The 57671-nt window shown below is 41.3% G+C and carries 50 protein-coding genes and 1 tRNA gene (2 of these 51 only partly in view); 20 read left to right on the top strand and 31 right to left on the bottom strand.

Annotation, left to right across the window (positions count from 1 at the left end):
- From HMO_RS0101110 to HMO_RS0101095, 4 genes are all read left to right on the top strand, one after another.
- A protein-coding gene (locus HMO_RS0101110) for a translocation/assembly module TamB domain-containing protein (RefSeq protein ID WP_010297562.1) crosses the window boundary here: on the top strand, positions 1–1590 show its 3' portion. Its footprint begins 1542 nt before the window's first position; 1590 of the gene's 3132 nt are visible here — the last part of the coding sequence; the start codon falls outside the window, past its left edge; it ends in the stop codon at positions 1588–1590.
- A 110-nt stretch (positions 1591–1700) separates the two neighbouring features.
- Positions 1701–2468 carry a cytochrome c oxidase subunit II gene (gene coxB, locus HMO_RS0101105; protein ID WP_010297560.1) on the top strand — a complete coding sequence of 256 codons (768 nt, stop codon included), beginning with the start codon at positions 1701–1703 and terminating at the stop codon, positions 2466–2468.
- A gap of 22 nt (positions 2469–2490) precedes the next feature.
- On the top strand, positions 2491–4083 hold the full coding sequence (gene ctaD, locus HMO_RS0101100) for a cytochrome c oxidase subunit I (protein WP_010297558.1): 1593 nt from the start codon (positions 2491–2493) through the stop codon (positions 4081–4083).
- 202 nt (positions 4084–4285) lie between these two features.
- Positions 4286–5353, top strand: a complete 1068-nt coding sequence (locus HMO_RS0101095) for a class I SAM-dependent methyltransferase (protein ID WP_010297556.1) — start codon at positions 4286–4288, stop codon at positions 5351–5353.
- Positions 5354–5444: 91 nt separating this feature from the next.
- Here the strand turns inward: HMO_RS0101095 and HMO_RS0101090 are convergent, their stop codons facing one another.
- The 4 genes from HMO_RS0101090 to HMO_RS0101075 form a co-directional block, all read right to left on the bottom strand.
- Positions 5445–5765, bottom strand: a complete 321-nt coding sequence (locus HMO_RS0101090) for a hypothetical protein (protein ID WP_010297555.1) — start codon at positions 5763–5765, stop codon at positions 5445–5447.
- Positions 5766–5811: 46 nt separating this feature from the next.
- On the bottom strand, positions 5812–6237 hold the full coding sequence (locus HMO_RS0101085; RefSeq protein WP_010297552.1) for a hypothetical protein: 426 nt from the start codon (positions 6235–6237) through the stop codon (positions 5812–5814).
- A gap of 176 nt (positions 6238–6413) precedes the next feature.
- The gene (locus HMO_RS0101080) at positions 6414–8474 is read right to left on the bottom strand and encodes a hypothetical protein (protein ID WP_010297551.1); all 2061 of its coding nucleotides are present in this window, start codon (positions 8472–8474) and stop codon (positions 6414–6416) included.
- 384 nt (positions 8475–8858) lie between these two features.
- Entirely contained in the window at positions 8859–9527 is a 669-nt protein-coding gene (locus HMO_RS0101075; protein ID WP_010297550.1) for a BON domain-containing protein, read from the bottom strand.
- A 178-nt stretch (positions 9528–9705) separates the two neighbouring features.
- On the opposite strand from HMO_RS0101075, the gene HMO_RS0101070 reads away from it, so the two are divergent.
- The 4 genes from HMO_RS0101070 to HMO_RS17480 all read left to right on the top strand — a co-directional run bounded on the left by HMO_RS0101070 (position 9706) and on the right by HMO_RS17480 (position 11768).
- Positions 9706–10359 (top strand): protein-L-isoaspartate(D-aspartate) O-methyltransferase, encoded by a 654-nt coding sequence (locus tag HMO_RS0101070; RefSeq protein ID WP_010297549.1) that lies wholly within the window; start codon positions 9706–9708, stop codon positions 10357–10359.
- Between the two features lie 9 nt (positions 10360–10368).
- Complete coding sequence (locus HMO_RS0101065; protein WP_010297546.1) at positions 10369–11133, top strand: hypothetical protein; 765 nt, start codon at positions 10369–10371, stop codon at positions 11131–11133.
- 238 nt (positions 11134–11371) lie between these two features.
- The gene (locus HMO_RS16940) at positions 11372–11521 is read left to right on the top strand and encodes a hypothetical protein (protein ID WP_010297543.1); all 150 of its coding nucleotides are present in this window, start codon (positions 11372–11374) and stop codon (positions 11519–11521) included.
- 115 nt (positions 11522–11636) lie between these two features.
- Entirely contained in the window at positions 11637–11768 is a 132-nt protein-coding gene (locus tag HMO_RS17480) for a hypothetical protein (RefSeq protein ID WP_280956237.1), read from the top strand.
- A gap of 48 nt (positions 11769–11816) precedes the next feature.
- Here HMO_RS17480 and HMO_RS0101050 read toward each other — a convergent pair whose 3' ends face one another.
- The 17 genes from HMO_RS0101050 to HMO_RS0100960 all read right to left on the bottom strand — a co-directional run bounded on the left by HMO_RS0101050 (position 11817) and on the right by HMO_RS0100960 (position 34938).
- On the bottom strand, positions 11817–13724 hold the full coding sequence (locus HMO_RS0101050) for a hypothetical protein (RefSeq protein WP_139016793.1): 1908 nt from the start codon (positions 13722–13724) through the stop codon (positions 11817–11819).
- A 728-nt stretch (positions 13725–14452) separates the two neighbouring features.
- Entirely contained in the window at positions 14453–14623 is a 171-nt protein-coding gene (locus tag HMO_RS16350; RefSeq protein ID WP_010297532.1) for a KGG domain-containing protein, read from the bottom strand.
- Positions 14624–15057: 434 nt separating this feature from the next.
- Complete coding sequence (locus HMO_RS0101040) at positions 15058–17013, bottom strand: hypothetical protein (RefSeq protein ID WP_010297528.1); 1956 nt, start codon at positions 17011–17013, stop codon at positions 15058–15060.
- A 74-nt stretch (positions 17014–17087) separates the two neighbouring features.
- Positions 17088–20000 (bottom strand): hypothetical protein, encoded by a 2913-nt coding sequence (locus tag HMO_RS0101035; protein ID WP_010297525.1) that lies wholly within the window; start codon positions 19998–20000, stop codon positions 17088–17090.
- A gap of 263 nt (positions 20001–20263) precedes the next feature.
- Positions 20264–20719 carry a PA2169 family four-helix-bundle protein gene (locus HMO_RS0101030; RefSeq protein WP_010297522.1) on the bottom strand — a complete coding sequence of 152 codons (456 nt, stop codon included), beginning with the start codon at positions 20717–20719 and terminating at the stop codon, positions 20264–20266.
- A 299-nt stretch (positions 20720–21018) separates the two neighbouring features.
- Complete coding sequence (locus HMO_RS0101025) at positions 21019–21465, bottom strand: leucine-rich repeat domain-containing protein (protein WP_010297519.1); 447 nt, start codon at positions 21463–21465, stop codon at positions 21019–21021.
- Positions 21466–21720: 255 nt separating this feature from the next.
- Entirely contained in the window at positions 21721–22143 is a 423-nt protein-coding gene (locus tag HMO_RS0101020) for a hypothetical protein (RefSeq protein WP_010297516.1), read from the bottom strand.
- Between the two features lie 625 nt (positions 22144–22768).
- Positions 22769–25033, bottom strand: coding sequence for an outer membrane protein assembly factor BamA (bamA, locus tag HMO_RS0101010; RefSeq protein WP_010297508.1), 2265 nt, complete (start codon positions 25031–25033; stop codon positions 22769–22771).
- Between the two features lie 51 nt (positions 25034–25084).
- Complete coding sequence (gene rseP, locus HMO_RS0101005) at positions 25085–26221, bottom strand: RIP metalloprotease RseP (protein ID WP_010297505.1); 1137 nt, start codon at positions 26219–26221, stop codon at positions 25085–25087.
- A 106-nt stretch (positions 26222–26327) separates the two neighbouring features.
- Positions 26328–27449 carry a 1-deoxy-D-xylulose-5-phosphate reductoisomerase gene (gene dxr / locus HMO_RS0101000; RefSeq protein ID WP_010297501.1) on the bottom strand — a complete coding sequence of 374 codons (1122 nt, stop codon included), beginning with the start codon at positions 27447–27449 and terminating at the stop codon, positions 26328–26330.
- A gap of 5 nt (positions 27450–27454) precedes the next feature.
- A complete protein-coding gene (locus HMO_RS15345; RefSeq protein ID WP_175282077.1) occupies positions 27455–28252 on the bottom strand; it encodes a phosphatidate cytidylyltransferase in 798 nt (265 codons plus the stop codon).
- Positions 28242–28964, bottom strand: a complete 723-nt coding sequence (locus HMO_RS0100990; RefSeq protein WP_010297495.1) for an undecaprenyl pyrophosphate synthase — start codon at positions 28962–28964, stop codon at positions 28242–28244. The genes HMO_RS15345 and HMO_RS0100990 overlap by 11 nt, the downstream gene beginning before the upstream one ends.
- A 94-nt stretch (positions 28965–29058) precedes the next feature.
- Positions 29059–29997 (bottom strand): DMT family transporter, encoded by a 939-nt coding sequence (locus HMO_RS13355; RefSeq protein WP_010297490.1) that lies wholly within the window; start codon positions 29995–29997, stop codon positions 29059–29061.
- A gap of 76 nt (positions 29998–30073) precedes the next feature.
- A complete protein-coding gene (locus HMO_RS0100975; RefSeq protein ID WP_010297486.1) occupies positions 30074–30508 on the bottom strand; it encodes a hypothetical protein in 435 nt (144 codons plus the stop codon).
- Positions 30509–31032: 524 nt separating this feature from the next.
- On the bottom strand, positions 31033–31248 hold the full coding sequence (locus tag HMO_RS0100970) for a hypothetical protein (RefSeq protein ID WP_010297483.1): 216 nt from the start codon (positions 31246–31248) through the stop codon (positions 31033–31035).
- A gap of 109 nt (positions 31249–31357) precedes the next feature.
- On the bottom strand, positions 31358–31630 hold the full coding sequence (locus HMO_RS0100965) for an HU family DNA-binding protein (RefSeq protein ID WP_010297480.1): 273 nt from the start codon (positions 31628–31630) through the stop codon (positions 31358–31360).
- 1658 nt (positions 31631–33288) lie between these two features.
- Entirely contained in the window at positions 33289–34938 is a 1650-nt protein-coding gene (locus tag HMO_RS0100960) for a ribonuclease J (protein WP_010297478.1), read from the bottom strand.
- Positions 34939–35501: 563 nt separating this feature from the next.
- Here HMO_RS0100960 and HMO_RS0100955 point away from each other — a divergent pair.
- The gene (locus HMO_RS0100955) at positions 35502–36068 is read left to right on the top strand and encodes an ankyrin repeat domain-containing protein (RefSeq protein WP_280956242.1); all 567 of its coding nucleotides are present in this window, start codon (positions 35502–35504) and stop codon (positions 36066–36068) included.
- Between the two features lie 134 nt (positions 36069–36202).
- Here HMO_RS0100955 and HMO_RS0100950 read toward each other — a convergent pair whose 3' ends face one another.
- The 3 genes from HMO_RS0100950 to HMO_RS0100940 all read right to left on the bottom strand — a co-directional run bounded on the left by HMO_RS0100950 (position 36203) and on the right by HMO_RS0100940 (position 38115).
- Positions 36203–36964, bottom strand: a complete 762-nt coding sequence (locus HMO_RS0100950; protein WP_010297470.1) for an MBL fold metallo-hydrolase — start codon at positions 36962–36964, stop codon at positions 36203–36205.
- Positions 36961–37737, bottom strand: coding sequence for a TatD family hydrolase (locus tag HMO_RS0100945; RefSeq protein WP_010297465.1), 777 nt, complete (start codon positions 37735–37737; stop codon positions 36961–36963). Before HMO_RS0100945 ends, HMO_RS0100950 begins: the two co-directional genes overlap by 4 nt.
- A gap of 63 nt (positions 37738–37800) precedes the next feature.
- A complete protein-coding gene (locus tag HMO_RS0100940) occupies positions 37801–38115 on the bottom strand; it encodes an integration host factor subunit alpha (protein ID WP_010297463.1) in 315 nt (104 codons plus the stop codon).
- Between the two features lie 139 nt (positions 38116–38254).
- On the opposite strand from HMO_RS0100940, the gene HMO_RS0100935 reads away from it, so the two are divergent.
- From HMO_RS0100935 to HMO_RS13350, 5 genes are all read left to right on the top strand, one after another.
- A complete protein-coding gene (locus tag HMO_RS0100935; RefSeq protein ID WP_010297460.1) occupies positions 38255–39451 on the top strand; it encodes an MFS transporter in 1197 nt (398 codons plus the stop codon).
- A 68-nt stretch (positions 39452–39519) separates the two neighbouring features.
- Entirely contained in the window at positions 39520–39978 is a 459-nt protein-coding gene (locus HMO_RS0100930; RefSeq protein ID WP_010297457.1) for an MgtC/SapB family protein, read from the top strand.
- 79 nt (positions 39979–40057) lie between these two features.
- Complete coding sequence (locus HMO_RS0100925; protein ID WP_010297456.1) at positions 40058–42343, top strand: NADP-dependent malic enzyme; 2286 nt, start codon at positions 40058–40060, stop codon at positions 42341–42343.
- 3 nt (positions 42344–42346) lie between these two features.
- On the top strand, positions 42347–43732 hold the full coding sequence (gene mgtE / locus HMO_RS0100920) for a magnesium transporter (RefSeq protein WP_010297454.1): 1386 nt from the start codon (positions 42347–42349) through the stop codon (positions 43730–43732).
- Positions 43733–43757: 25 nt separating this feature from the next.
- Positions 43758–45503 (top strand): aminopeptidase P family protein, encoded by a 1746-nt coding sequence (locus HMO_RS13350; RefSeq protein WP_010297451.1) that lies wholly within the window; start codon positions 43758–43760, stop codon positions 45501–45503.
- Positions 45504–45512: 9 nt separating this feature from the next.
- Here the strand turns inward: HMO_RS13350 and HMO_RS0100910 are convergent, their stop codons facing one another.
- The 3 genes from HMO_RS0100910 to HMO_RS0100900 form a co-directional block, all read right to left on the bottom strand.
- Positions 45513–46565: a hypothetical protein gene (locus HMO_RS0100910; RefSeq protein WP_139016792.1), complete on the bottom strand. Its 1053-nt coding sequence runs from the start codon at positions 46563–46565 to the stop codon at positions 45513–45515.
- An 80-nt stretch (positions 46566–46645) separates the two neighbouring features.
- Positions 46646–47311, bottom strand: a complete 666-nt coding sequence (locus tag HMO_RS0100905) for a hypothetical protein (RefSeq protein ID WP_010297442.1) — start codon at positions 47309–47311, stop codon at positions 46646–46648.
- A gap of 26 nt (positions 47312–47337) precedes the next feature.
- Positions 47338–48405 (bottom strand): coiled-coil domain-containing protein, encoded by a 1068-nt coding sequence (locus HMO_RS0100900; protein ID WP_010297439.1) that lies wholly within the window; start codon positions 48403–48405, stop codon positions 47338–47340.
- 72 nt (positions 48406–48477) lie between these two features.
- Here HMO_RS0100900 and HMO_RS0100895 point away from each other — a divergent pair, with 72 nt between their 5' ends.
- Positions 48478–49197: an outer membrane protein gene (locus HMO_RS0100895; protein WP_010297436.1), complete on the top strand. Its 720-nt coding sequence runs from the start codon at positions 48478–48480 to the stop codon at positions 49195–49197.
- Between the two features lie 28 nt (positions 49198–49225).
- Positions 49226–49624 carry a hypothetical protein gene (locus HMO_RS0100890; RefSeq protein WP_010297433.1) on the top strand — a complete coding sequence of 133 codons (399 nt, stop codon included), beginning with the start codon at positions 49226–49228 and terminating at the stop codon, positions 49622–49624.
- 12 nt (positions 49625–49636) lie between these two features.
- On the opposite strand, the gene rnr is transcribed toward HMO_RS0100890, so the two are convergent.
- The 3 genes from rnr to HMO_RS0100870 form a co-directional block, all read right to left on the bottom strand.
- The gene (gene rnr, locus HMO_RS13345) at positions 49637–51850 is read right to left on the bottom strand and encodes a ribonuclease R (protein ID WP_010297430.1); all 2214 of its coding nucleotides are present in this window, start codon (positions 51848–51850) and stop codon (positions 49637–49639) included.
- A 264-nt stretch (positions 51851–52114) separates the two neighbouring features.
- A tRNA-Val gene (locus HMO_RS0100875) sits at positions 52115–52189 on the bottom strand.
- 74 nt (positions 52190–52263) lie between these two features.
- Positions 52264–52539: an HU family DNA-binding protein gene (locus HMO_RS0100870; protein WP_010297422.1), complete on the bottom strand. Its 276-nt coding sequence runs from the start codon at positions 52537–52539 to the stop codon at positions 52264–52266.
- 303 nt (positions 52540–52842) lie between these two features.
- Here HMO_RS0100870 and lgt point away from each other — a divergent pair, with 303 nt between their 5' ends.
- The 4 genes from lgt (at position 52843) to HMO_RS15340 (ending at position 56508) form a co-directional block, all read left to right on the top strand.
- Positions 52843–53637: a prolipoprotein diacylglyceryl transferase gene (gene lgt, locus HMO_RS0100865; protein ID WP_010297419.1), complete on the top strand. Its 795-nt coding sequence runs from the start codon at positions 52843–52845 to the stop codon at positions 53635–53637.
- Positions 53618–54637, top strand: a complete 1020-nt coding sequence (locus HMO_RS0100860; protein WP_010297416.1) for a class I SAM-dependent methyltransferase — start codon at positions 53618–53620, stop codon at positions 54635–54637. The genes lgt and HMO_RS0100860 overlap by 20 nt, the downstream gene beginning before the upstream one ends.
- Positions 54627–55400, top strand: a complete 774-nt coding sequence (gene pgeF, locus HMO_RS0100855; protein ID WP_010297415.1) for a peptidoglycan editing factor PgeF — start codon at positions 54627–54629, stop codon at positions 55398–55400. Before HMO_RS0100860 ends, pgeF begins: the two co-directional genes overlap by 11 nt.
- A gap of 139 nt (positions 55401–55539) precedes the next feature.
- Positions 55540–56508 carry a C1 family peptidase gene (locus HMO_RS15340; protein WP_010297413.1) on the top strand — a complete coding sequence of 323 codons (969 nt, stop codon included), beginning with the start codon at positions 55540–55542 and terminating at the stop codon, positions 56506–56508.
- Between the two features lie 57 nt (positions 56509–56565).
- Here the strand turns inward: HMO_RS15340 and HMO_RS0100845 are convergent, their stop codons facing one another.
- Positions 56566–57671 carry the 3' portion of a hypothetical protein gene (locus HMO_RS0100845; protein ID WP_010297411.1) on the bottom strand. It continues 313 nt past the right edge of the window, so the window shows 1106 of its 1419 coding nt (coding positions 314–1419); its start codon lies off the right edge, out of view; the stop codon is at positions 56566–56568.

The raw sequence follows: 57671 nt of genomic DNA, 5'->3' as shown, positions 1-57671 counted from the left end.
ATACTTAACCCTCTCATTAATAATGTTGTCTGGCAAGGCGACATTACTGGCAAACTAGCATTTCAGGACCACCCCTCAAAAGGATATTATGCCGGTTGCCTTAAATTGGTTAACTTTGGCACGGTTAGCGATTTACGCAAAACCCATAAATTAATCAATCTAGCTATAAATTTTTCTCATTCAAGTCGATCCCTCACAATTGATACTCACCTTAGTGATTCCGCAAAAGAATCTCTTCACGGCAAAATTGTCATAGATACTCACAGTTACATCCCTCAGCATGCTGATGTCATCAAATCAACCCTTGCAGGCTCCTTTGATCTTTCTTCACTTAACAGTTTAATCTGGTGGGGTGACCGCTTAAAAGGGACGCTGATGATAGACCATGCCAGCCAAGGAACACTTTCAGCTCTCAATCCGACCATTAAACTCCATATAAAAGATGGCTATTATGAAAATGCTGCTATCGGCACAGTATTAAAAGGAATCAACGGCAGCCTAGCTTTTGCTAATCAAGAATTTGTTATCCCAGAGCTAAAAGGTCGCGATTATCGTAAAGGCGAATTTATGGTAAAGGGCAAAGCTAATTTGCATGAATTATTGGCTCCAACCTTAGATATTCACGTCGCGTTCGATAAGCTAATGCTTGTCAATACTGATCAAGCCATTGTCTCTGTTAGTGGTAAAATTGACGCCAGTACCCCACAACCCCATTCTCATGAGCTCAAAGGCAAAGTCCTTGTAAATTCTGCTTTAATCAATTTAACAGAGCTGGCTCACGAGCCCAAAACTATCCGCACCTTTAGAACGGAGGAAGAATTACATCGCAAGCAAACTAAGAAACACACAGATTTAAAAACAACGCTGAATTTAGACATAGATATACCGAAAAAGCTACTGATTCAAGGTTATGGCTTACGAAGTGAATGGAAAGGCAATCTGAAGGTGCTCGGCCCCCTTAATGCCCCGCAGATTGGAGGAAGTATTAACTCCCTCTCCGGCCGATTAGATATTGCCTCAAAGCGTTTACAGTTATCCCCAAGCTCCGTTTCCTTCCAAACAGTCAAAGGAGAAATAATTCCTTTGTTAAATATCAAGACAAAGAAGCAGGTGCGGGAATATGAAGCCTATATAGTTTTATCGGGCCCCTCTAATAACCCAAAAATAGAATTCATTTCGCTGCCTGCATTGCCAACCGAAGATGTTATTGCTCTGATTCTTTTTGATAAACCGATTGCCGAGGTTACAGCTGCTCAAAGCCTTCAATTAGCGACCACTATGGCTGCTGTAAAAGCGGGCAACTTTAAGGGAAGCGCCTTCGATTCCTTAAACCAGCTGCTCGGAGTCGATGATATTTCTCTGCAAAAAGCGGAGACGTCGGAAGTTATGGATGATGAAAAACAAAGCTATAGCTTAACAATTGGTAAACAGCTATCTGATAAAATTTATGTGGGCGTTGAACAAGGCCTTCAGCAAGAAGTTGGTACCAAGCTAAAAGCTAAAGTAGACGTTACAAAAAATACGAAATTAGAGATCGAAACAGGGACCCAAAATAGTGCTGTTGCTTATGGTTGGGAGTTCCGCTATTAGTGCTGCGTCAATACTACGCATTAAGAAAAATTTCTATACACCCTTGTGCAAGTGAAAAAATCGAGTCACAATGCATTTAGCGGAAATTTTATTTAAGTAGTATAAGATTGATGGCTTTTTCAAGATTAATGGTGGTTCTATCTTTAATTTTTGGCATTTCAGCAGCATTTGCCGACGTCCCCAAACCATGGGAGATCGGGTTTCAGTCGCCCGCGACTCCGACGATGGAGGGTATCACAGAAATGCATAACCTTTTGCTGATAGTTATCTATTCTGTCGGTGTCTTCGTAACCCTTTTATTGGCTTATACCTTATGGCGATTTAATGAGAAGAGAAATGCGACGCCGTCAAAAGTCTCCCATAATACCTTTATTGAGATTATATGGACGCTCTTACCCGTGTTAATCCTAGTGGTTATCGGGGTACCTTCACTTAAATTGCTGTTTTTTAGTGATAAAATTGAGAATGCCGATATAACTGTTAAGGCGATTGGTCGTCAATGGTATTGGACTTATGAATTGCCTGACCATAAGATCGAATTTGATAGCCGGATGATTCCGAGTAGCGATATAAAGCCTGGCCAATTACGTTTACTCGAAGTTGATAACCCGATTGTTGTTCCAGTTAATAAAGCGATCCGTTTATTGGTAACCTCTGATAATGTTCTGCATAGTTTTGCTGTCCCTTCCTTTGGGATCAAAAAAGACGCTGTCCCTGGCCGATTGAATGAGACATGGTTCAAAGTTTCAAAAGAAGGAACCTATTACGGACAATGCTCAGAATTATGTGGTGTCAAACATGGGTTTATGCCAATAGCAGTCAAAGTTGTCTCCCAAGAAGAATTTGATTCATGGGTGAAGAAGCAAAGTCAATCATAAATACTCAAAAAGAAGGTGCAGTATGTCAAGTTTAACTGTTGCAGATCACAATCATCACGGCCATCCCACTGGATGGCGGCGATGGTTATTATCAACAAATCATAAGGATATCGGGACGCTATACATTATCTTTGCTATGGTCGGAGGCTTACTTGGAGGTGCCGCTTCGATGGTTATCCGCGCCCAGTTAATGTACCCCGGAAGTTTAGTGTTAGGCGAAAACTACCAACTTTATAATGTGATCATATCCGCCCATGGGGTGTTGATGATCTTCTTTATGGTCATGCCCGCGTTGATTGGTGGCTTTGGTAACTGGTTTGTCCCCTTAATGATCGGGGCACCAGATATGGCTTTCCCACGCATGAATAACATTAGCTTCTGGCTTATGGTTCCCTCTTTAGCCTTACTGTTAATTTCAGGGGTAACAGCCGGTGGAGCAGGGACCGGGTGGACTTTTTATCCGCCGCTTAGTAATGCCGAATACCACAGTGGCCCTGCCGTCGATTACTTACTTTTCAGCCTCCACTTGGCCGGTGCTTCTTCAATCCTTGGCGCAATCAATTTTATTGTGACCATTTTTAATATGCGCGCCCCCGGAATGACCTTCCATAAGATGCCACTATTTGTCTGGGCCATGTTGGTTACCGCTTTCTTGTTGCTGCTTGCGGTTCCTGTCCTGGCGGGTGGTATCACCATGTTGATTACAGATCGCAACTTCGGTACCACTTTCTTCTCCCCTGCGGGTGGTGGCGATCCTGTACTATTCCAACACTTGTTTTGGTTCTTTGGCCATCCTGAAGTTTATATTATGATCTTGCCTGCCTTTGGCATCATCTCTCAGGTGATCTCAACCTTTGCCCGTAAGCCCATTTTTGGATATCTCGGCATGGCTTATGCCATGGTCGCCATCGCCATCTTAGGCTTTGTGGTTTGGGCCCACCATATGTTTACAGTAGGAATGGACGTTAAAGCTAACGCTTACTTTACCATTGCCACCATGGTTATTGCGGTGCCTACTGGTATTAAGGTGTTTTCTTGGATTGCCACCATGTGGGGCGGAGCGTTACGTTTCCGTGTTCCGATGATGTTCGCTGCTGGCTTTATCCTATTATTTACTATTGGTGGCTTAACCGGCATTGTTCTGGCTAATGGGTCTGTCGACGTTGCTTTACATGATACCTATTATGTGGTTGCCCATTTCCACTATGTGTTGTCAATGGGAGCCTTATTTGGCCTATTTTCAGGATTCTACTACTGGATTGGAAAAATGTCCGGGTATCAATACAATGAGCGCCTTGGTAAAATCCATTTCTGGTTGACCTTTATCGGGGTAAACGTCTTATTCTTCCCCATGCACTTTTTAGGACTCTCTGGAATGCCGCGTCGTATTCCTGATTACCCTGATGCGTTTGCGGGTTGGAACCATGTTGCTTCCCTTGGCGGCTTCATATCTGGTATCGCTGGTCTGTTTTTCTTCTATGTGGTTTACCGCGTCTTTAGAGATAAGCAACCCTGTCCAGCTAACCCTTGGGGTGAGGGAGCTGATACTTTGGAATGGACATTACCATCACCACCTGAGTTCCATTCTTTTGAAGAGCAACCCAAAATTAGCTAAATTGCAAAAGTTAAAAATAGCGAAGGCTTCATATCTTGGAGCCTTTTTAGTTTTTTAATGCAAGCTTTCAGGGGGTGCCAAGTAAGGATTTTTAAAGTTTCATCAAGCTGGACATCTTCTTAGACTACTTTAGGCTGAATAACTTTGCATCTTTTATGATTTTCGTATAAAAAAACAATAAACTAACAAGAGAGTATAAAAAATGATAAAAATATCCGCTACCTTCTTAATAGCCGTCTTAAGTGTTATAGCACATCATCAATGCTTGAGCGCTGATCTCCTAGGGAATATTGATAAATGGGTAGATCCAAGTGTAAGGCAGGATGAAAAGTTAAAAGAGTCTGTCATGAAAGTTATTGCAGACCAAAAACCAACCAAAGTCCCTCTCGAGCAACCTGCACCGACACTTTTAGTCAAGGACCAAGATAAGGGATTATCATTTCCGCCTATAGCAGCTCTCGAAATGCTTCAGGAAGTAGCTAACCTTTACCAAAAATCCCAGGAAAGAGTAGCAATTGTGGATCTAGGATGCGGGTTGGGTTATACTTCGGTTTTACTCCTGCTCGCTGGAGGAAAGGTCGATGCAGTGGAAAAAAGTCTGCCAGCAGCCAAGGAAGCTAACAAATATATTTACAGTAATACCCGTAATATTCTAAATTATAGGGTTGCTGAGGCTCGCCAGTATTACAGTGTTATTCACGAAGATATCGTCAAAGAAAATCAGACACAATGGACAACCCGACCTCATAAAATTGCTGTCTGTAATGCAGTGCTGCATTTTCTAACGCCGGATCAGTGTGACTTACTTGCGCGAAGAGTATTTGATAATCTTGTTGAAGGTGGCAAAGCTTATATTAGTGCAGATTCTCCATACTTTAATGCCTTATGGGTAAAATCTTACTTGAATAAAAAATCAAAGGGCAGACTTTATCCAGGCTATAGCATTCATTCCAGGAAAATCATGAGCGCTACTCATGCTACAGCAGACCATAAACCTAGAAAAGTTAAGGGTGGGCGAGTGCCTGGTTGGTCTTATTTTGGCTATTATTTGGGTAAAAATGCGGTAACTGATCTTGAAAATTCTTTTCATATAGTCAAAAACCTTTTTATGGTTGATGACTTAGCGGCAATTTTCACGAGAGCTGGCTTTAAGATAGAAAAGTGCTATTACATTGATGTTAAAGGCCAGATAGTTCAACCCTTAGACGTGGAAGTCGGCAACCATTATCGCGGCTGTATTGTGGTCAAAAAAGTCAGCCCCTCCTTATGACTTTAGAAAAGATAAGCTTGCTAAGATTAGTCGCTGAAGGGTTATATTAAGCTTCAATTTAAAAACAATAAATAGACGAGACCTTCTCTATTTATTGCCGATGACTCTCAGCAATCTTATCAGCCCACTCTTTGGCAGCATCGCCGCCCCATAAAAGCCAAGCTATGTAGCCTTTTGAGGGGCTTGCCTCATTGCCAAAATCCTTAGCATTTTTATCCACTTCATGGCGCGCAAAATAGGCTGACATTTTTTTAATAACTTCAAGACTTATGGTGTCATTTTCTGCCAGCTGATGACCGCGGTTGATTCCCACCTCTGTGCTGCCTTTACCAAATTTCTCCCTCAGTTCTAACCCTTTTTGCGCATTCTTTTTAACAGCGGCGGGAACCGCAAATTCTCTAGCGTTTTCCATCCTCTTCACTCCAAAAAACAGTAGTTAAACTTAACTATGGATCAAATTAATCTTTTTTTGACTTAACGGAATCAGGATTGGCCACATATTGTTGCCCGTGCCGTGAGCCTTGTTTTTTACTCTGATGGGCTGCTTTCTTTTCAGAAGGAGATAACTTATTCCACACATCCCGGGGCAAATAGCGGTCAGTTTCGCCATCCTTCTTGATAGCTTTTTCACCATGCTCGGTTTGCCACTCTTCCTTGGTCCATTTTTTTAGATTACGTTGAGCAGAGGTTAATTGATTCTGATGCTTATAGCCACCGCCTGCCGCTTCATATTCCTTTGTTAGTAACTGCGACTTGCGTGCCGACCATTGTCCCGATTTTCCTCCCTTTGACTCTGCCTTGATTTTTTCCTTTAAGTCCATCCGTAATTGCGGATCCGTATAATCTTTAGCGTAATCAGCTGTGGACTTTGTTTTTGCTGCCATCGGCTTTTCCTCCCAACCTTAAGGCCATAAATACTTGTACCTGCCTTAAAGATCCCATACGCCTACACCTAAATTAAGTTTAAAAGAGCAACAAATTTTACTTTACGCCTTAATTAACAATAAAATAAAAAGCTCCCACTTTTTAATGAGAGCTTAGAAGAAGAAAGGATAATTTATTATTTAATTTTACAATACTGCAACCAATAGGTATCAATATCTTTAGCAGTAATATCAAGGCTTAAAGCAACAGCTTCTTCAAAAACGCGCCCTTTAACTTCTGAGGCGATCTCGGCATAAAATTTTTTGTCAGCTTCAAGTTTATGGCTTTCTTTTGGTGGCAAAGGTAAGCCTGGCTGATCTAAATAAGTCTCATAAGTTTGATAATCGAAAATCTTAAGTGGTCTCGTATGTTTGATCTTCTCTATAATCTTTGTGAAGCTTTGCGCTATAGCCGTGCTCGTCTCCTGCTTATAAGCCAGCTCAGTAGCCTTGGTCGCTCTTTTCTGCAAAAGGTACTTAATCGTCTCCTTCCATGCTTCTAAATCTTTTCTTATAGAGACCAAACGATAATTTTGGGCTCTGTTTTGCTTAAAAGCTTGAGTAAAAAATTTAACGAGAAGATCATTTTCCAAAGCTAATTGGAAACATTCAATAAGTTCTATATAGATCGCATGGGCTCGATCTTGCACGCGTTCCCTTACCTCCTCGCAATTAATTATAATACTAGGTTCCAGGCTGTATTGTAATTCTGCTAGCCCAGTTGCCTTAAACTGAGAGAATAGATCATGACAAATTTGTACATTTTCTTTAATTGCTGTATTAATAATCCCCAAGCAACTCCGAACCACAATGAATCGATTCTCTTTAATATACTTCTTACAATATAAATCATATAAGTACTTAAAGATCACCTGCATATTATCTAGCTGTAAATCACTGGCTGGTTTTGCTTGGACTGGATCTCCAAAAAAACGATACTTCGAGCGTTGATTATAATAGAAAACAACCTCCTTATATTTAATCTCAATAATTCCAGGCATTACTTCAGTAAGGATAACTCCATTTGGAGCTGTAGCTATGGCAGTCTGCGTGAGTGATGCATATTCAACACTATTAGCATTAAAAGGCTGATGAAATATTAGATCCTCTTTATTATAGTTATCTGGCGTTAATGGCAAAGAGATGGGAGAAGAGTTTAAGGAGAAACTAGCGGGCGAGGAGCTAATAGGCGAGGAACTCCCGGAAAAGCTGAGGGGTGATGAAGGGCCCGCTGAACTGGTGGGTGAGGTACTAGCGGGACTAGAGTTTTCTAAAGATTCAAGAGAGGAGGCTCTCCTTTTTCTTTTTGGAGAACTGTCCCACTTTTCAGATGAAACATTCTCCTGAGATGAGAAACCAATTTGGCCTCTTTTCCTCTTAGAGTATGTAATGACGTAAACTTGAGCCTTTATTTGCTGGATAAAGTAAGTATGATATTGATGGTAATCACTTCGCAAAGCGTGAATTATTTGTATGTAGTCGCTTCCTGCCAACGATTCATGGCTAATATTATGATGCCAAAGATAACTAAATGCTCGCTCTATATTCTTGCTTTTTAATAGAAAGTTGACTAATCCCATAGACCTGACTTTATAACTCTCTATACAGTGAGGAAAGTATGTACTTTCTTGAGTATGATTGCTCTGTGTATACATTAGATTTATTAGAGAAACGAAATACATTTTAGAAAAAGCACGCGCTAACCTTGATTTATTAGCAGAGTTATCTATCAGGTTATAGCTCAGCATAAACTTCGAGAGAAATAGAAAATTAACCTTAACTGCGCATAACTCCATTTCCTTTTTGGTCAAGATAGCCGTTAAAGGAGGACTCACCTTTACTGCCGCTATAGAACTTAATAGAAAATCATGGAACTCAGGGATTGCGACTAGGCTTTCTTCAAAATATTTTGCAAATAAAGCAGCATCGTCCACATTCTTTAGCAGCTTTTCAAGCATTATTGCCGAGGAAATTTCTTCAGCGGAGGTAATTTCATGGCAAAAAGCCATGTCATTCTCGAAACAAGGCGAGGATTGGAATAACAAGTCAAGTTGAACTTTTTCTGATGATGCAGCGAGCTCTCTAATAAGTTCTTGTCGCTGAACATTAGATATTTGCATCGCAGCAGTAGGAAAACTAGCAAATAGCAGACCAGAAAAAACGGCTGCATATAGGGAGGGAGAGTGACTTCTAAGCATTACAATAACTTTTCAAATTAATATAATTTTAGTCTCAATATCAGAATAAGTTTAATAAAAAGCAATTAATCTCCTCAAATACAAGTGTAATCTTTTTTAAAAAGGGTAAGAGGTCCATTATTCTGACTTAATTTTGCTAAATGAGGGCTATGTCGAATCAAAGAAAGGCTAAGTTGTTTTAAGCATAAATTTTAGAAGATGCCTCGAAATCCTGAAGGTGCTAAAACTCATGGGCTACAGATCACTATAAAATTAGAGTTAAGCCTTATTTGGTAATCTCTCATTTCTAGTCGACTTTTAATGAGGAGAGCCAGCAAAGCAGGCATCCGTTTATGAGCTCCGATGAAATTGCCTAACAATCTAACTCTCAGAAGTTTCACCTCTTTAAACACCATAGTTGACATTAAGTTGGCTCGCATCAACAGTAGTAACACCTAACACGGACCAAGCGGCATGACAGGCTTCATCATATTCCGCCCAAGATCGCACATTACCTTTTAGAATAATGGTGCCGTCTGTTACTTCAATACTTATTTTACGGGCATCCAGGCTCGCATTTCTTTGAAATTCACTTAATATTTTACGAGAGACTTGCTCTGGAGTAATGCTAGAGTGGGGCCTGATCAGTAAGTTGTTGATGACATTTCTAACACCATAAAGATATCTTATAGCCTCTTCAGCCTTATGCCGTTGAAAGTGAAAGTCAACTTCACCAGTAAGGATTACGGTTCCCTTTTCCACAATAACTTGAATACTGTTAGGTGGTAAAGCTGAGTCCCATTTAATTCCATTAATGGCAGCCTCAGCAATTTCTTCGTCACTGCGTACTAGGTTATCTTCAAGGCTAACTTGCAGCTCTTCAACAATACCGGCGACACCTTGAACATTTTTTGCCAGCTTCTCAATTAAGAATTTTTCGTAGTAATTCTTAACGCTGCCACTAAAGGTCACAATGTTATTATGGACATTCACAATTATATTCTTAGAGATAATGCTAGGATCAGAGCCTAGCTTTGCTTCAATATCTGCCTTAATAGCTTCATCTTTTTTCATGATTACCCCCTTGACGCTGCTCTGTCAGATTACATAGCTTAGATATACTCTCTCTAATTAGTAGATATGAGCAGTAATATTTATGTTAAAAACAAATATTTTTTTACATATATTTACATGAAATATAAATTTAAATTAATAACTATAATTGTTTTTGGATTTTAATAGCTGAATAAAGATGTCCTTTACTGACGAAGCTTATGACCGTTTACGGATAAAAATGGTAGACCAGCAGCTGCAAGCACGCGATATTTCTGACACTCGCGTTCTCGCAGCTATGAAGGAGATACCTCGACATTTGTTTGTTCCTTCCCAACACCAAGATATGGCCTATGAGGATTCGCCTGTACCCATAGGGCAGGGGCAAACAATCTCTCAACCCTATATTGTCGCCTTTATGAGCCAAGCAGCACAGCTTAAACCTACTGATAAAGTATTGGAAATCGGTACAGGCTGTGGCTATCAAACAGCAGTCCTGAGTCAGCTATGCGCTGAGGTTTATACCATAGAGATAATTGAAGAATTAGCTAAGCGGGCGCAAAGACTCTTTAAAACACTGGGTTATCATAATATTCAGTCTCGTATCGGAGATGGTTATTCTGGCTGGCCGGAGCACGCCCCTTATAATGCTATCCTTGTTACTGCCGCCCCCCAAAGATTACCCCAGCAGCTTGTAACACAATTGAAAGAGCAGGGAAGATTAATTATTCCTGTTAAAGTTGACCATCAGCAAGAGCTCATCGGCGTGACTAAAACAGAAGCAGGGATCCAGAAAGAGCCCCTTATCCCGGTTAAATTTGTTCCCATGACGGGTCAAATTGAGCAGATGTAGGCTTAAAGAATGCTATGCACCTATTCATCACTTAGCCAATTACCGGAAAAGCTGATTCCTCGACACTTAGTGCCTACACAGGAAACCATCCTGCCTTCGCCAGCAGTAGATTTGTCGGCACAGTTACCCTCCCAACAGATGGATGCTAATGTCTTTCAAACCTGGAATAACGCTTTTATTCATTCTCAGTTATTTATCGCTCATGCGTTGAGCATCGCTTCTTTAAGGCGAGTCATAAATGCATATTTTACAAACCCTCAAGCTTTGGATGTACAGCAGCTTATTAAGTACTCAGTATTTACTATATTGGCCGTGCGGCAACTTATTTCTGGTTCATTGATTGATGTAAGACAAAAGAAAAGTGAACGGGTTCTGACCCGTAATAGTGTAGGGTATCTTATCACAGTGCCCGCCTGGTGCTTACATACGATTAATCTCACCGATGCCGATGTGCCCATGGAACACTACGGTGTTAGCCAACAAGCCTATCGAAAATTGATTCTAGCGACAAATAATACCCTCAATCAGAGCAAGATCTGCCTACTTCCCCAAGATATCTTAGCTTCCTCTCTAAATGTGTACAACGAAATTGCTTTTGTACCGCGGACAATTCATCCACATAGCCAAATTAAAATTGAGGGAATCTTTATCAATAAGAATGTGAACAATTTTGGCACCCAAACAGACAAGAAAGATCCTAATGATCCAGAATTTTATTTTACTCTGATGCGCCAGCTAGCAACCTTGTTACATCTTCCTTTGCTGTATATTTAGTAATAGCTTTATCCAGACTGCAATAAGGCTCGCCCTCTAAGTGAAAGAGGATAGACATCGTAGCGATCACACTTAGGAGCAGCTTTTACTCCCTACTTGGGAGTGTCTGCATGTTCTTGTAGAAAGCTACCGTCTAAGGTTAAAGCGCTTACTTTCGTGATAAAGAGAGTTTAAATTATCTGTCTTAAGACTTTTACATTTATGCACCTTTCTTCTCTGGCGTCTTAGCGGACATTTAATGATGGAGCAGCTTTCCCCTGGTAAGCTAGGAGTTGTTGATGCTACCAACGTTCAGCCAGAAACCCCTAAAATTCTCAGCACCGTCGAAACTATAGATAACGCTGTTATTGAGTACGCCCTACTAAGCATTAAATACTGCAATGGGTGAAGATCTGATAGCTTTCTTTTTCCAAAGATCTCAGGTTAGATTTTTGCACAAAAATCTTGCCGTAAAAAAGGGTTGTCTCTTTTCCTTTACAACAGTAAGGGGGACAAAAACTATCATGACTTTCGAAAGAGAAGGCGAACACATTGAGGAAGAAGCTTTGTCTCCTTCCTCATTATTTCTTCACCACCCCGTCAACCCTAGCGAGGGTTACTTTGTAGACTCATCCTTGGAGAAGGCATTTCTCTGAGGCCAAAAGATCAGCTCCTAAAAAATTTAAGCTTTAAGATCGTACTTTTTACATGAATGGTGCCGATCTCCCACAGTGTAGAGACCACCAACAGTCTTCCAAGATTTCTAGAGGAGCCGTATACCCTACCTGTGATAGCCGTTGTCTTGTTTGCAATTTAATTTCCTCCTCTAGTTCTGACAGCATAATTTCTTCAGCTGCATTCAACTTTAACGCTAGCAGATTTCTTTCCGCCTCAGGATAGCAAGATTCTAATTCTTCTCTATATTCCACGAAGGTTCTCCCCTCGAGATTGGCAAGCTTTATAGTGTGACTTACTTCTTTATAAATGCTATGCATACTTTCCCAGATGATACTAGCTGTCGCCACTTTAGATGGCGTTGTAGCGGTACACGCTTTATTCTGCAGAGTGTCCATTTCAGCAACAGTGATCGCAGTCTGCGCAGACAAATACTCCTGCCATGGTAAAGCCAGCTCTCTTGTCTGTTGTAAGGCTTGCGCTGACGGCTGAGTAGACAAAAGGGACTGATTGCTCATTTTACAGGGTCCCGAAACGGTAGCTCCCTTCAATGGAATAGAATCACTTTTATAAGGCATTGGTGTCCACACAGGCGCTATGGATGGTTGACCCATCTCTGTTGGATGTAGGGTGCTTGTATCTCCTATTACGGGCGAGCCCTGACTCACCTTAACTGTTGAAGCTAGGTCTACCCCCCTGGCCTGCAAAGGGCCTTTTGACCCGTCACCATTGACGGCGGGCCGCAAGGGCACGTAACTTCGTCGTCTTACCCTTTGTTCTGAGTTAACTACGGGGGACAATTGTATAAAGATCTGAATTATGGGGGTTGGAGCTAAGGGGGAAGGGTAATGGCGTGCTACCTCTGTCCATAAAGCCGACCCAGTTAACAATTGAGGCTCATTTCTTTGCACAGGCATAGCCGTAGCACTAGCGAACAGAGGGACTTTCGCGGTGGTGAATGGAGGCTTATAAGGTATACTGATATAATTGTTGCTCGTTGGGATAGGTTGCCCTGGTTGTTGAGAGAGAAGGGGAAATAATCTTAATCGCTTATTTTTTTGCTGAGCCGCAGGCTGCTGTGAATCGTTAAGAATTGCCTCTGTCCTTCTCTTGCTTGTCTTTTGCTCGGCAGCAGGCTCTAGGCCGATGCTACGTTTCTGTTCGGTTTTCTCTGAGGTTTGGCTGTAAGCAAGCAGGTAATCTTTATGGATATCCACTAAGAATCCATAAAATCTGGTAAAATCCAACTGATTTATGGCTAGCTGATTCCCACAGAAATAATCGTAAGCAATATTAATGTTACTGCTACTTAATAGAAAAGTAGCTAATACGATCTTATCAGCTTTATAGTGAATTAGTGTCTTATGAAAGATATTGGAAGTATAAACGCTATTAATATTCTCAGTTAAACTGGTAACAAAGCTCACAAAGTAAAACTTTGCGAAGGCCCCGGCTAGGCGTTCCCTATTTAATCCTTCTGGAACACCCCTATATAGAGATAAAAACTCATGAGTAAATAAAGAGTTGAGCATATTAATATGGCTATCCATTGAAGAAGGATTATGTAGGAAATGCCGAATGATGGGCGCTTCTTTGGCCCGAATTAAAGCATTCACAAAGAACTTATTAAATTCAGGAATTTTAAGTAATTTGCTATCAATTAATCTTAAACATTCGGCTGAAATCTTTTTCAACCTTGGCTGCTTTAATCTCTTCTCATCGGGCAAGATTAAATCTTCTAACTTTATACTATAGCAATCAAATAATGATTGTATCATTGCCTCTTTGAGAGGATGCTGTTTATCTCTGGGATGGGAACAAGAGCGAGCATCTATAGCCCTTGGAGCGTCCATGCTTCCTCCAACAGTGATGGTTGCAAGTAAGCTAAAGATGACAGGAGATCCCGAGGATCGCCATATCCTTTTCAGTTTTATCATGTTAACGCACCGGAATTATTTAGTGAGATGATAATTTATGAGGTATTTAAGCGGCTAGAAGATATAGAGTTACACTGATAAAACCCTCAATTAAAAGCACTCGATGTATCAATTTCTACGCTGAGCTAGAACCTAATATCCTAAGAGGGCTCAGTAGAAGAAATAATGTTGATAATTATTTTAGCAGATAAAGAGTAGAATCCCAAGAAATTTGAAATTTTACATAGATTTTACCAACTTTATAAGTGTTATCAATACTTTCTAAAGACAGTAGTCGAGTTCACATTTAGGGTATAAAATGCCTGCCTGTGTTAGCCACCTCCTTTGCCAACCGAGAAATGGCATAAAAACCATAAGGGCCGCTTCAGCCAGAGAACAATTTAATTGTTATAGCTGCCAAAATAGGAAGTATTTAAAAAGACCCCATAAGGGGAAAAGGATTTAAGGACATCTCAGCAAGAAAAGCTTATTAAAAGGGCAGGCAGTGACAGAATCTATGCAATGAGCACAAAAAAGAAGCATGATTAAGAGAGATTTACAGATAAATATGGACTAATTCTGAGAGTTTGAGAGCACTTGTAAAGGCGATCCCAATAAATTCTAGTGAATAAAAATATCTTTACATGGGTCAATTTTAATGGTAAATTCATTTTCAATAAAAATGAAATCCCCGCTTGTTAATAAGGGAAAAAATAACCAAGCGGGGAGAAATAAATTTTAGTTTTTATTTAAGAGTTGTTGCTCTTCTTGCTATTTGTATTGTCGTGGCTGTGACGACCGCCTTCAGCAGCAATTTCTCTTACTTGCTCTTTAGGCATAGAAGCAAAACCTTGCTTACCTTTTGAATGATCGTTAGACTTTTGGTTTTGGTTCTGATCTTGGTCTCTCTTTGTAGTCATAATAACTTCTCCTTAGTTATTTAAAGTTAACATCATATAAGCTACAGTTATATTCTTACCACCCATTGTGATCTTTTTTAAAAAGGAAATAGTGGCTATTTTTAACCTTATAGAAAACCATTTAAGAAAGACATGGGGAAGATAGGGTCAAAAGTTTAGCTTAAAACCTATCATATTTCAAGGATGAGTTCTTAAAGAGAAAGCTTCATCTTGCCTTATTTCTCCATGAAAACACTGAGTTCCTGAGGCAGATATAAGCATCACCATTCTGACGTTTGTTTAAAAGTTCTTCAATAAGAAATAGGAGAGAGCCGTAGAAACTCCTCTCCACTTATCCCAGAATTTCTGAGAATTACGCCTAACTTTTCTCCCTGCAATTCTGAAATTGCTCAAGAACCGCAAAGAAAAAATTAGGGAAAAGGGGATTACCTTTTTCATTGGACGGCTTTGATCACCCCTAACTTATTTAAAATAGTAATCTTTCCTACCTCTGTGGGACCATAGATAGTGTCTCTTAGCTCAGCCCATAAAGGACTTTGATTTTCGTCATAGACGACGGCTCGTAACTCGGCCCAGGTAAAAGGAGGTTTATCCTGCTGCACCACTTGTGTGAACATTTGATGAATCACATCAATTAAACTGGTTGGCACGAAATGGCGATAGAACATTTGCAAAACTTCTGCTTTCGGAAGGTCGACCAATCTTTGATATAATTGTTGTGTGTGATTATCAAATTCTAGCGGCTCTGCCAATCCAGTTGCTGGCCCAATTAAATTGCGGACATAGGAACGCTGATGTGGTAATTGTTCAATAACTTCATCGGCTCTCATTCCCAGTAAAGCTCGCATGAAGCGATCATTGTTTAAGAACATTTTATCAACATGGCGGCGGACCGTATGGTTGATGACTTGAATTAAAGCCTCACTGGTATTGGATGACCACCGCGCGTTAATAAATTGATCCTGCTGCTCTAGCTGGCTGTACAAGAGATGAATTGCTTCCTTTTTTCCCGTAGGACACGCATTGATCGTGAAAATGAGCTCCAAGAATTTTCGTTCTTGCTCAGAAAGATCTTCTTCCCCTCGCTCCGTCGAAGCAGCTTGCACCTTGGCAACCAAAGCAATCAGTTTAGCGGATAGGATCGAAGCTGTTTGTCCTTGGCTATCTCTCTGTCTTAAGAGGCTAGGAAGATAACCACTACCCAAGGCTCCTGCCTTCAGGATTGCAAAGGGACGAGTCTCCCCCTCTACTTCCGAGTCCTGCTTGAACATCTGCTCAATCTTATCTTCTAGCATAGGCTGTGCCTCAATCCGCCTTTCGAGCTTTCTGACCCGATCTTCAAAAAATGTTGGCGAATAGGCGGGTAATGCCACGACCGGCACCCTTGCCACAACAAGATCCTGTCCTAGGTCATTCAAATACTCAGGGTTGAGCTGAATTTTATAACCTTGAGCACATTCAGTGATCATTTTAAGAGCACCGAGATCAATTGCTTCTTCACGCTTAGCCTTTAAGTCTGTGTAAATCTTAAAAGGGTTTAAAGGGTCACTTATATTTTCCAGCAAAAGATTAATGCGGGCAGCGTCTTGCACCAATTCATGCTCTTCAGGAAAGTTATACAGGTGATGATTGCGGATAATTAATCGACTTATTTCAAGGGCGACCGTTTCGTCAGACGGAGCAAGTAAAGTGTGCCAATGGTTAAGGACTCGTGGGTGCCACTGAGAGCCAGGCAATAAGAAATGATGTGCCATTAAAAGTATCGGATGGTCAAGACCTAACTTAAACAGATCACTATTCTCTTGTTCAAGACGAGCGAGCTCCTCAATAAGTTTTGACACCGCAATAAATCCGAACTGAGTTTTATTAGATAATATGTTCAGCATTTTTAAGGTTTGAGCGTTTTTAAGCCAATCGTCCAATTTTGGATGATTCAAAAAGATAGACCGTTCTTTAGGAGTCAATCTGGATAAGTGTTTTAGAAGCTTATCACAAATATTATCTAATGCAGGCTTCTTTTCCCATAAAGCAAATACTGCTTGCAGTACATCTTCTCTATCTTCAGGGACAACAGCTTCTAAATTAGCTAGTGAATGATTAAGGGTAGCTATCAGAGGCTCAATTAAGTGAGGATAAGAGGTTAACAGTGAGCGCTGATTCTCTGACAAACTGTCTATTTCATAGAGCAAGGTAGGTAATTGCTGTTTTGCCTGAACAGAGCTCTCTAGAAATCTCTTTAAAAAGCTAATAAATTGAGGCCACTCATTCGGCGATACTATGCCCAAAAGATTAGCAAGCTCTCGTTGAATACTTTTAGCTAAACCATGACTACTTCTGGGATATAAGAATTGTCGGCTAACTTCAACGGGACAATAATTTATAAAATTCATTAGCATTTCTTGCTGTCGAAGATTCAAGGAGTATGCTTGGCTGCCCAACCAAAAGCTAATATATATTGCATCTTTTACAATTTCATGGTCAGGGGGGGGAGATAATAAGACTCATAATGCGTGATAATTAATTCACTTAAATCCCGAACAACTCTTTCATCAGAGGAATCTAATAAAGTGCGCCAATGATTAAGTATTTGGTAGTACCATTTGGATCCAGGTATTAAGAAATGATATTTCATCAAAAGCACGGGATTATTTACGCCTGATGTAAATATATATAAATTTTCCTCCTCGAGACGAGCGAGCTCCTCTATAAGTTCAGAAACTTCTATAAAACCAAACTGCGTCTTATTCGTTAATATGTACAACATTTTTAAGGTTTGATTGGTTCTAAGCCAATCATCTAGCTTTGGATAATTCAAAAAGATAGACCGTTCCTGGGAGGTCAGTTTAGAAAGGCGCTCTAAAACTTGATCACTAATTCCTCCTAGCGAAGGTTTCTTTTGCCATAAAGCAAATAATGCTTGCAGTACATCTTCTCTGTCTTCAGGGGCAACAGCCTCTAAGTTAGTCAGTGAGCGATCAAGAGTGGTTAACAATGGCCGAACTAAGTGAGGATATGAAGTTAACAGCAAACGATGATTGGTTGACAGACCATCAATCTTGCAAATTAAGTCATAATTTTTTGGTTGGGACTCATAGGGATCCTTTTGAATCTCCTTTAAGCAGTTAATTATTATGGGCCACTCAGCCAGAGGCAACTTGATCAGAAAATCTATTAATATTTCTGGAGTAGAATTTGAAAAACCAAAACCAATAACAAATGAAAACTGTCGTTTATTGTTGGCCGTGCTAAGGTTCATAAAGGATATCAATTTATCTTGCTGTACTTGATCTAAGCTTCTAAGCTTTTCTAGAAAGTTTAACTGAAGACTTTTAGGGTTATCGAGAATTATCAAATCAGCAAAGAATTTTTCAAAGGTATTAAGTATTGCTTTATTTCTGTCAGGCGGGAAATTGACAAAGGTAGATATAAATCTTCTAATATCGGTTGAAGCTGACATTACTTTGGAATCTATATAATCAGGAGCATATCTTAGAAGCAGTTGGCGGTCCTGTGAGGCTACAGGAATCAACATTCTCGTCACCTTACATATATTGGCTAACTCTATGCCGCGCCCATAATGCTGTCTACTGGCGCTCTTAAACTCATCCTTAAATAATTGCGAAAGAATCTTGATGAGCTCTAGATCGCCTTTGTTGACTAGCTCAGTTATCATTTGGAAAAACTTATGCCGTTCTTCCTTTGGATTATAAAAAAACTTAGGCCACGGCTTTAGCAACTGAGATATCATATGATAATGACGGCGATCAATTTCACTAAGATCTAATAAAATTGTGGGTATTAAAGAAGGATCACTAATATTCTGAATAAAGCTTGAGGCACTTGAAACTAAAGCTGCTCTTTTTTGTTCTGGAATGCCTCCTAAAATATCCAAGATTGCTAATAGCGTATTAGCATCAATAAAGTCTCCAGCCTGGCGTGGTTTATCATTATTTAATAAAGTTACAATTGTCTTCAAGAGATCTAATCTTTCAGAGGCAGTTAAATCTAGTAAGTGATTAAAAAATAAAGATAGGGCAGAGTGTTTAGTAACCTGTGGAGATATTCGGGCAAATATACGATCAAGAGGGGGGGGGAGAAGGGAGTCCAATTCCGCTTCAGGGAATTTAGCCAGAGCAGACAACATTCTAAGCTTATTCTCTCTTGAGGATAACCTAAGAAATTCTAATAATTTAGGCTGTAGTAATAACCGGTCAAGCGTCTTTGGAGAGAATTTCCTTAACTTACCCATCAAAAGAAATTGCGGAGTTTCTTCATGGAAAAGCATATTTTCATCATTATTAATCTTAACAATCAACTTAAGAGCTTTCTGGTGGAAAGCCGTATTTTCCCTCATATTCTCTACGTTAGCAGAATATTCTTGAGGATGTTCGTCTTGATTGTTAAAAGAGGTCTCAATCCCCCTGACACGGCTTATTTCATCTGCCCGCCAATTAGGTGCAGATATATGCTTATTCAAAAGCGAGAGAGAGATAGAAGGTGACGCTGAGGAAGGCAGTGCCCCTGGAGCGGTAAGATAGCCGCCATGAAAGATTAAAGTTGAATGCGGTATATTGTTACTTACAGACAGAGATAAGGGATCTGGGACGCCATCGCTAAGGTATGGAGGTCGAGGCGAGTAAGGTGGGGAATAATCGGGGATAGGGGGAAAAGAGAAGGGATATGAGTTATCAGTGAATAAACGAGAGTTATGGTTGAGCGAGAAACTGATCTCTGGCTGGCGTGAAGGGGAGTCTACTGATGCATCTTGGAGCATCGCTGTTAAAGCGGAGATCATGTTTCTTTGCGGAGAAATGGGTCGGTGCAAGCCTATATCGCACTTAAAATTTAAAGCTTGGCTTGATTCCCTAAAAGGGTTCTCAACTCTCATAACCTCACAGATTTCTACTATCATCCACTCTGGAAAGGGAAGATGTTTATTAATAATGTGAAGGGCTTCGTGAATACAGTCTTGACCAAATGCCTTTTTAATAAATAGGCTATGCATATTATCTGCATATTTCTTACCAAACTCCTTAACTAATTCGCTTGTATTGTCAGCTAATTCTGCTTCCACGAGGACGCCAATGCAAATGAAGGGAAGTGATGTATCGTTAGCCTGGTATCCGCACCAAATATATTCTAGTAACTCTGAGCCTTGAGGGATATATTTGTTTAGAGCAAAACGATGTGGGGAGAAGGCATTCTCTCTTCTCCATTTAATGTTACTCCCTAAAGAATTACTTGCCACTATGCCCATCGGAGCGGTCCTAGCCTGAGGCGTTAGGGTCTCTCTCTGTTTCTCTGCTGGGTCCTCCATGGCATAGACGAAACTGCTGGTGGTAAGATAAAGGCATAAGAGTTTGTGGAAATAAGACATCTTGTTCTTTCCTAAATGTATTTAATCATTATTTATGTCTTATTCTTATGTAGAAATTTCTACTTGAGTATTCAAGGAAATTATAATCAAAGAAAATTCGCATCTGCAGAAATAATGATTGTTCTCTAGGACCACAACAAGAGATTAAAAAAAGAAAGCACAGCAAACTAGGCTATGCTCCTTAAAGGTGTTCAACGTAGGAGTTATTTTTATTATTATCCTTTAATGGGTAAGCTTACCCAATTACTATATCTCTAGAATTATTATGCTGCCGAGGATTGAGCATACTTATTTCTTAAGTTCTTAACAAGATCATGATCCTTTTTAACGCCCTCATACTGTTGCTGAACCAAGGGACGAATCTGCTCACTCAGACCGCTTTCAAGGGCTTTCTCATAGGTCTCCTTAATAACATCTTCTCCGCGTTCACATTCATTGAGAAGGGCTAAATCATCTTTTCCAGTAAGTGTACCTTTAATGGTTACCCAGCCCCGATGGAGAGCACCGAGAACGGTACCACTTTCTTCCGGCACTCCATGCATTTCTCTGACTTTATCTTGGAGATCTAGAATGGCATTTCGGCAAGTTTCTGCTTTTTCTAAAAAGGTGGTCTTTAAAAAGGCATCTTTAACGTTGGCAGCTGCTGTACGGAATCCTTCTTCGCTATCACGTGTGATCTGTATTAGCTGATTTAAAACTGATACGGAATCTGCTGTCATCTCTATCTCCTTTTCACAATTCTACACATTTAAAACTATAAGAGATTAGGGAGAAGAAGTAATAAGTGATAAGTTCGCTCAGTTTAACGAGCATTATCTCTATGCGCCCTTCCTGAGCAGTTTTGGAGAGGACAGTTAAGGCATTAAGAAAGGTCTTAGGTTTTTAAAGCCTTAACTAGTTTAGAAAGAAGTCTTAAACGAATTGTTTAAGATTAAATAACCTTGTGTTAGGGAGTAATAATCTTCCCTATAGTTTTCTCATAAACAGTAAGGAAACTCCACTGGCCATAATTAGCACTCTATAAACAATCAATATCTTGTCCACTAAGTGTTACATGGGGTAGGGGTCTCCTGACTTTGCCTAAACTCTCGAGGATCATCTTACTTTCATCGATATAATACAGCTCTAAAGTGGTTAAGCTTGTGTTCTCTGTTAAAGCGGCGGCTAATGCTTCGAATCCGACTTCAGTAATCTTATTTTGAGACAGATCCAGCTTTTTTAAATGCGTATTTTTACGTAAGGCTGCAGCTATCGCCGCTGCCCCTTCATCACCAATGAGATTAGCATTTAAAGCTAAAAAGGTAAGGGTCCTATTATTTTCTAATAAAGCAGCAATGGCTTTGGCACCGGCATTACTAATCAGGTTTTCTGTTAATACTAAGGATTGGAGTGAGATATTATTCTTTAAACCATCCGCCAGGGTTATTGTTCCTTCATTTTTGGTAAAACCAGCAATTATTCTCAAGCAAGTAATAAAGTGATGAGTATTTAATGTTGCCGCAAAATCTTTAAGCTGAGCGTTTAGTTCATACCTTCCGGTGCCACCCCTAATCCATACTTCTGGAAGCCAAGCAAGATATCCGGAAGCAATTTCCCTGTTATCCCATTTGACACTACAATCTACATAATACGCACTATTTTTTAATGCCTCACAAATCCGTTCTTGATAGGAAAGTCTACCCTCTTCAGATAAATCCTTTATACGATCCCTCAGCTGTTGTCAATCGCGGACAGACCAAAGACCAGAAGAGGAAGAGTTGGCGAACAGCCAGCCAAAAAAATTAAGAGATATGTTTTTATGGCTAAGAAGTTGGAAACTTGTCTCAACCTTATTCCTATCACTTGGGGCCGGCATAAAAATCAGCGCTTGACTATTATCCATTAAGGCTTTTAATTGAGCCTCCTCCGGCACAAAAGATAACGAGATTTTTTTATAATCAAAATGTTTGGTGCACGATGACAGCGTATCCAGCTCCTCAGGGGACGTAATCTTTAGTTCAGCCTTTAACGTAAAAATGTTTTTAATAGTTTCAGAATCAATATCAGAGCTGTTTGATGGCAATAAGCTTGCTAAAGGGGGCTCCATGCCCAGCGTTGGTGTACAGCACACTAGTCCGACTAATAATTGCTTCAAGAGTCCCATTTTTATCTCCTAAAAATTGGTTATAATTTTAATAAACTACAATTGACGCCATTTTATAGCAAGCAACAAAATTCTATCCAAAAGGTTAGCTAAGATTATTGCTTAGAAGAAGCGTCCTATAAATTGTTGAAAGTTATAAATAGCTACGAAGTACCTTCCTTTAATTAGATTTGGCTCTTGACCCTCATAAAAGGAGCAGGGGGCAAGGTAAGCTTTTAATTAGGAGTCGATAATTGAGAGGTAGAAGGGGCTCATGAGAGTATTATGAGCAGCAAACAGTCGAGGTGAGCCTAGAAAACAAGGAATTTTAGCGATAGATCCGACCAGGCAGAAAGCCTTATTCACAGCGAAGATATTATTGTTTCCTACAACTTTTCTCTATAATTCCAGTAAGCCTGTTAAAGTGATCTATCCGTAGTTCTTCATTATTCTCACTTGAAAATAAATTTATTTCATCAATATTACATTTTCTGAAGGGTGCTTTACCTGCCATAATACAAGAGAAGGGGGTAACTTTTTTTCTTGTGCCTCCTGCGCCGTATTAGTTAGTAGCATGTAAAGTTGATGCGTTTCTTTCTTTATACAGCACATAAAAAAACCTCCCCGAAGGGAGGCTGTAAAAAATTTAGAATCGGGAAGAGACTCCAAAGAAGACGCGTTGGACTTCGTCTTTCTTCTGCTTTTTAACAGGGATAGCATAATCAATACGTAAAGGTCCAAAAGGTGAGTTCCAGGAAAGCCCCACACCGACCGAAGCGCGCATAGATTTGTTATCAATAATTGGATTATTTGGCAGCTTTAATTGCGAGCCCCAAACACTACCAAAATCGCTAAAGACTGCGCCCTTAACACCAAACTCATTAGGCAAGCCAATGGGGAACATTGCTTCGACCGTACCAACCCAATAACGTGATCCACCAATTGAGTCTAACGTCTTCGCATCGCGTGGTCCCATACCACCGTAAGCAAATCCTCTAAAGCTATCAGCTCCTAAGAAGACCTGGTCGGCAACGCGAATGCGTTTATTGGTCTTTAAGATATGGCCGGCTGTTAAACGTGCATTTAAGATAACTTCATCAAGGGGTGAGTAAAATACAGAACCGCCCAAAGCATTCTTAAGATATCCGATATCTCCGCCAAGTCCTGCTAAAGAGTTGCTCAAGCTTACAGAGAAACCAGCGGTAGGTTCACGGCGGCTATTTCTTTTATCAAAGACGATGGAATGTCCAATGGCTGAGTTAATATAAGATCCCTTCATCTGTTTGTTGTACTCTGAGGAAGCAGCAGGGACATCACTGATCTGATCACGCTGTAAGGTATAGCTCCAATTTTGGTACCAATTGTCCGACAGCTTATAACCTAAGTGAGTACGGCCACCCGTATTCTTCTCTGTAAAAGCAGTGATACGCTTAGAGCGAATATGGAAAATGTCAGCCCCCACTTCTAAGTTGTACCCCATGAAGTATGGATCCGTAATACCAACATCAAATTCTTGACGACGGCTGGCTAGGGTAAAATCAGAGTGTAGGGTCCGACCAGTTCCCATAAAGTTACGCTCCGCAAAGTGGATATTACCTAACGCGCGATCAAGGGTCGAAAATCCGACAGCTAAGCCTAATTCACCGGTAGATTGTTCCTCAACTGTGATCACCATCTTAGCTTTATCTGGTGAAGAACCAGCCTCAGTGGAAATATCAACCTTCTTGAAGTATCCCAAATCGTTTAAGCTTTGTTCCGCTCTTCTAACAAAGGTAGAGTTATAGGCATCCCCTTCTTCTAAACGGATCTCGCGACGAATGACTTCATCCCGGGTGCGATCATTGCCGCGGATTTCAATACGCTCAATATAAACGCGCGGACCTTCCTTGATCTCAAAGGTAACATCAACCGTCTTAGTATCTTTATTTTTATTGATAATCGGCTCAACTTGAGCAAAAGCAAAGCCTTGCACGCCAACAGCTTCAGTAATAGACTGAATGGTCTTTTCAATCATTTTACGTGAGAACCAATCTCCGTGGGAATAGGATACTAATGAGAAAAGCCGTTTAGGATCAACCTTTTTAATTTCTGACTTAATATCAACTTTACCAAAAGAATAACGCTCACCTTCTTCGATGGTGAAAGTTAAGAATAAATCTTTCTGGTCAGGGCTCAGTTCTGAGACCGCATTGATAAGTTGAAAGTCGGGATAACCGCTATCATAATAGTATTCGCGCAGCAATTGTTGATCAGCAATAAAGCGATCAGGATCAAAGGTATCATCCGAGGCAAAGAATCTGTACCAACGGCTTTGCTTGGTCAAAAGCGCCTTTTCCAAGTGAGAAGAGGAGATATGCTTGTTACCAATAAAATTAATTTTACGAACGTAAGTTACATCACCTTCATTAATCTCAAATACCAAATCCACTCGGTTATCAGACAATTTGATTACTTTTGGCACAACAGTGGCGTTATAACGTCCCATGCGCCGGTAAATATCTAGAATCCGTTGTTGGGCGCTTTGAATCTTCGTCCGTGATAAAACTTCACGCGGACGTAGCTGAACTTCTTCCTTTAACTTGTCATCTTTTAATTTGTTGTTGCCCTCAAAGGCGATCTTATTAATGATAGAGTTTTCTATAACTTCGATCACTAAGGTATCGCCCTGTCGCTTAATTTGGACATCTGAGAAATAGCCAGTATTGTACAAATCTTTTAAAGCTTGGTTTAGCTCATTTTGATCGTAGCTTTGATGGGGCTTTATTGGAATATAGGATAGCACTGTGGCTGATTCAATGCGTTTATTACCAATAACTTTAAGTGCTTTAACACTGTCCGCTTGCGCCACACTCAGCGATAAAACCGATGCTCCTAAAAGTAAGAATGCAAACTTTAGGTTTAATTTACTCATTATAGTCCTCTCTGTTTATTTTCCTTGCGGAAAATTACCCTCATCTATTTTCTATTTAAATAGGCCAACCAGCCAATCAATGACTTTTAATCTGTTCAAATCATTCCAGTTAGAAATAAGCATCAATCCTAGAACGATGAAAAGACCAATCATATAAGCAAACTCTTGTGCTTTAACGCTGACGGGTTTTCCACGAATTGCCTCAATGGAATAAAACACAATATGACCCCCATCTAACACAGGAATCGGCAACAAATTAATCAGCCCTAAATTAATTGATAACGCCGCCGTCAAAAGAATTAAAGCAACCCAACCTTGATCAGCACTCTGCTTTGCTAAGGACGCTATTGTAAAGAGCCCGCCAAGTTCTTCTGAAGAACGCTTACCTACGAGCATTTGACCTATACCTTTTAAAGTTTCACGCGAAATTACATAACACCGACTAACCGAAGCAGTAATAGATTCTAAAATTCCATACTTTTTATAGGTTTGCTCGCCGGACGGCACAATTCCTAACGAAGCGGTTGGCTGGCCATCTTTAACCATCTGCCCTTTTAAGGAGATCTCAGAACCGACCTCTTCGGGAGATTTTTTACGTTCCACTGTTAAATTGATTTCTTGCCCAGCTGTTGCCGGTATTAAATGGCGTAACTCATCAAAATTGCTAATATGTTGACCATTGAAAGTTAACACTTTATCGCCCGGCAAAAGTCCTATGGATTGGGCAACGCTGCTTTCTGATATCCCGCCAATGGTTGGCAAGAATGTGGGAGCACCTTTAAATGTATAAAAAGCAGCCAGCAAGACAATTGCTAAAAGGTAATTAGCAATCGGTCCCGCTGCCACCACAGCAATTCTCTGGGCCACAGTTTTCCCTTGCAGCGTTAATGCTCTCTCTTCGAGAGTCATGGTACTCTTAGCCGCTTCATCAGGCTTGCTACTGGCATCAGCATCCCCATACATTTTGACGTAGCCACCTAGGGGAATGAGGCTAAATTTCCAGCGCGTATTTGCTTTGTCAGTCCAGCCAAAAATTTCAGGACCAAAGCCAATGGAAAAAACTTCAATTTTGACTCCATTCCAACGCGCTACTAAATAATGGCCTAACTCATGGATAAATACTAAAACTGTTAAAACTAACAGAAACGGAGGTAAGTATGCAGCAAAATTCAAGAAATTATCAACCATAAGAACCCAATTCTTAAAAATTTATTAACATTAATCTAGCGTATATTAACCAAACATGGAAGAGGGGAATTCGCTAGGCTGCTCAGGAATAGCAGGCAGCAGCCCCTTAAGAAACTCTACAGTCGTGATCTAAGGCGATTACGTCTTCTATAGAATTGATAGGACACAAAGGCACGTTATCAAGAAATTTCTGAATAAGCACGGGTATTTCGGTAAAATGGATTTCCTCAGCGAGGAATTTCTTGACCGCTACTTCATTGGCCGCATTCATAATAATCCGCGCCGCTTGCGAGTCTTTCATGGCGGCTTCGGCCATCTGCAAGCAAGGAAAGCGATCATAATCAGGAGCTTCGAAACTTAAGGTAGCGATAGAAGCCAAATCTAAAGGAGCCACAGGGGTTTTAATTCTCTGGGGCCAGGATAAAGCATAACTAATGGGTGTGCGCATATCAGGCATCCCCAGATGAGCAAGGGTTGTCCCATCCTCATAACTGGAGAGCGCATGAATAATTGACTGAGGATGAACGATAACCTTGACTTGGTCAGGGGCCAACTTAAAAAGTAAGACCGCCTCAATATATTCTAAACCTTTGTTCATCAAAGTAGCGCAGTCTATAGTAACCTTTGGCCCCATTGACCAGTTCGGATGCTTTAACGCCATACTCTTGTTAATCGTTGCAAACTGATCCTTAGACCATGTTCGAAACGGCCCGCCAGAAGCGGTAATAGTTACATTTCTCAAGGCTGAACGTTGGTACTCATCAAAGATCTGAAAAAGGGCACTATGTTCTGAATCCACCGGTAAAATCTGAGTACCGCATGCTTGTGCTTTAGCCATGACTTGCTCGCCGGCTGCCACAATTGATTCCTTGTTTGCCAAGGCTAAACGTTTACAATAAGACAGTGCTGTATAAGTGGGCAACAGTCCCGCAGCCCCGGTAATAGCTGCCAGACAAATATCGACATTGATGCTCGCAGCCTCTAGGATTCCGGCTGGTCCTGCATAAATATGGGCGCCAGGAAGGTGCTCTTTTAAAGCCTGATACTTGGTGGAATCAGCAATGGCTACATGTTTGGCATTCACGCCCTTCGCAATAGCTGCTAACTTATCAACATCCGAGCCTCCAATCAGAACTTCAACTTGAAATCGATGAGGATTGCGTTGAATAATATCGATTGCATTTAAGCCGATACTGCCGCTGGCGCCATGAATAGAAATTGTTTGCATGGTTGCTAGTACCCAATAATAAGAAGTAGACCTGCGGCAAAGGAAACCAGCAGTAAGCTGTCTAGGCGATCTAGAATACCGCCATGGCCTGGCAAGAATGTCCCGGTATCTTTAACATTATAATATCTTTTGAGGGCAGATTCGAGCAGATCGCCGGTATGACTGACAAGCGATAATACGCAGGCCACCACTCCCATGGACACCGGCGTTAGATATAATTCTTGTAAGTAAGGACCGACCAAGATCCCAACACCGGTTGCTAAAACACAGCCGCCCATAAAGCCAGCCCATGTTTTATTAGGACTGATAGAAGGAGCTAATTTAGGCCCTCCTAGGAATCGTCCCGTAAAATAGGCACCCGTATCAGAGGACCATATAATGAGGAGAATCCAAATAAAGAACCTTGTTAAACCTTCATGCATTAAATGGATCAAGATATAAACTGACCAAGAAATATAAAGGGTCCCGGCTAGAAAAATGAGATAATCAAAAAACCTTTTCTTTAGATAGAGATGCAAAAGGCCCCCTAATCCCATAAAGAGCAGGCCATATAAAATATATTTTTTATAACTAACGTCCGTGTAAATTAATGAGAGCATTAAAATGGCAAGACTATAACCTAAAGGATTATATTCTTGATTTAAAACCATCTTTGACCATTCACGAATCATTGCCATTAACATGAACCCCGTCAAAATATCAAAATAAGGTGAGCCATGATAAACAGCGGCTATACAAATTGGAAGAGCAATTAATGCGGTCAGTATCCGTTGCTGTAAGCTGGATAAATTATTAACTACCAATAATAGCTCCATATCGACGCTCCCGCTTGAAAAACTCTTTAAGGGCAAGATCAAAATCTTCACTAGTAAAATCAGGCCATAATTTTGGCAAAAAAACAAGCTCTGCATAAGCTAGTTGCCATAACAAGAAATTACTGATCCGCATCTCACCACTGGTTCTAATAAATAAGTCAAGAGGAGGGAGTTCAGGTTCAAATAAGTTTGCAGAAATCGAGGCTTCATCAATTTCTTCGGGTCTTAGAACACCTTGATGGACAAGGTTAGCTATTTTCTGACAAGCATAAACAATCTCATCTCTGCCGCCATAGCTTAAGGCGATAGAGAGGGTGATCCCAGTATTGTGACAACTGCGGTCTTCCAGATTTAGAATTAAATTGTTAATTTCTTCAGAAAGATGTTCTCGGCGACCCATAATCTTAACACGAATGTTATTATCAACAATTTCCTGGACTTCGTTTTTTAGATAAAATTTAAGCAGCCCCATTAATTCATCAACCCAAAATTGAGGCCTTTTCCAGTTTTCTGTCGAAAAAGCAAACACAGTTAAGAATTTTATTCCCAATTGATTTGCATGCTTGGTGATGGTTTTAAGAGTTTTGGCCCCTTCGCGATGTCCGGAAATGGTCGGCAAGTTGCGTCGCTTTGCCCAGCGGCCATTACCATCGAGGACAATAGCCACATGTTGTGGGATGTTCTGATCTGCTAGAAGCATTATCGGGCCGAATGTTAGCTATTAATAAAACAATTGCTGATAGTTATATCAGAGATATGATCCTCGATAAAACGTTTTTTAATATAGCTCTCAATTAAGCCGCTTTACGAGGTTCTTCTGGGGAAGCAATATCAAGCTTTGGTCGACGTGATTGCAAAGTTTTTGATACCATCACGACCACATTTCCCAATACCACCATAATCACCCCATAAATCATCTCGACAGACCAAGAAAAGTCTTCAAAGTAGCTTGATACTGTTAAAGCAATCACCGGAATTAAAATGTTAGCATAGCTGGCTTTACCGGGTCCAATATTATGGACAAGCTTCATATAGAGTCCAAAGGCAATTACTGTTCCAACGATTGACAAATATAATAGGGACCCTATATATTTTGGCGTAAAATCAAAGGTTGGCCATTCTCCGAGGACTAAAGCGCCGATACCGGTATAAAGGGCGCCATAACTCATTCCAATAGCATTAATCTGCAAGTAGGGAAGGGAACGCCTCATATTTGCTGTTGCTATAATTTGTCCCAAAGACGCCAAAGCCGTTCCTAACAGGCAGATGCCCAAGCCCGTAATAATTGTTTGGAGTTCTTGGTCCATTAAGCGGTAAATCTCATTATGAAAAATTCGCATCAATCCTGCCATGCCGATAACGGCACCTAAGATTGCACTTTTAGAAAGGGGGGTCTTTAAAAAGATACGCGCATTAAAAATATTTAATATAGAAACAGAGGCAAAAATAACAGCAACAATGCCGCTGACGAAGTAATCCGTCCCACAATAATAAAAGAAGTAATTTAAGGAGAATAAAAAGAGGGCTTGTAATGCTATCCATTTATGATCACGAAGAGAATAATTTAAGTTAAGACCTCTCAAATAACAATAAAGTAGGAGAATTATGCCAGCCAAAGCAAATCGGTAACAAACTGACCACAAAGGGTGGACTTTACCTAACTGAAATTTTATTGCAAGCCATGTTGTTCCCCAAATAAGGGAAGTCGTTAAAAAGGTAAAAATATTGGTCATAGGAGACTGCCACAATTATGTGAAACTTTAAGTTATAGCTGAGATATGGCAGTCCGATTGTAGAGTGTCAAGCGATTTAATTAACGGTAGTAAAAATAATTGAATCATTGAATTCTTTTAACATACTTTTTCTTGTTACCCTGGAAGCGGCAGGAGCTTTCGGAAGTTTTTGCGGAGCTTCAATAGCAGTTAAAGGCTTCTCTTTAACCTGAGATGGCTGGTCGCTCTCTAAGCAGGCTTGAACGCTACAAGATCTAGGCGGTACCATAAACGAGATGCCCATAGCACTAATATTGTAGATTTCCCTATCACTTTCCTCAGTTGCATACGCTGACTCTATAACTGTAATCTCAGTTAAAGCATTGAGCTCAGCAGAGTTTTCTACATTAACGTCAGCTGGGGTGTGAGATTGTCCACAATAAGAAATGGAGTAGTGAGCGCCGTGAGTATAAATATCTTTGGCAGTGCCCAGGGACAAACAAAGTAGCGAGGTGACTATCATTTTAAACATTTTTTACTCCTCATTTTTCATAAAATTAACACAAAAATATAGTTTTTACAAATTTTACCCAGGCAAACAGCGGCCAACAAGACTACCTCAGACCTAAGGAAAGTAATAATTAAAAGCAACGTAAAATTTTTAGTATCATTCCCTTTTTACAATATTTCTTATCCTTACAAGGGAAAAAGGACTTTTAACTTACGTTAGCTTTAGATAACACAAGGTTATTTTAAAAACACGATCTTCTTCTTTTACTCTAAAAAGTATTTAATGTGCACGCATTAAAAACAATAATTTTTTCTCTTTAAAGTATTCTGAGGGAGATCGGAGATATTTATATTTTTTATAAGGACAGACGCCTTTAGTAAAGGGGAGCTTAATATCCTCTTAAACGGATTCAGAGTTAACCCCTAACATTTTTCTTTTAGCAAATTTCAAAGCCTTTATGCAACCCCAAAAGTTGCCTCTAGGTTGCATAAAAGGATTTATAAAGTTCAAAAGGTTCCTCTTGCTTATTATCTATCTCGGCCAGTTTAAGGGGTAAAATAGTGTACTTGATGGGTATCAGGGGCCTCTACAGTTACGCCTGATCGTAAAGAAATCATAGAGATATGCGGACAGCCTTGGATGATAACCTTTTCTAAACTCTCGATTTTTTCTAATCCTAAGAGGGATTGTAAAGTTGAACATCCAAGAGTGAACTGCTTCTGAGATTGCAACTGATTGGCAGGCTTATGCTTAATCTTCATCGCTCTAAGTACAAAAGAGAAGAGGGGAAGCTTTATGAACTCCCCCCCTTAAGATTTGCTTTACCATCTTTTATATAATTAAAAAATGGCGGTTTAGCAGTTAATTATATTAATTAACTGCGTCTTTTAAGCCTTTTCCTGCTGTAAATACAGGAGAATTTGAAGCAGCAATATTAATCTCTGCACCGGTTTGAGGATTGCGTCCTTTACGAGCCGCACGCTCAGTAATCTTAAATTTACCGAAACCAGGAAGATTAACTTCTTCTTTTTTCTTCAATGTATCGGTGATTGTCTTCAAAACAGCATCAAACACTTGAGACACTGTATTTTGGGACATTCCGCATTGATCAGCTGCTGCTTTTATAAGATCAGTTTTATTCATGATTGTTTCCTACTTTGTTACAACAATTAGATTGTATCAAAACCTAACCAGACTGGAAACAACTTATATAACTTTAAAAGAGGTTTTTATATAAAGATGTGTCCAAAAAAACCTATAAAATCCGCACCGTTGCAGCGAGGCAACACCTAACCTTTAAATTTTATAATAAATATTATGTTAAATAAATTCAATTTATTGATGGTTTTGCAGTTATCTAACTATACATTTCTTAAGCCGCGATCTTTGCTTTAAAATTTGATTTTGTCGAGATTAAGACGATAGCAAAATTTCTTGAAATCAAAATTTTTTCTTCAGGGCCTTAATTTTAAGGCTGCGTGGAAGAATTTTAAGAAAATAAGGTCAAGGATGGTGATAATTTAATTGCAGTACAAGAATTACAGGCCCCCAGCAGACAGCTATAAAAAATACCAATAATGTCGTTTAGCCTTAGCTAAATACATACAGTAACAGAAATTGTTGTTCCGCTTGCAATGCTATAGAGAGTCATTATCTGTCAACTTTAACCTATCTTTTAGGCATTTTCTACTAAGCCTTGGTTGAATAGCCTTTATTAGGAATTAGCCCCCTTCTCGTCTTCATTTCTGTACTAGCGGAAGCTCCCTTTATCATATCCGAAAAAGATCTAAGAAGCAGAAAGGAAAGGATAATAAAGTGCTGTATAAGAAGAACAAGAAAGAGGCAGCTCTATTATCTATTTTAGCTGGGTAATGAGGATGTTTCTCACCTGGCCCGTCCTTACTAATCCCCTGCATAAGAATAAAGAGACAAAACAAAGTGCTTTGTGATCAATAAGCCGCTCTCTAACAATTATTTTAGGAGAAAATTAAGATAAACATCAATATTACCGATCAGGAATAAATATACGATTACTGCGCGCTACAAGGCCTTTTCAAGCTCGTACGGCGGCTTTATTAGCTTTTCAATAGTATGCTATTAGGGACCTCTTTTGTACGCTCATTTTTTTTAAAGAACTCCATAGTATTTATTACGCTCCCCTATCCTGCCCTTCTCTTAGAATCCTCTTTTACCGTTCAGGAATAATTATAAGGAGTCTTTAATTCTTAAGACAGATTTAATCCAAAAAAACTTATAAGCTACCAGAAAAATGAGGTGATCAGCTCAATTAGCGTCAAGCTGCCTTTATCTGAAAAATTTCGACAGGCAAGCTTGCAAATTTATTGTCTAGCGTCCGTCAGCTGCCTGCAGCATTGCAGCAATGCCGTATACCGACTTTTATGATAACCATTGCTTCTATTGAGAGAAGATCTCATAACAGTTTCTCCTCCTCGTTTACTTCTGTAAATGGAAGAGTAACCCATAATTCTACAACTTATGAATCATCAGACAGCACTAATATTATCTACAAAGTGCACAATGTCTTTTCAGGACAAAGTACTAATTTAAAGATCTCTATTGGTTAACCCTCTTTTCAAGGCTGCTAAAAGCTAGCAGCCCTTTAATGTCTCTTTAATTAAGTAAGAAGACTTAGCTAAATTATAAGAACATAATACTTCACTAAGAATTCGCTGAGAACATTACTCTCACCCCTTAAGAATCCTTAGTATCATTCTCGCCATAGTCAAGCTTATCAAAGTTAGAATTTATCTTTTATCTAGTCTGCTAGCTTTTGTCGCACACTACACCTGTAAGATATGGACTTCTGTCAAAGCTTTTTTACCAATCCAATTATTGGTTACTCGTCGAATATTGACGCGGATTTCTTCTTGTAGGGTATCAAGGTCCTGATAACTGTTATTGACGCAAGTTTTGATAGCACGCAAGATATCACGCTCAATCCCTTCTTGTTCTTGACCTCCGATGGTTATCCCTAACAGAGAGACGACTGGCTTACAGTCTATATCCCCGTGACGATCAAGGGCAAGGGTTACAAAAACTGCGCCATTAACGGCAAGCTTACCACGTTCACTCAACATGGGGCTTACCATAGGGACCATACGTGACCCATCGTATCCTAACCGTCCAACAGGGATACGATCAATAATTTTGGGATCATGTTCATCCAACTGAATAACTGTCCCATTTTCAGGGACCACAGCCTTGGCAATGCCGCAGGACAAGCCAAGTTCTGCCTGTTCGGTCATATGCCGCAGCTCGCCGTGAACCGGGATAAGGAGTTTTGGCTTAACCCATTGATACATTTGCATTAATTCACTCCGAGCTGGATGGCCAGAGACATGAATATTTTCTTCGTCATGGGAAGTAATAATTCCGACCCCTTTGCGGACAAGATTATTCTGGAGCAGATTAATAGCGCGCTCATTGCCAGGAATGATGCGCGAAGAGAAAAACACGACATCACGATGATCTAATTTGATCTGGGGGTGAGAGTCTGCCGCCATTCTTGACAATGCGGCGCGTGGTTCACCTTGAGATCCGGTACTAATAATCATGACCTCGTCTGGTGGCAACTTCATGGCCGTTTCTTCGTCAATAAAGGTAGGGATATCGCGCAAATAGCCAACTTTTTGCGCCGCCTCCACCATTTTATGGAGCGACCTTCCTACCAGGCAGACCTTACGGCCATGCTTTGCTGCAGCTAATATGGCAGTTTCAACCCGCGCTAAGTTGGAAGCAAAGCAGGCAATAATAACTCTTTTCCCTTTTTGCATCCCAATTTGATTGAATATTTCTTGGCGTACGGTTTCTTCTGAACCAGCTACTCCCTGTTTAAAAACATTGGTTGAATCACATACCAAAGCAAGGATGCCCTGCTCTCCCCAATCCTGGAGCCTTTCCGCATCAGTAAGTCCGCCTACTAAAGGATCTGGATCAATCTTCCAATCCCCCGTATGGATAACCGTTCCTAAAGGGGTGGCGATGGCGAGGGCATTGGGCTCGGGAATGGAATGGGTTAAGGTTATATACTCCACCAGAAACTTGCCAACCTTGAGCTCCCCCGACAAAGGAACTTCTATAATCTTAACATCTCTTCCCCACGGCACTTCTTTGAGTTTCTGGCGAACAATTTCAGCTGTAAATTTAGTCGCATAAATGGGGCATTTAAGCATAGGCCACAGATAAGGAATGGCACCAATATGGTCTTCATGCGCATGGGTCAACAACAAGCCGGCCAAGCGTTCTCGTTGAGATACAATAAATTCAGGGTCAGGCGTAATGATATCAATGCCAAACCGATCACCAAACGTCACCCCTAGATCAACCATCAACCATTGACCATCATGACCATAAAGGTTGAGGTTCATTCCGATTTCACCGGATCCCCCCAGAGGGAGAAACCAGAAATCATTCTTTCCAGGGACTTGCATTACATAATTTCCATTTAACATTCTTTTAAATAAATATAGTCTGATTGCCTCTACAATGAAAGTCTTGTCTTACCCTGAAATTAAATTTTAATATTTCAGGGTAATAATTGGTGGGTTAGTAAAGGGGTTAACTCACGGTCAACGCAGAACAAATCAATATTTATCCAATTAAAAATAATTAATGTAATTATAGATTGAGGAGCTGTTTATTATTGTCCCACATTTTTTCTAAATTAAATTCACCCCCCCTTTCCGGATAGCTTATAGATAGCCTTTATCATCAGCCGATTTTTATTTCCTATTTCCCTCTGAATGCTGACAATGTCAGTTATTAGCACCTCTCAAAGTTAACACTTAATAAATATATTAATTAAGCATAATATGTATACTCCTTTACCATATTAACGGAGTTTAAATTGAGTAAAATATATTTAATTTCGAATATTGCTAAAAGTAGTTTATTGATTTTAGTGGCAGCATGTAGCCCTCTTACTCAACATGCCTCTATAGCACCATTACCCCCGGAAATTTAAGCATCCACAGAGAGCAAACTTCATTTAGCCATCATGAAAAGCGATTTAAATGAAGTCAAATCCTTAATTGATCAAGGGGAAAATATAGAGACAAGAAATGGAGCAGACTATACGCCCCTTCATACCGCGGTATGGCAGAACGAGGAAGAAATTTCTCGCTACCTAATCTATAAGGAAGCAGATGTTAATACAGTTAAAAATATAGGAAATCCGGAGCGGCCAATCCATTGGGCTATTATAAATGGCAATATTCCGTTAGCAAAGCTCTTAAAGGAACGGGGCGCTAAGATAACACAAGAATTCTGGCCCGATGAACTTTGGGCAGCGCTCGATAGTAATAATCCTGCCATGTTAGAATGGGTTCTAAACCAAAAAGGCATAAATCCTAATCGCAAGGCAGGCATTGAAGGCCAAACTGTCTTACATCAAGCTATTTTAATGTCAGAACCAAATCCACAAATGTTAGAAATCCTTCTAAAATATAAAGTAGATCCGCGTATTAAGGATAAAGAAGGAAAAACGGCCATAGATTTATTAAAAACTAAGAAAACTTCGCTTCAGGCAATCGAAAAGATGCTCAGAAAAGCTAAATCATAAAGAACTCATGGAAGAGCGAACGCTCTTCCCTTTCACTTTGTGCGTCGAAAGATATCAGCTGTACTAACGCACACCACTCTCCAGTAAATCTTTACGCTTCGATGAAGAAAGTTTTAAGGAAAGTTATAGGCAAACTAAATCTCTAACATTAGACCATCATAGGCAGGCTTAACTCCTTCCGGACACCTTTCTAGAACAGCATTATAATCCATAAAATGGTTCATATGAGTTAGAATGGCTTGTTTCGGTTGAACAGACTTGATAATGGACAGGGCCTCGTCGAAATTGAGGTGGGTTTTATGCTCTTCAAACATTAAACAATCAATAACGAGCAGATCTAAATTAGTAAGCTTTTCTAATTCCTGACCTTCAATGCGTTTAAAATCTGTACAATAAGCAAAGTTATGGATTCGAAATCCCCATGAAGTCATGACCGTATGATCCATTTTAATGGGCACAATCTCAACATTTTTGATTGTAAAAGGCTTGGCCTCAAAGGGATGAGCTTCAATAAAAGCTTGATAGGGCCCGCTCGCAGCTGGCTTCAACGCATAACCAAAAGTTCTTTCCAGGACGCGCAAGGTCGCATGGTCGGCAAAGATTGGTGTCGCCCTGCCTTGCTTAAACAGTATAGGTCTTAAATCATCTAAGCCAAAAATATGATCAGCATGGCTATGAGTATACAGAACAGCATCCAGCTTTGAGATAGGATGAGCAAGCAATTGTTGGCGGAAGTCCGGTCCTGTATCTATAACAATATCAATATCTTCAACAGCAACATGCACACTGGCGCGCGTCCGTCGATTTTTAGGGTTATCGGGGTCACATTTTCCCCACTCTCCCGTTATTAAAGGAACTCCCCCTGAAGATCCACACCCTAAAATGGTTACTTTCATATGGGACGGCTCGCCTTTTTGAATAAGTTAAAGAAATTATTTGTTGTCTGCTCTGCCACTTCTTTTAATGGCACTCCTTTTAATTCGGCTACGATCTCAGCTGTATGCAGTGTAAAGGCAGGCTCATTTCTTTTACCTCGATGAGGAATAGGTGCCAGAAAAGGCGCATCTGTTTCCACCAGGATCTTATCCAGGGGAACATATTTCACTACGTCCCTTAACTCTTCTGCTTTCTTAAAAGTAATAATCCCGGAAAATGAGATCAAATAACCCCGATCCAGGCCTGCTTTGGCCATTTCTCTGCCGCCACTAAAACAGTGAAAAACGCCTTTAGCATTAGGATATTTATCCATTGCTGCTAACGTATCTTCATCGGCATTCCGGGTGTGGACGACAATTGGTAAATCTAATTCTCCCCCAACAGCAAGATGGGTTTCAAAGGAGTCAATTTGCTCAGCTGAAGGGCTATTATTGTAGTAATAATCTAATCCTGTCTCACCCAGCCCCACGACTTTAGGAAACTGTGCTAAATCTTTGAGTTGTTGTGCTAATTCAGGTGAAGCATAATCTTGGGCGTCATGGGGGTGAACACCCGCAGTACAGTAGATATGAGAGTGAGCTTCGGCAATAGCATGAATGTCCTGGAACTCGCTTAAGCGTGTATTAATGGTCAGAAGGGTTCCGATACCATTCAATTGAGCACGCCTCAAAACTGCAGGTAAATCATCTTTAAAGTCAGGAAAGTTAAGGTGGCAATGGCTATCAACAAGCATGGAAACAACTACTATTTAGTTTTTGTTACTATATCACAGATAGCCTCAAGCAGCAATTTCTGCTTACGCTGCTTCTTTATCCACAATTGCCGGCCTTACTGTATCTTTAAAAATAGGAGAAGCTTTAAAGCTTATGACAGCGCGAGCTGTAATCTTGGCTTCAATCCCTGTGCGTGGATTACGACCAATTCTTTCCGTCTTACGGCGAACATTAAACGTTCCAAAGCTTGATATTTTGACGCTATCACCTTTAGCCAAAGTTTTCGAAATTATATCGAGCACTGATTCCAAAACATCGGAAGCTACAGGCTTGGGGATCGATAAGTTTTCCGTAACACTATTGACAAGGTCAGCACGGGTAATGGTGTTATTCGCCATTTCTTGTAATCCTCCTAAAGTTTTTAAAATTATTTACGACATTAAGTGCAAAAAATCAATCGTTAAATATAATTGAAGTAGACAAGAATTTTACGTATGTGTAATTTAAAAACAACTGTCCAAACTAAGAATTTAACCTGTGATCCCCCAGACGTGTGTACAAACTTCAGTATTTGGCTTCATGAGTGGCTTCTGTCTTCTACTAAGTGGTAATACTCTAAATTTCTGGTTAGCTCAAGCGGGCGTGGATCTGGTAACATTGGGATTATTTACCCTGGTGGCCCTACCCTATTCGCTAAAATATTTTATCGCCGTTGCGATGGATAAGATTAATTTGCCTATCCGTTTTTGGCTATTTATGGCTCAAGCCGTCATTGTCCTGTGTCTGATAGGATTTTCTCAGCTATCAGCCGAACAAGATTACCCGATAATAGCGGTCTTAGCTGGGATCCTTTCCTTGGCGGCAGTAGGACAAGATATTTACTTAGATAAATTACGAATTGATAAAACTTATAGCTCAAATAAGGGTTACGCCGCCGGCGGCTACATTGCCGGTTATCGGTTAGGAATGCTGGTTTCTGGCGCAGGTCTAATATTCTTATCAAGCCTATGGCAATGGCCCGACATCTTCTATGTGACCAGTGGTACATTCATCCTTTTATCCTTAAGCGTTCACCTATTTATCAACGATATAACTTCTTTAACTACTTTGGCGCGCCGACCCTTCAACTTTAAGCAAGATATTATTGAACCAATTATTAATATTGCTCACGGCAAGCACCTGCTTTATATCTTGGCTTTAATCATTCTGTATAGATTAGCAGACAATCTTTTGGCCGTACTCGCTAATCCGTTTCTATTACATCTAGGTTTTAATGCGGCTGAAATTGCGACTGCCTCTAAATTTTTTGGCACGACGATGGCAATATTGGGGGGGATTATCGGTGGAACTATCCTGCAAAAATACAGCATCAGACAAGCTTTGTATTGGTTTGGTTTAATTCACTTGCTGACTCACGTACTATTTGTCGTCCAAGCAAAAGTTGGCTATAATCTTGGCTTACTTTATGTGGTTAACGGCGCTGAAAGTTTAACAGGAAGCATGGCCATGGTAGCCTATATTGCCTATATTACCAGCTTATGTGACAAGCAGTATGGAACCACTCAGTATGCCCTCTTAAGCTCTATTATGGGCTTATCTCGCACCCTCCTGCCAGCCTCAGCCGGTGCTCTGGCAACCCAGCTCTCTTGGGAAACATGTTTTATTGTCATAACCCTAGTTGGAATTCCCGGGGTTATGTTGAGTTCCAAGTTGTGCATGAAAAATCTTAGTTAAAGCTCTCTTGATCCTAAAAATTAGGGCTGCCATACTAAAATAATATTTAACGAAGATAGAGATTCCTGATGGCAATAGATTGGGTCCATGAATTACTAGTTTCCATCCGTTTAATTGTCGCCTTTTTACTGGGGGCTATTATTGGATGGGAAAGAGAACATCATGGTCAAGAAGCAGGTATCCGAACATTTGGGTTGATCTCTTTGGGGGCATGCTCATTTGGATTAATATCCATTTTTGTTACCTCTGGTGATCAAGGACGTATTGCCGCCCAGATTGTGTCCGGGATCGGCTTTCTCGGTGCAGGCGTTATTATGCGTCATTCAGGTCATATAAAAGGAATAACGACGGCTGCCACGATTTGGTGCTCAGCGTCAGTAGGAACAGCAATTGCTTTCGATATGTATGTTATTGGCATTTTAACGGCGGCCATCATCCTTTTATTTCATGCCTTGAGGAACACTAAATATTGGTCCTTAGTTTCAAATAAGAAAATCCCTCCCTATAATACCAATAAAGATGCTTAAATTATCTCAAAACGCTGTCCATTCATTTATAAATTAGGTATAGTGGTCTTGTATTTAATCAACAAAAATGAACTGTATGATGTCTAAAGAAATTTATGAGAGCTCGTTATCTTATCACCGTTCCCCTCGGCCGGGAAAGATTGATATTGTTCCCACAAAGCCTCTTGCTTCACAACGCGACCTTGCTCTTGCCTATTCGCCCGGGGTTGCAGGCCCCTGTTTGGCAATAGCGGAGGATCCCACTTGTGCTGCTGATTATACATCTCGCGGCAATTTAATTGCTGTGATTTCAAACGGGACAGCTGTTTTAGGGTTAGGAAACATCGGCCCCTTGGCTTCAAAGCCTGTTATGGAAGGCAAAGCTGTCCTATTTAAAAAGTTTGCCGGCATTAATGCCATGGATATTGAAATCAACGAAACTGATCCTGACAAACTTATTGAGATTATTGCCGCCTTAGAGCCTACCTTTGGTGGGATTAATCTGGAAGATATAAAAGCTCCTGAATGCTTTTATATTGAAAAGAAATTAACAGAGAGAATGAATATTCCTGTTTTCCATGACGATCAACATGGAACAGCAATTATTGTGGCCGCAGCAATTATCAATGGCTTAAAGCTGGTTAACAAGGATATCAAAGATGTCAAACTTGTTACCTCCGGAGCAGGCGCCGCGGCCATTGCTTGCTTAGATCTATTGGTTAGCCTTGGACTTTCAAAAGAAAATATTATTGCTTGCGATAGCAATGGTGTTGTCTTTGAAGGACGTACTAATTGTATGGATGAAAATAAAAGGCGCTATGCCATCACCGGAGAAGCCCGCACGCTTGCCGATGCTCTTGAAGGGGCTGATATATTTGTGGGATTGTCTGCTGCCAGGGTTGTTAAACAAGAAATGGTTGCCTCCATGGCGCCAAAGCCAATTATTTTAGCTTTAGCCAATCCTGAGCCTGAAATTCGACCTGAACTTATTAAGGAAGTTAGGGATGATGCAATCATCGCCACGGGTAGATCCGATTATCCAAACCAAGTTAATAACGTTTTATGTTTCCCTTATATTTTCCGCGGCGCCTTAGATGTCGGAGCTACGCGTATCAATGAGGCAATGAAGATTGCTTGTGTGCAGGCCTTAGCAGAGTTAACCCATGCAGAAAGCTCTGATGTGGTTTGTAATGCTTATGGCGGCGAAGTTCATCGTTTTGGCCCTGACTATATTATCCCAAAACCCTTTGATCCTCGTCTGTCCGTGGTTTTGCCCCATGCTGTAGCTCAAGCCGCCATGGCGACAGAAGTGGCCACCCGTCCTATTGAAGATTTAGACTCTTATAAACATAAGCTTCAATCCTTTATTTATCGTTCCTCAATGGTGATGCGCCCTGTTATCAGCCAGGCCAAAGCCATTCCAACACGGGTCACCTTTGGCGAAGGGGAAGATGAGCGGGTATTAAGAGCGGTCCAAACCATTCTGGATGATCAAATTTGCGTTCCTATTCTTATTGGCCGTCCTTCTGTTATTGATAGCCGCATCGAGCGTTTGGGTTTACGCATGCGCGCCAATGTCGATTTTGAAGTTATCGATCCTAGTAATGATAGCCGTTATCAAAGCTATTGGCGAGCCTATCATCAACTTATGCAACGCAAAGGTGTTTCACCTGAAGCTGCAAAATTCCATGTCCGCACCAATACGACCCTGATTGCAGCATTGACTGTACATCTGGGAGACGCTGATACCATGATTGTCGGAACCTCCCGGCTTTATCATGAGCATTTAAAGGATGTGCTTGACGTCTTACAGCTTAGCCCGGAGCATGAAACTGCGGCTTCTTTGAATGTCCTTTTACTTGATAAGGGTGTCTATTTTATTTCAGATGCCTATGTTAATAAAAAGACAACCCCAGAACAAATCGCAGAAATCACGTTAATGGCAGCTGAACAAGTAAAACTTTTTGGCATTACGCCTAAGGTAGCGTTGTTATCCCATTCCTGTTTTGGTTCAAGTGATAAGTATAGCGCTGTTAAAATGCGTGAAGCGATACAAATCCTTCAGAATATCGCGCCGGGCCTCGAAGTCGAGGGGGAAATGCATGCCGATTTGGCCTTGTCTCAAGAGTTAAGGGACGCGATTATGCCCAACTCTATGCTTAAAGGTGAAGCAAATTTGCTGATTATGCCATCTTTAGATGCAGCACATATTAGCTTTAATATGCTAAAAGTCTTAGGCAATGGCTTGCCAATAGGCCCCATTTTAATGGGAACCAACAAGCCTGGCCATATTGTAAGTCAAACGGTAACCCCACGGGGATTAATTAACATGGCAGCCATTGCAGCTGTAGATGCACAGCTGCGCAAACATCGTCAGGAGGGTTAAAGCGTGGACCAAGATGAAAACCTAGAAACCAAACAGCATCAAGAGATACATGAACAAGAACCTGATTTAGCGCAGCTTGTTGAGCATGCATTTGATACAGATGCAATTGATGAGGTTTTCGCTTTAACCACCGATTTACATCCTGCTGACATGGCGGATATTATTCAGCAATTTCCAGCGCAGAAGCGTTTGAAGTTGATTGAATTACTCCACAGTGTCATTCCCAATGAGGTCTTACCTCTGTTAGAAGAATCTATCCGTGAGCAGATTCTTCCTATCTTCACCACCGAAGAAGTCGCCGCAGCCGTCACTGAATTAGAAAGTGATGATGCTGCCCTTATTCTTGAGGACTTGCATGAAGACAAGCAACGTGAAGTGCTTGATGCCATTCCGATTGAAGAACGGATTACCTTTGAAAAGACTCTAAGCTATCCTGAGTACTCGGCTGGGCGGTTAATGCAACGTGAAGTTGTCCTCTGTAGCCCACAATGGACCCTGGGTCAGCTTATAAATTCTTTAGAAGATATCGAAAATCTCCCTGAGCACTTTTATAATGTATATGTTGTTGATGACGATGATAAACCGGTCGGCGAATTACCTTTGAGCTCAATTTTACGTCACCCACGACGCACCCCCGTCTCTAAGGTGATGAATACTGAGATCAAGACAGTCCCGGTAAATTTAGATCAGGAAGAAGTAGCCTACATCTTTAGACGGTATAGCTTAAGTTCCATGCCCGTGGTCGAGCAAGATGGTCGCATTGCTGGGATGATTACTGTTGATGATATTATCAACGTTATTGAAGAAGAAGCTGGTGATGACATCTTAAAGCTGGGAGGTGTGACGGAAGAAAGCTCCCTTTATAGCAATATAATGCAAGCTAGTTTAAGCCGTTTCCGATGGCTTTTTATTAGTTTAATCAATTGCTTGATTGCCTCCGCCGTGATTGCCCACTTTGAGCAAGCTCTCGACAAATTTGTGGTTCTGGCCTTTTTAATGCCAATTGTCGCTTCGATGGGTGGCAATGCGGGCATGCAAACGATGACTGTGACTGTGCGTTCTTTATCGCTCTATAATTTACGCGTTGGCCATGTATTAGCAGCAATTAAACGCGAATTAGGCATTGCTGCTGTCAATGGTGCGGCATTAGCCCTCATTCTTTCGAGTATAACCATTGCCTGGACTAGGGATGTGAAGATTGGTCTGATTATTGGCACAGCCTTGATATTCAATATTATATGGTCAGGTTTTGCGGGGGCGTTTATTCCTTATATTCTGCATCGTATTAATCTTGACCCGGCCATCAGCGCAGGCCCTATTATGTCCACAACTACCGATGTTGTGGGCTTTTCAGTTTTCTTAGGGTTAGCAACCTGGGTGTTGCTATAGCGTTCAATTAACCATTGGATAATGCATGACACTTAAAATTACTTCCTTGCAAGCGCTGCTCAAGCAAAAAAATCTCGACTGCTTTATTGTACCAAGAAGTGATCGTTATCAAGGCGAATACGTCGTCGAAGCTGATGAGCGGTTAGCATGGCTGACCGATTTTACGGGCTCTGCTGGTTTAGCTTTGGTTTTCCATGATCATATTGCCCTGTTTGTCGATGGGCGTTACAGCTTACAAGCCAAGCAACAAGTTAATCTTACCTACGTCAAAGTTATCGCCATTGCTGATTGTAAACCCAGCGAGTATGTTAAAAACTTAGAAATTCCCCTTACGCGGATAGGTTTTGATCCGTGGTTAATGTCAGACCATGACTTCACCGGGTGGTCTAAAAACTCTGGGCTCCAATTTGTCCCTTGTGATTCCAACCCTATAGATGAGCTATGGTCTGATCAACCTGATCGCCCTCTCAAGGCCGTCGAGGTCCATGATTTGGCGTATGCAGGGCAGCCGCACACTGAGAAATTAGCTCATTTCTATGATAAATTAGTGCAGCAAGAGGTAGAGGCAGCGCTTGTGATGTCTCCGGATAATCTCTGCTGGCTTCTTAACTGTCGCGGCAGCGACTTTCCCTACAGTCCGTTGGTGGATTGGTTTGCTTTTGTAATCAAAGGCCAAGGGGTACGTATTTTCTGCGATGAACGTAAGATCCCCGCCTCTGTTCACCTTCATCTACAAGAGGTGGCCACGTTTCATCCTCTTGAGGATCTAGATAAAATGATCGAAGGGCTAGCTGGTAAACGTACCCTTATCGATCCCAAACTTGCGCCCGTGATCATTTGCGATAAGTTGGCAAACAATATCGTCAGAGCCGTAGATCCGCTTGAATTGATGAAGGCTTGTAAAGCAGACCAAGAAATTGAAGGGATCTGCCAGGCCCATTTACAGGATGGGGTGGCGCTAACCAAGTTTTTAGCCTGGCTGGATACCGTTCCCCAAGATACAGAGACAGAACTTTCGATTGCTGAAAAATTAGAACACTTTCGTCAAGAAGCAGATTTATATAAAGGGCCAAGCTTTCCAACAATTGCTGGCTTTGCTGAAAACGGAGCAATTGTTCACTATCGGGCCACACCTCAGAGCGCCAAAACAATTGACTATTCCTCCTTACTTTTAGTGGATTCGGGGGGGCAATACTTGAATGGAACCACAGACGTTACCCGGACCATTTGTTTAGGCGAGCCGACTTCAGAACAGAAAACTAATTTTACCTTAGTCCTTCAAGGTCATATTAAATTAGCCATGACCCTTTTCCCCGAAGGCACTACCGGGGCTCAGTTGGATGTCCTTGCCCGCTATAACTTATGGCAATACGGATTAGATTATGATCATGGCACCGGCCATGGTGTTGGCTATTATTTAAATGTTCACGAAGGACCGCAAAGGATTTCCAAAGCTGGAAGCCAGGTCTCGTTAAGGCCAGGGATGATTCTGTCAAATGAGCCCGGTTACTATAAGGAAAACGCCTATGGGATTCGCATTGAAAACTTAGTCACCGTTAAGCGCATCGAAGGCCATTTTGAGCGGCCCATGTTAGGCTTTGAAACCTTAACCTTGGCGCCTATTGATCGTCGTTTAATTGACGAAACCCTGCTCACTTCCGCAGAGTGGGAATGGTTAAACCAGTATCATGCTAAAGTCAGGGAAACCCTACTGCCTTATCTAGATCCTGATACTGCAAGCTGGTTAATTGAAGCAACGGCAGAGCTTTAAAAACTCTGCTTAATTTACTTTTAGATCCCTTTCCTGAACACCTAAAAATTGATCGCCCACGCTATAGGATTGCCCTACATTATAAGTATTTCTCACCTCTTGACCACCCGAGTTCTTCTCTAAGCTAAAAGTGGGCGGCGTTGGCACAGGCGGGTGCTGGGGAGCTTCTCTTACCGTATCAGCATGGGTAGGTGTGTGAGTTGCAGCCAAATGATCTGAAGCTACGGAAGTTGTGACCTGTTCAGGATAAAATGAGCTCGGTGAGGAGGTTGAGCTACTGGAGCCCATCTGCTCAAACCGTTCCTGCATCCGTTGGTGGTCAATATCTTGCATCAGCTTCAGTAATCTGGTGGCATTGGCTTGAGGTTCACGCTTAAGAGCCGAGGATAATAAGTCCTCTATATTATAGATACTCCCGAGTCGTGCTCTGACTGCTTGCTCTATAAAGGTGGTGGCATTAAAGCCTTGCCCATATTTAGCATTCAGGATAGCAATAACTCTTTGTTTAGCTAACTCTTGTTGCCTTTGTCGCTCCGCCTGCCAGCCCGCATACCAATCGGAGACTTTGCCAATAGTACACGCGTAGGCGCTGTTACAAAAGCGGCTCCACAGTGAAGCGGCCGGCACAGGACGTTTAAGTTCTTCTGCCGGGCGCCGAGGCGTAAGTTCAATTTCACGCAGAAGCTTCTGATTGAGATCAACTAAAGATTTAGAAAGATCGATATAATAGGTTAATCGCTCTAAGGTAAAGCGCCATAAAGACAGAAGAGTAAGATCATGCAGATACTGGGAAGTCTTACTTGCAGAGCTCGGCGCTTCAGCATCCATTTTTTCAAGATGATCAATTGTTGTCTTAGCGACATCGATATCGTCATTTAAGTGAGAGGGAGTCGCACTTTTCATCGGCTCCAGCAGCTCTTTCAACTTTCCTGTTAATCCGACTTCAACGCGGCTTAATCCATTTTCAATGGTTTGCTGTTGAGGAGAAGGCGGACGTTCACCAGCGAGTGCTTGTTGAGCCATCATTAAAGCCAGCAAGATTGTGGTGTGTTTCAGCATCATCCCGATCCTCATCTTTCAAATTTAGGGGCAGGCTAAAGCGGTCATCTTTAACCTGCCTGCTCTAAGACATGATCAATGCCTTATCTACCTTCAAGTAACTGAATAACTCTTCTAATTTCGTCAATCATAATGTCTTTCTCGCCTTTATTGGCTTCTAATCCCTGCAGCATTTGTTTGATCTGCGCTACTTTTGCGGCTTCAGCTGCTGTCATTGTTGCTGATTTCTCATTCAATTCTTGCAACGCCTTTACTTGGTCAAGAATATCTTTCAAAGCTTTACCGGCATCTTGCTCAAGCTGATTAAATTCATTAAGACTGGCTAAGATCTGATTCACGGCTGTGCTAATATCATAAATGTGGGCAGTGGCGTCAAGATCAGCATCAGTTGCTTGGTCTATATGGGTCTTAGCTTTGGCTTCATTTTCCCGAGCTTGGTTAATTAATGTTTGAGCTTGATCTACTGTAGGGCGCCCTGCATTCTTAATCTTAAGCATAAATGCTTTTCCAAACTTTGCTTTCAGTTCATTCTTTTTCTTCCAATCAGTAACACCAGCAAGGATATGATCCAACTGAGGTCGTATAGCACGGAGATCTATATCTTGTGAAGTTGCAAGCTCCTCAACCGTTCTGTCTTGTAAAATAGCAAGTACATTACCTTGCTGAGGTCCCCCTTGTGGTGCTTCCATGGCAAAGGTTGAAACAGTGCTCAGTACACTGATCATTAACATCTTTCTAAATAAATTCATTGTTATCTCCTCTGTTGATAAAACTTTTAGCTTACCTGTTCCAACTGTTCCAAGATGCCTTGTAATCTTTGAGCTTCTTGGTTGACTTCATGAGAGTGCTCATTCAATTCTTGAATAGCCTCACGCAACTGCGTTAACATTGCATCATTACGTTGACGAGCTCGGTCAGCTTGGCCCGCGGCATCATTCCGCATTAAATTACTAATCCGGGTTAAATCTGCAATCTTGGTAGCCAGCTCCCCATTTATATTGTGGAGCTGATTCGAATAAGCCTGCAAATCGAGACCAAAATCGTCAACGACTGCTTGCAAATCAAGTGTTTGATTAAGTAACTCATCAAAAGCTTTTGACAGGTTTTCAATCTCCGCATTTACCGCATTAATCTGGGCTTGCTTCTCACTAATTTCGTTTTGCAAGCGCGCGATGTTACTTTGATGGGCTTGATTGGCTGCCTTTAGCTGTCCTATTTGAACCTCTCGGGCCTGGATATCGGCTTCGAGTTGGTTGATTTGCCCCCTAAGATTTTGAGAATTTGCAAAAACTTGGCTAATTTTTTGATGGATACTGGTATTGATATTGCCGGCCACATTGCGTGGCGTAATGCCAATTCTCTGCAAATAGGAAGCCATACGGCGATCAATGTTATCGAGATTGCGACGCGCCCGGTCTAGCTGGGCTTGCAGCTGTATAGCCCGGGATTTATAGGTTTTCTTCTTATCCTTTTGGCGATTAATTTCGCCTTGGGAGATGGCTTGTTGATAAGCCGCAAGCCACTTACGTAAACTATCCATTTGACTGTTTGCGCACGCAGACATATCTCTACATAGCACTAAACATGAACCTTTAAGAGCATTGGCCACAGCCTGGGGGGTTGTCGCATTATTAATACCGCTGATTGTTTTATTACAAGTATTCATATTGCCACATAGCATTGGCAAACTACATCTTCCGCCGCTATCAACGGGTGCCCCCAGCTGATCAAGTGTATCGAATAGCTCATTTTTACTCATATTATTGAAATCTAGAATTCTCATTCTTTGGCTAGCATTCACCTGGACCAACAACAGTATAGCAATAGAAAGTAGTCTAAACATTCTGTCCCCCTTGACCTTGCAACAAACATAGACTTTAATATTTAATATAAGGTTAATTTTAAGAGATTTTTTATGAACAAGAGATGTGTTGTCCGTTTATTGGTTATCGGTTTAATGGTGCAGACCTCCCAGGCAAGCTTATATGCAGGGGCTGATTTAGGGTTAAATAACGCCCAATTTCGGGCGACATTTTTCCGTAATTTGAGCGCTTTGGTTGGGCCCTATGGTGAGTTCCAAACCAATAAAAATGGCTATAATTCTTTTATTGGCGGCATTTTTGCCGGCTGGTCTTATCAATCAGGCATATTCTCAGCTGGCATTGAAATCGGCGGTAATCTAGATAGTTTGAATGAGCAAGTTTATAAATTTACCTCGCAAACTGATATCGAAGACAGCATAAAGTTAACACGTCGCGGCGGCTTTGATGCAGCTCTTCGTTTTGGCTATCATCCCACTCCCCAAAGCTTTTTCTATGCTAAGGTGGGCATAAATTATTCTAAAATTAGAACCACCTGGGCTGGGATTGATGCTAACACGACGTCTGGTACCACTTATCGCAACTCTGCCAAGGCATCCCGTAATGCTGGTGCTTTCAAAGCCAGCTTAGGCTATGAAGGATTTTTAACGTCACGTTGGGCAATCAGAGGTGAGATGTCTTACATTTTTCCAATTAATCACGCCCTTAATATAGGTAGCTATAGTCCACCTGCCTACTTCTTGGAGCAAACTCAAATCAAATTTAGATCTTCCCAGACAGCTTTTAAGGTTGGAATTGCGTATCATTTCCTCTAAGGTAATCCTGTTTTTAAGGAGGAAATTAATGACACCAACAAAAGTTAAATTGATCACCGGTATCTTAGTGGCCCATTCTATGATGGGCCAAATTTTTGCCAGCGACAATGAATCGCCTGCAGAAAGAGAAGCTCTGCCCGAGCAAACATCCCTGGAAGTGGCTCCCGGTAGGGCGTCGGCAGAAGCAACTACACTACCTGTCTCCCAGCAGGCTAGTGGACCATTAGGACTTGATTCCAACTACGACGAAATTCGTGAGATGGTGGCGAAGGCAAGAAGATCTGAGGCCAATACCTTAGTTATTCTTAAGAATATCGTAGAAGCATTACAGGAAAGAAATGAGCAACAGGATCACCTAGTTCAAAATCTCACTGCTTTATTAGCAAGATCAACTCCAGCCCCCCAAAACCCTTCACCTAAAGAATAGGAAGGAGGAAGATTACTCCCGCCTTTTCTTACGGGCAGCTTGTTGACGGCTGCCTTTTTTATCAGCTTTCGTGGGCACCTCTGGTACTACACGGAAGCTTAAACTATTGGTTTGGACTTCAGCATCAATAACAACGGCTTTAACCTTTTGCCCTAGCTGGTAGACTGACTTGGTACGACGTCCTACTAAACGATAATTAGCTTCATCAAAAGTGAAGAAATCCCAGTCCAGGGAACGCATAGAGACAAAACCTTCTGCGCCTGAGGCCTCAATTTCCACAAATAAGCCATGACGATTCACGCCAACAATGGTCACTTCAAATTCTTGGCCAATACGGCTGGCGACAAAAGAGATGGTGTAGCGATCCACAACTTCTCGTTCGGCGGTGGCAGCACGGCGTTCGGTGTCTGAGATATGTTGCCCCAGCTCTTGCAAGTCATCTGGCTTTTCTTCATACCCCCCTTCCCCTAGCTCCAAAGCGGCAATCAGACAACGATGGACAATTAAGTCAGCATAACGTCGTATCGGAGAGGTAAAATGAGCGTACTGAAATAAGCTTAAGCCAAAGTGGCCCAAGTTATTGGGGCTATATTGTGCCTGAGCCATAGACCTTAACACCAACTCGCTAACGGTGCGAAAATAAGGGCGTTCTTTGACTTGCTGCAAGATTTCATTGTAATGGGCCGGCGTTGGCTCAGCTGATTTGCTTAAATTAAGCTTGAATTGCTTTAAAAACTGGCGCAGATTGGCTACCCGCATCGGGTCGGGTTTATCATGGACGCGGAACATGCATGGCCATTTCTTGGCAATCAACGTTTTAGCGGCACAGACGTTGGCCGCAATCATTAATTCTTCAATAATTTTGTGGCTATCGTGGCGCTCACGAATTTTAACATCAACCATGCGCCCGTTTTCATCAAACATAATTTGACGCTCAGGCATATCTAATTCGACTGTGCCGCGTTGGCTGCGCGCTTTTAATAGGGACTTATACACCCCATATAAAGGGCGGATAACTGTCTCCATAAGGGGGTGGGTTACTGAATCCGGTTGACCGTCAATGGCGGCTTGTACCTGATTATAAGTGAGACGCGCTTGAGAGCGCATGAGCCCCCGCTTAACACGAAAAGATTTGATCTTTCCATGGGCCGAGATGATCATTTCGATGGCCATACAGGCCCGATCTTCATGAGGTCTTAAAGAGCATAGATTATTCGAGAGGGCTTCCGGTAGCATCGGCACCACTCGATCAGGAAAATAGACGCTGTTGCCCCGAGCTTGGGCTTCGCTATCTAAAGCTGATCCTGAACGTACATAATACGAAACATCGGCAATGGCAACTATCGCTCGCCATCCTCCTTGATTGCGTTCATCCGTATCAGGCTCCGCCCAGACGGCATCATCAAAGTCTCGCGCATCTTCGCCGTCAATGGTAACCAGAGGGATTGAGCGAAAATCTGTTCGGTTGCCCAATGGCGGAACCTTGCCTTCCTCAGCAATAGCAATGGCTTCCGGCGAAAACTCATAAGGGATACCATGATTATGGATAGCAATCTCGCTAAACATTTTTGGATCATCAAATTTCCCCAGAACCTTGATAAAATGAAATTGATTACCATGATCAACGGTGTATTGCACAATATCGCCTGCCTCTAAGCCTTGAGCATCTTCAGCCGTGACATGCACGCCGGGGAAAACATCTTTTCGATTTATTGAAGCAATATATCCGCCTCTTCTATTGGCTTGAAATATTCCTAAATGCTTTTTCGCATCTTTGACCAGACGCCGGACAACACTAACGTGCCATTCTGTCTCTGTTTTGGTAATAACTTTAACAATAATGCGTGAGGTCACCGCTAACGCTGAGCGCCCTTCGGCATGGGAACGACGCATTTCAATAATACGCATCTTAGGGGGCATTTGATCTTTTGGCCATTCTAATGGCGCGGCAATCAAGTGACCATCTTCATCGATATCAATAACTTCAGCTGCGATTAGCCCTTTACCCAGCTTGGGTTGCGTTGAACTTACCAGCTTGCGCCGCCGTCCTTTGATCAAATCACCTTCTGACTGGAGATCACGCAGAATTTCTTTTAGCGCCATCCGATCAGAACCTTTTAACTTTAATTGCTTGGCAATTTCATTCTTTGATAAAGGATGATCACTGTTATTAATTAAATTAACAATCCACTCTCGCAAATCATCCCGAGTATTTTTTGTGTTCATAATTACCCTCTCATTTTTATAATAGCATGAGAGATAGCTTTTATATAGTGCAATCTAGCTGTTGAGATGGATATGGGCGGGGATAATCTGTTTTATTGATAGGTTCAGGGTCACCTTTGCGACCACATGCTGATAAGGCTCCCCCTATGATAGCAATCAGAAATAATCTTAAGAATACTCTTAAATTTCTTGAGTTCATTAGGATAATGCCATTTCAAGTAGAGATAAATACGAGTAACTTTTACGGAATGTATTAGGAAGTTATGGTGGGTGATGAAGGATTTGAACCTCCGACCCTCTCGGTGTAAGCGAGACGCTCTACCGCTGAGCTAATCACCCATAACCTTATGTAAGAAACCTAATACATTCTGAGAGAACTTTGCAACATAAATTTTGCAAAAGGTTCACATTTTTTATTTTGCAACGGCTTCTTTCAATTGCTTACCTGCACGGAACTTAGGTAAACGGGTAGCAGCTATCTTCAAAGGTTGACCTGTGCGAGGATTGCGACCAGTTGTAGCGGGACGGTCAGAAATGTCAAATGTACCAAAACCGACCAAGCGAACTTCTTCACCAGCCTTCAATGATGAAGTAATTGAAGCAAATGTCGCATCAATTGCACGCTCTGCATCTGCCTTTGTCAGGTTGGACTCAGCTGCAACTTTTGAAACTAACTCTGATTTATTCACTTTCGTAAATCCTATGTTGAATGTTAAACCATGACTACACTTAAAATCTTAAGGGTGAATTTTCTTGAAGGTCAATTAACTTTATTAAAAAAGTTAACTTTTTAAGTTATTTTCGATCTATCGCTAGCTCTTCAAGCAATTTAATTACATTAACTCCTAAAATGTATGTAATTTTGTTAATCTCACTCTTTAAACTTTTCAGATTTTGCAACAATTATCCTTAAGCATTAAAAGATTCTCTTCATTTAATGACCGCTTTGTCATAGATTAAAATGAAATTAATTATGGTTAGTACAACCCATCATGTTATCATTTCCCGCCTTTGATCCTGTTGCCTTAGAAATTGGTTCCCTTAAAATACGTTGGTATGGCATAAGCTATATGATCGGCATTTTTACAGCCTGGAAGCTCGGAGTTTTACTGCTGAGACATTATGGCAATGGTCTGCGGGAAAAAATCCTTGAGGATAGCCTTATTTGGTTAATCATTGGCATCGTGGTCGGCGGACGCTTAGGGTATGTTATTTTCTACAGTCCCCATTTATTCTGGACAGATCCAATGGAAATTTTTAAAACGTGGCATGGGGGAATGTCATTTCACGGGGGCACCATTGGCGTCCTTGTTGCTTTAACATTATATGTAAGGCGGACCCAAATTTCCTTCTTATCTTTAGCAGATATTATTGCTTGTGTTGCGCCCATAGGTCTTTTCTTTGGCAGAATTGCTAACTTTATTAATGGTGAGCTTTGGGGCAGACCCACAACTGCAGCCTGGGCAATGGTGTTCCCTTATGCGGATGGGTTGCCGCGACATCCAAGCCAGCTTTACGAAGCCGCTAGTGAAGGCTTGCTTCTATTTTTAATACTTTTATCCTTATGGATTAAAACAGATTGGCGCTTAAAGCCAGGACGGATCGCCGGCGTTTTTAGCATTGGTTATGCCTTAGCGCGCAGCTTCTGCGAGTTTTACCGCGAGCCTGATGCTCTTATTGCTGGCCCTCTGACGATTGGTCAAGCTCTCTCTATTCCTTTAATTGGTATTGGCTGGTTCTTAATTCGCCGACCGGTGGAGATGGATAATGGATGCCACTCCTCTTAGTCATAAAATCTTAGCTCGCCTCCCTCTTCCCTTGGAAGAATTCATGGAAATTGTGATGTATGATGCTGAAGGAGGATATTACTCTCAAAGCTCAGTCATTGGCAAACAGCATGATTTTATTACGGCTCCTGAAATTAGCCCCCTGTTCAGTCACTGCCTGGCCCAATGGTGCATTGATCAATGGATGAATATGGGAAAACCGACCCCCGTTAATTTGATTGAACTGGGGGCCGGCCAGGGCACGATGCTCAAGGATATATTAGCAGTCCTAAAGTCTGTACCCGACTTCTTTCATGTCCTATCACCTGTAATTTTGGAAAAATCACCGACATTAATCTCTCAGCAGAGAGCAACGCTTAAAGATTATCCGAATATGTCATGGATCTCCTCTTTAGAGGTAATCGAAAAAGGATACTCTATTATCCTAGCTAACGAATTCTTTGATGCTTTACCTATCCAATACTACCGCAGCACCACCCAAGGGCTGGAACAAGCCATGGTTACCGATTTATCACAGATAAGCTGGACTAAGGTAAATAATCCTCTTTTCCCTCCCTCCAACCAATCCATATATTTTCAGTCTCGGGCCTATAAAATCTTTGTCGATCAGATTGCGAACCTGTTCCAGAAAACGGGGGGGTTTGGCCTCATCATTGATTATGGCAATGAAGCGCCCGGTTTTACCTTACAAGCCATTAAAAATCATAAAAAGATTGGCATTTTTGAAGAGCTAGGTAAATCTGATCTAACTCATCACGTGGATTTCTGTTATCTAAAATCATTATTTATAGATCAGAAAGTGAATGTTCTGGGTCCTATTAATCAATCCGATTTTTTGAAAGAAATAGGGATTGTTGAGGCGTTAGAAAATCTTAAGGTAAAGCTTTCTGCCAAAGCATATATTAACCATACATTGGCAATGCATCGATTGATAAGTGCTGCTGAAATGGGTGAGCTATTTAAAGTTATGGCTATTCAAGGAGGTTCTAATGGTCGTTAGTTTAAGGTCTGATCTATTAAATACTCTCCCAACCATAGAGCACGCTTTTACGACCCGCCAAGGCGGCGTCAGTACAAATCTGTTTTCTACCCTTAACACGGCTTTTGAAAAAGGGGATCCTGATGCCAATGTTATGGAGAACCGACGGCGCATTGCGGAACATCTGAACGGCTCAGCCGAGCAACTTATTACCATACGTCAAACTCATTCCAATAAAGTTATCCATGCCACATCCCCCTGGCCCCTTGAAGAAAGACCTGAAGGAGATGCATTGGTCACAACCACGCCTGGATTAATTCTTGGCATTATTACGGCTGATTGCGTGCCGGTCTTATTGGCCGACCCTAAAACGGGTGTTATTGCTGCTGTTCATGCCGGATGGAAAGGAGCAATTACAGGAATTATCCAGAACACCCTTAAAGCTATGACAGAGCTAGGAGCGCAAACTGAAGCCATTAGTGCCGCCATTGGTCCGTGTATTTGGCAAGATTCCTATGAAGTCGATCAAGCATTTTATGAGAATCTATCTCGGGACTCTGATCTTTTTAAGCCCTCGCTCAACGCTAATCATTGGATGTTTGATTTACCAGGATATGTTAAGCGCCAGCTTGAGATGAGCGCTATTAAGAAAATCTCTCACTCACCGGCGGATACTTACTCGAGCCCCGAGTTATTTTTTAGCAATCGCCGCCGCCTACATAATAATGAAGACACGTTTGGTTGTTTTCTATCTTGTATTAAAATCAAAAGAATCACACAATAATAAAAAATTTTATTATTACCTGTAATATATTTCAAAAACCTTAATAATAAATTTTTTATTTCTAAGTTAACGTCTTGTTAATAAATTTTGCATAGGATCATCCCGAGGAACAAAGTTCCTTATAAACAAGGAGGATCTTATGCAAAAGTCTCTAGTCATTTTATCGCTTAGCTTAACTGGTTCAATAGCTTATGCTGCCGATGAAAGCAGTACAATAGATTATGATAATTATACTCCCAAACATGTTTATTCATTGCGTCCATCCAATGAGTCAACCAGCCTATCTTGGGCCATGGAAAATTCGTCAGCAGATTTATTGACCATTGATGAGATTGCCAAACTACCTAGCAAATATGATTTTAGCAGTGCCATTACGGCGATTCATGATCAGGGACGCTTGGGCTCCTGTACGGCCCAAGCAATTACGCTTTCTATGGAATATAAGCTCCAAGAGATGGCTGCTTACCAGCGTTTATCCCCCCTCTTCCTTTATTATAATGAACGCAAATTAATGGGAACCATTAATGAGGATTCAGGCGCTAGCCTTTCCGACGGCATAAAAGCAATCTGCACCTGGGGTGTTTGCCGTGAATCCTTATGGACCTATAGTGATGATAAGAAAAAATTCAGGGTCAAGCCAACGAATGAAGCCTATGAAGATGCGAAGAATTATATGGGTCTCGATAGCATTAAAACCAGCTATGTGACCTATAGTCTTGACTCTATTAAAGCGCGATTAGCTAAGAATATACCGGTTGTCTTTGGTGTTTATGTTTATCCCTCTTTTGAATCTGGAAATGCTGAAAAAACAGGCAAGATTCCAATGCCAGGACTTAATGAGCGCCCCATCGGCGGCCATGCGTTAATGTTTACCGGCTATGATGATGAGGCAAAAGAATTTAAATTTGCAAACTCATGGGGGACACGTTGGGGTGACAAAGGTTTTGGTTACCTGAAATATGATTATGTCATGAATGTCGGCGCTACTCCCAACCGCCCCCTCTTCTTTGCCAATGATATATGGAGCATTGATCGTATCGGCCAAGAATCAGCACTCACTGAACTTCAGGAAAGCAGCCAAGACGTTTCAGTGCGTCAAGCCGCTTAAACAGCTAGGCATTGTTTTCCCATTAGCCCAGGCCTGTCCTGGGCTATTTTTTATTTATTAAACACGTGCAAAACGTTGTCGCGTTAATCCTACAGCGTCCAAAGCTTTATGGGCTACCTTAAGGTCCTTATATTCCATAACAAAGCCGCGGTTATGGACACGGTGAAAAAGATGAACTTCTGAGGAAGAAAACCATATAACTACCCCGCCGCGTTTTTCTTGGGCTTTAAGTAAATCCATAGCCATTAACTCCCGCATAAATGACATAAAATCATTGGAGCGGAGCTTACCTTTAGCTGCAATTATCTCTCTTACATTAAAGGCGTCTTTTGAAACCTTGATCGGCTTCACAGAAGAAGACAGAGAAACTTGGGGCGCTTTAAGAGTTATCGGTTCTTTACACGCAAGAGGAGCTAGAAGTAAAGTAGGCCGTGAATTGAGCTCTGCTTTTTTACTTGTAGTATCAATATTTCCTGAGTTACTGCGAAGATAACTGACTTCCTTACTAGGAGAAGCAACCGCGCTAGGAGCTGGCAATACCTCAGAAGTTACTTCTGAAGGAAGAGGAGCGTCAGATTGTTCACTTATCTTCTCCGAGAGATCTCCCTCCTTCCTCACCGTTTCTTCTTTAGGCATTTTTGGCTGTTTAACAGTCATTAACTGTTTATATTTTGCTTCTGTACTTTTGTAACCACTACTGGCGGGTGATGCAATCGGTTGCAAATTCTGTACTGTCAATTGATTTTCTAAAACATGCCGGCGCATATTATTAAGAAACTCATAAATAGATTGTAAGAAATCAGTATGGTCCGCCATTTCTTCATGCATATACTTTACCCAGCTTGAGGGCAAAGAGGGACAAACGGGCAAAGATGATATCTCTTCTAACTGAATTCCACCCTTCTCATTATAATGGGTCCTATAAAAAGCATCCTGTCTCAGAATGTTTTCCTCGCCTGCAACTTTTCGGTTCTGAGGTAAAGCTTGGTTGAGCAATGTCTGCAATTCCAATATCAAGAACTCATTCTTAATTTCTTGGTAAAGGATAGTTAGTGCTGGAAAGCTATACTCAGCGGCTTCAATCTGCGACTTAATTTTTACCAGCTTCAGTTTAAAATTCTCGTGCTGTTCGCGGGAAGCTTGCAATACTTGCTTTTGCAAGG

Source organism: Candidatus Odyssella thessalonicensis L13 (assembly GCF_000190415.1).
Lineage (GTDB): Bacteria > Pseudomonadota > Alphaproteobacteria > Paracaedibacterales > Paracaedibacteraceae > Paracaedibacter > Paracaedibacter thessalonicensis.
Note: the sequence above shows the minus strand (reverse complement) of the source record. Positions and strands in the feature narration are given on the sequence as shown.

Coding starts and splice junctions, on each gene's coding strand:
- pgeF (WP_010297415.1), top strand. CDS start 54,627: ATGGTCGTTAGTTTAAGGTCTGATCTATTAAATACTCTCCCAACCATA.
- HMO_RS0101065 (WP_010297546.1), top strand. CDS start 10,369: ATGCTATGCACCTATTCATCACTTAGCCAATTACCGGAAAAGCTGATT.
- lgt (WP_010297419.1), top strand. CDS start 52,843: ATGTTATCATTTCCCGCCTTTGATCCTGTTGCCTTAGAAATTGGTTCC.
- HMO_RS0100965 (WP_010297480.1), bottom strand. CDS start 31,630: ATGAATAAAACTGATCTTATAAAAGCAGCAGCTGATCAATGCGGAATG.
- HMO_RS0100960 (WP_010297478.1), bottom strand. CDS start 34,938: ATGCAAGTCCCTGGAAAGAATGATTTCTGGTTTCTCCCTCTGGGGGGA.
- HMO_RS0101090 (WP_010297555.1), bottom strand. CDS start 5,765: ATGGAAAACGCTAGAGAATTTGCGGTTCCCGCCGCTGTTAAAAAGAAT.
- HMO_RS0101085 (WP_010297552.1), bottom strand. CDS start 6,237: ATGGCAGCAAAAACAAAGTCCACAGCTGATTACGCTAAAGATTATACG.
- HMO_RS13355 (WP_010297490.1), bottom strand. CDS start 29,997: ATGACCAATATTTTTACCTTTTTAACGACTTCCCTTATTTGGGGAACA.
- HMO_RS0100905 (WP_010297442.1), bottom strand. CDS start 47,311: ATGAATTTATTTAGAAAGATGTTAATGATCAGTGTACTGAGCACTGTT.
- HMO_RS0100975 (WP_010297486.1), bottom strand. CDS start 30,508: ATGTTTAAAATGATAGTCACCTCGCTACTTTGTTTGTCCCTGGGCACT.
- HMO_RS0101030 (WP_010297522.1), bottom strand. CDS start 20,719: ATGACAGCAGATTCCGTATCAGTTTTAAATCAGCTAATACAGATCACA.
- ctaD (WP_010297558.1), top strand. CDS start 2,491: ATGTCAAGTTTAACTGTTGCAGATCACAATCATCACGGCCATCCCACT.
- HMO_RS0100910 (WP_139016792.1), bottom strand. CDS start 46,565: ATGATGCTGAAACACACCACAATCTTGCTGGCTTTAATGATGGCTCAA.
- HMO_RS0100990 (WP_010297495.1), bottom strand. CDS start 28,964: ATGCTTCTAGCAGATCAGAACATCCCACAACATGTGGCTATTGTCCTC.
- HMO_RS0101020 (WP_010297516.1), bottom strand. CDS start 22,143: ATGGGACTCTTGAAGCAATTATTAGTCGGACTAGTGTGCTGTACACCA.
- HMO_RS17480 (WP_280956237.1), top strand. CDS start 11,637: ATGACTTTCGAAAGAGAAGGCGAACACATTGAGGAAGAAGCTTTGTCT.
- HMO_RS0100860 (WP_010297416.1), top strand. CDS start 53,618: ATGGATGCCACTCCTCTTAGTCATAAAATCTTAGCTCGCCTCCCTCTT.
- HMO_RS0100940 (WP_010297463.1), bottom strand. CDS start 38,115: ATGGCGAATAACACCATTACCCGTGCTGACCTTGTCAATAGTGTTACG.
- bamA (WP_010297508.1), bottom strand. CDS start 25,033: ATGAGTAAATTAAACCTAAAGTTTGCATTCTTACTTTTAGGAGCATCG.
- HMO_RS0101040 (WP_010297528.1), bottom strand. CDS start 17,013: ATGAATTTTATAAATTATTGTCCCGTTGAAGTTAGCCGACAATTCTTA.
- HMO_RS0100900 (WP_010297439.1), bottom strand. CDS start 48,405: ATGTTTAGACTACTTTCTATTGCTATACTGTTGTTGGTCCAGGTGAAT.
- HMO_RS0101070 (WP_010297549.1), top strand. CDS start 9,706: ATGTCCTTTACTGACGAAGCTTATGACCGTTTACGGATAAAAATGGTA.
- HMO_RS0101035 (WP_010297525.1), bottom strand. CDS start 20,000: ATGTCTTATTTCCACAAACTCTTATGCCTTTATCTTACCACCAGCAGT.
- HMO_RS16940 (WP_010297543.1), top strand. CDS start 11,372: ATGATGGAGCAGCTTTCCCCTGGTAAGCTAGGAGTTGTTGATGCTACC.
- HMO_RS0101080 (WP_010297551.1), bottom strand. CDS start 8,474: ATGCTTAGAAGTCACTCTCCCTCCCTATATGCAGCCGTTTTTTCTGGT.
- HMO_RS0100925 (WP_010297456.1), top strand. CDS start 40,058: ATGTCTAAAGAAATTTATGAGAGCTCGTTATCTTATCACCGTTCCCCT.
- HMO_RS0101075 (WP_010297550.1), bottom strand. CDS start 9,527: ATGAAAAAAGATGAAGCTATTAAGGCAGATATTGAAGCAAAGCTAGGC.
- HMO_RS0100970 (WP_010297483.1), bottom strand. CDS start 31,248: ATGAAGATTAAGCATAAGCCTGCCAATCAGTTGCAATCTCAGAAGCAG.
- HMO_RS0100890 (WP_010297433.1), top strand. CDS start 49,226: ATGACACCAACAAAAGTTAAATTGATCACCGGTATCTTAGTGGCCCAT.
- rseP (WP_010297505.1), bottom strand. CDS start 26,221: ATGGTTGATAATTTCTTGAATTTTGCTGCATACTTACCTCCGTTTCTG.
- HMO_RS0100945 (WP_010297465.1), bottom strand. CDS start 37,737: ATGCTTGTTGATAGCCATTGCCACCTTAACTTTCCTGACTTTAAAGAT.
- dxr (WP_010297501.1), bottom strand. CDS start 27,449: ATGCAAACAATTTCTATTCATGGCGCCAGCGGCAGTATCGGCTTAAAT.
- HMO_RS13350 (WP_010297451.1), top strand. CDS start 43,758: ATGACACTTAAAATTACTTCCTTGCAAGCGCTGCTCAAGCAAAAAAAT.
- coxB (WP_010297560.1), top strand. CDS start 1,701: ATGGCTTTTTCAAGATTAATGGTGGTTCTATCTTTAATTTTTGGCATT.
- HMO_RS0100930 (WP_010297457.1), top strand. CDS start 39,520: ATGGCAATAGATTGGGTCCATGAATTACTAGTTTCCATCCGTTTAATT.
- HMO_RS0101050 (WP_139016793.1), bottom strand. CDS start 13,724: ATGATAAAACTGAAAAGGATATGGCGATCCTCGGGATCTCCTGTCATC.
- HMO_RS0100950 (WP_010297470.1), bottom strand. CDS start 36,964: ATGAAAGTAACCATTTTAGGGTGTGGATCTTCAGGGGGAGTTCCTTTA.
- HMO_RS16350 (WP_010297532.1), bottom strand. CDS start 14,623: ATGACTACAAAGAGAGACCAAGATCAGAACCAAAACCAAAAGTCTAAC.
- rnr (WP_010297430.1), bottom strand. CDS start 51,850: ATGAACACAAAAAATACTCGGGATGATTTGCGAGAGTGGATTGTTAAT.
- HMO_RS15340 (WP_010297413.1), top strand. CDS start 55,540: ATGCAAAAGTCTCTAGTCATTTTATCGCTTAGCTTAACTGGTTCAATA.
- HMO_RS0101095 (WP_010297556.1), top strand. CDS start 4,286: ATGATAAAAATATCCGCTACCTTCTTAATAGCCGTCTTAAGTGTTATA.
- HMO_RS0100895 (WP_010297436.1), top strand. CDS start 48,478: ATGAACAAGAGATGTGTTGTCCGTTTATTGGTTATCGGTTTAATGGTG.